Raw genomic sequence first — 57,671 nt, 5'->3', positions numbered from 1 at the left:
TAGCTCTTTCACAGACTTATTAATCATTTCACTGTTAGGGTGGCTTAATATTTTACCGTCTGCAGTAGTTAAATACGCATAACCTAAATCTAAGAAGTCAATCATATTAAGTATTTCAGCAATGTCGCTGAGAAAAATATCCCCACCTGCAGCACCAATAAACGCACCACTTTCTACAATTGGCGCTACCGCAGAAATCACTTGTTGGTTTATGGTGGCATCTAAGTATGTTTCAGTAAACGAAGGTGTACTTTGTGATTTTGCTAATAAATACCATGGACGTTGACGAGCGTCGAAACCGGCAGGAAGTTCGATGGTTAAATCATCAAGAATAAATTGCCCTGTTTTCTCGACACCTATATAAGTATTTTTTAAATCTCCAGCCTTAACTGCTTGTTGCACTGCGGTTAACATAGTCTCGGTGTCGTCATCTGACGTTGCGTTTTCGGCTATCGCTTCAATGATTTGCAAACGACCGTTAAGCCAATTCGCAATATTTCCAGAAACTGAATGGCCGATCTCATCGATGGCTCGATTTAAGTTATCTTCTGTATCTTGTTTAAGTGAAAAGTAATTAATCGAGGTTGATACTGCTAACGCTAAAATTAATAAAAATACCGTGACAGCAATAATTTTATGGGCAAATTTTAAAGGAAACACAATTAATTCTCTTGTTATTATTATTAAGCAACCATAGTACCTTACCATTGCTTGATAAAATGTCCAATGTAAAAAATTTCATCTATAGAAAGCTATCTAATTGAAAAATAGATATAAAAAATTATCTGTAAACTAAATAATCCATACTTAGCCTAACTTAATGAACAAAAGTTACTCCCTTCTTATGCCGAGTATTTCTAGCCAAACAACAAAAAGTTCTGATACAAGCTAAATAAAAACTGGCACACTAATTACTCATGCAGCACGGAGGTAATATGAGCAGCGCTAACCATTACATACTGACTTGGCAATGTCCTGATACGACAGGGGTACTCGCGCAAGTCGCACAAAATTTATTTGAACATGGTGCGTTTATCACTGAAACGTCTCAATACAGTGACCCTTACACTGAAACATTTTTCTCACGCATTGCCTTTGATGATCGTCATATGACGGTTGGCAGTGAGGAATTCGCTCAAGGTATTGAAAAGTTAGCTACACCACTAAATTTACAATATCGCTTGCGTGAAAAAAGCAATGTGCCCAACGTTGTCATTGCGGTGTCGAAAGATGACCATTGTTTAGTGTCTTTGCTGACGAAATGGAAAGCAGGCGCATTACCCGTCAATATTGTAGCAGTTGTTTCTAACCATATAGAGTGCAAATCATTGGTTGATTGGCACGGTATTGATTACCATTACCTGCCAATGACGCCAGGTAAAAAGCATGAACAAGAAACAGCAATGATGGCTATTTTCGAACAATATCACGGCGATTTACTCATTTTAGCCCGCTACATGCAAATATTGTCGGATGATATGTGTACGAAACTTCGTGGTAAAGCGATTAATATTCATCATTCCTTTTTACCCAGTTTTAAAGGCGCACGGCCATATCATCAGGCACATACTCGTGGCGTAAAAGTGATCGGCGCAACAGCACATTATGTTACCGCGGATCTAGACGAAGGCCCTATCATCGTGCAAGAGGTAAAGCCCATTAACCATACATACACCATAGAACAAATGGTACATGCTGGTCATGATTTAGAAGCTACCGCACTTAGTCATGCGGTAAAAATGCATGCTGAGCAACGCGTATGTTTGAACAAAGATAAAACCGTTATTTTAAATTAATCGCGGTTTTATTGATCTTTTAAAGGTTTTAGGTATAACGGTGCTAAAACCTTTTAGCAATTTATCTCATGACTATAAAATATCGTATTGCCGCTAACCATGTTAATCATCATTTATTCGATGTTTCGCTAACCTTTACTGCTGAACAACATCAAGATTACTTTTTGTCTTTGCCTGCATGGCTTCCAGGCAGTTACATGATCAGAGACTTTGCTAAAAATATTATCGCGCTTTCAGCGATTGATGCACAAAACCAATCAATTGAACTCACAGCACTTGATAAGCAGCGTTGGCAACTTGCCCGCTGTACCGGCAACATAACGATTAGTTATCAAGTTTTCGCTTTCGACTTATCGGTCAGAACAGCTTATTTAGATAATCAACGAGGCTTTTTTAACGGTAGTTCAACGTTTCTTGCCGTTGATAACTTAAAAGATGACCCATGTCAGTTAGTGATCGAAGCACCTACCAATCAGCCCCATTGGCGTGCTGCCACAGGTATGCAACGAGCTAAAAACACAGAAAAATACCATTTTGGTGAATACATCGCTGACAATTACGCCGAATTAATCGATTGCCCGGTTGCAATTGGCGAGTTTGATAGTATTGAGTTTGACGTAGAAGGTGTTACACACCATATGGTATTTACCAGCAAACATTATGGTGACACAGAGCGTATGGCAGAAGATGTTGCAAAACTTTGTCAGCATCATATTGATTTATTTGGTGAAGCGCCTTTCAAAGAATACTGGTTTATCACCCATTTGTTAGAAAATGGTTTTGGTGGTTTAGAACATAAAAATTCAACCATTTTACAAGCAAGTCGTTTTGATTTACCAAATCCTCAGCAAAAGGACGAGCTCAGTGACGACTATAAAACCTTTCTATCCTTATGTTCTCATGAGTATTTCCACGCATGGAATGTTTGTCGAATTAAACCAAAAGCCTTTGTACCTTATCAATTAGATCAAGAAAGCTATACCGAGCAGCTTTGGGCTTACGAAGGTATTACCTCTTATTACGATGATTTTTCACTTTATCGTGCCGGTATTATCTCTTTTGACGATTACTTAACAGTACTCAGCAAAGCGATTACACGCGTCAACCGTGGCAATGGTCAATTCAAACAGAGTGTTACAGAGTCAAGTTTTTATACCTGGACAAAATTTTATAAACAAGGACCAGACGCCGTTAATAATATCGTCAGTTATTACACTAAGGGCGCAATTATCGCCTTATGGCTCGATTTAACGATAAGAGAAAAATCTAACCAGCGCTATTCACTCGACCAATTAATGCGAGAGCTATGGATACATTTCGGCCGTCCAGGCATTGGCACTGAGCAAGAAGATTTTATCAACATCGCCAATATTCTTTGCGGTGAAGATATCAGCGAAGTGTTCACCCAATTGTTAACTGCAAAATCTCCGGTAGATATAGCTCCGTTATTAGCGAACGTTGGCATTAGTTTCACAAAAAGTAAATTTTCCAAGCTTAATAGTGTCGACACCACTGAAGACCATAACTATACCCCATATTTAGGAGCACACTATAAAGCGCTTCCTCTTGGTGTGCAGATCACTCAAGTGATTGAAAACTCGCCCGCAGCTAATGCAGGTATCGCGGTTAATGATGTATTAGTGGCCATTGATCATTTAAAAATCACCGATAAAAGCATTCAACAATTGGCAAGTTACTTACCAGCGAATCAACGCGTTGACTGTCATTTATTCAGAGACGACCAATTAATAACAAACGATATTAGCTTTATTGACTCACCCGATACTGGGGTAAGTTTAACGGTAAAAGATGAAGCATTAAGCCAGCAATGGCGAGCAATAAACCGTTAATTGACATAGGGTGTAAATAAAAAAAGACACCCTGATAAAGACATTATACCAACGCAATTAGTAACATTTGTTACTTTTGGTTTATCATCAAGCTATTCGAATATAAGAGAAAGTCGCTATGATCAAAATTGAAAAAGTACATCATGTTGCATATCGCTGTAAAGATGCCAAAGAAACCGTTCAGTGGTACAAAGAAATGCTAAATATGGACCTAGTATTAGCCATTGCTGAAAATGAAGTACCATCTACCAAAGCACCTGATCCCTATATGCATATATTTTTAGATGCTGGTATGGGCAATGTGTTGGCATTTTTTGAATTACCTAACAACGATGATATGGGCAGAGACGAAAATACACCGGCCTGGGTGCAGCATTTAGCACTTAAAGTTGCCGATGTAGATGCTTTAGTTGCAGCAAAAGAAAGCTTACAAAGTAAAGGGGTTGATGTATTGGGCCCTGTTCATCACGGTGTATTTAAATCGATTTACTTTTTTGATCCCAGTGGCCACCGATTAGAGCTCGCTGCTGATATCGGTACACCTGAACAATATAAACAACTAAATGACGTGGCGCATGCCATGATTGATGAATGGGCTGAAACCAAACGTGCGCCTAATCATGCTGCGTGGTTGCATGAACACGATTAGAAGACACTACGCATTGGTTTGATAGTAAAAGCGAGTAGTTAACATTACTCGCTTTTTAATTCTGATGTCTCCATACTATGATTTTCACCTCTGTACTCTTGTTTCTACTTTCTGTGTAAGACATTTGCCATTAATATTTTTTGCTGGTAGCTATCCTATTTTTAATATTCTTGCAAAACATTAAGTTAACGAGTTTTCTTTAAAATGATGTATTTTTAACCAATTTAACACTTGCTTAACAGATTTAATTCGGTAAAGTAATTGAAGCTACTGGTTGGTAGCCAAATACAAAATGGAACTGAACACGCAATTAGGAAGCTAAACAATACTCTTTGTAGTATTACTTTATTGAAAATAAGGATGGTTTAATCCTCATCAGGATTGATGGCAATTAAGTCCAGGAGGATAATAAGGAAAGCCTAAGAAAGAGTCAGGATGACCGATAAGTAGAAACACCAAGGGAAGCTAGTAATAATAAACGGGAACACTGTTAGAGACATACAGGGATTGTTACCAAAGTAACGGATCACACTAAATTGGAACATGCATTTTGTCGAGTTTATATGACAATAATTCTCCTAAAGCGATGGCATTGCCATCGTTTTTTCTTTCTATCATCAGAATAATTACCCTCAAGCGTAAATCTACAGTAAAATAGTGGGTAATATTCATCGTTAACATAAGCCTTATGACACGTAAAAAGAAATCTAGAAAACCATCAGCCGCGCCAGTAAGGTTATCTAAGCAAGAAAAACAACAACTTGCAGAGCTAAAAGATAAAAAACCGAAAAAGCAAAAAGGCAAAAAGCCTGGTAATCGACAACAAGAAGCTCGAGATAGTAAAAATACTCCGCAACAAGCGCAGCATAATAAAGACCCACGTATTGGCAGTAAAAAACCCATTGCGTTAGGCACAACTGATAATGAACCGTCGGCGGCTAAACCGAAATATAAGCCAGAGTCATCACCTCGTGTTGCACCAATTCGCGAGGTAAATCATGTTGATAACACCGCTGAACTTAACAAAGAATTAAACAATATCGAACAAGACGAAGCTTTACAGGTTATCCTTGGTAAGCAAGAACAAGACATGGCCTTAACTGAGCAAGAAATTGATTACTACAATCAGTTAATGGATAAGCACCAAGCCATCAGCGAGCAGCTTGGCTTAACTGATGAGGAAGAAGAAAGCCATCAGTCACCAAAAGATGATGACGCTTTATGGGATACCCTCGATAAACAAGATTTTTCAGATTATCAATAACACAGGAACATTATGTTTGAACAATATTGGCTCGAATTATTCGTTATTGGCGGCCTAATAATCGCAGCGCTTGCTTTTTATGCAGGCATGTTATTAAAGCAAGTAAACCAGCAAAAAAAAGCGCAACAAAGTGCACAAAAACAACAACAAGAAAAGTTGCGTGCGCATGATAAGAAGATACTCGATAGTATTGTGATCATTGTCCGAGCAATGAAAGAGGAGCAATGTGAGTTATCAGAAGGTTGTTGGCGTTTAAGCGTATTACTCGACTCATTAAAAACATCGAGTAAACTTGCTAGTGAGTTTCCAAGCATTTTTGAGTTATACAATGCAATTAAGCACATGCCAATTCTTGAAGAACGTAAAAAGCTTGAAAAACGTGAACGCATGAAACTTGACTTAGTCAGAATGAAAGCAGAAAGTCGATTACAACCAAGCATTCATCAAGATATCGAGCTGTTACACCAATACGCTAATGAACGTATTTCAACCCTTAACGAAGAAGTTAACAGCGCAGCATAGTTACTGACCACATTTATATGTAAAGCTTGCGCTTGATCAAAAAGTTTTTTACCTGCATTGATAAAATACGAGTGTTCTACCCCTTTTGAACACTCGACTGTCAAACATCGTAAAGGCTAAACTAATGCAAACTGAACTGTATTTTGATCAAACATTACTGGGAAAATATAATACCAGTGGACCGCGCTATACTTCATACCCAACCGCGCTTGAATTTCATGATCACTTTACTGCTATTGATTTGGCTTCTGCGATAGAAAACTCAAAGAATAATACGTTATCGCTTTATGTTCACATCCCGTTTTGCCACTCATTATGCTACTACTGTGGTTGTAATAAAGTGGTTACGAGACAACGTGATAAAGCAGATATTTATCTTGATTATTTAATAAAAGAGTTAAAAACAAAAGCGCCGCTATTCCAAAAATATCAGGTTAAACAATTACATTTGGGTGGAGGCACACCAAGCTTTTTAACTAAAAATCAATTGAGCTTTCTTGTATATCATTTAAAAAAAGCATTTTCGTTTTTAGAAGACATTGAGATGAGCATTGAAATTGACCCCCGTGAAATTGATCTTGAGTTAATCGATCATTTATACGAATTAGGCTTTAATCGTTTAAGCATTGGCGTGCAAGATGTTGACGGTAAAGTACAACAAGCAATTAATCGTACGCAGTCAACCGACTTTATTGCCAGTATTATTGCGCGAGCAAAACGGCTAGGCTTTCGTTCAGTAAATGTTGATTTGATCTATGGCTTACCACATCAAACACCAGAAACATTCAGTAAGACTATCGATAAAGTCTACGAAATGAGCGTAGATCGCATTTCATTGTTTAGTTATGCACACCTGCCGAGTCGTTTCGCTGCTCAACGTAAACTACGTGATGAGTGGTTACCTAATGCACAAGAAAAATTTGCCTTGATGAAATTAGCTATTGAACGATTATGTCAATATGGTTATGAGTTTATTGGTATGGATCACTTTGCTAAGCCTGATGATGAACTGGCTATAGCGCAGCGCGAAGGCACCTTACACCGTAATTTTCAGGGATATACCACTCAGGGTAGCTGCGATTTACTCGGACTAGGTGTCTCTTCAATCAGCGCTATTGGAAATAGCTATAGCCAAAACGAAAAAGAATTAAAACAATATTACCGTGCTATTGATGTACAAGGGCAAGCGATAACTAAAGGGCTAACATTAACACAAGACGATGTCATTCGTGGCCAAGTAATCAAGTCACTAATGTGTAATATGTATATTGATAAAACAGCTATCGAAAATCAATTTTCCATTTGTTTTGATCAATACTTTGCCGATGAATTACAAACACTCGCCTGTTTCATCAACGATGATTTAGTATCAATAACAAGACAACGCATTAACATTAATCAACGGGCACGATTATTAATTCGAATAATTGCCATGAGTTTCGATGTATATATGAAACAGCATTTGAATCAACAACGCTTTTCCCGTGTTATTTAGTCGCTTTGTATGTTTGATAAATATCAACATTATTTTGATTGGCTTGGCTGTAACTTAGCTGTCCCTCTGCAATATCAAAGTCACTAATACGTGTTTTAACCAGTGGTTGTATACTATCATTTTCACTTAACAGCGATAGAATCTCTTGCCTATTGCTATCAAACCAATACCAATACAGGCCCCTTTTACGCAAATTAAATTGACGTCCATTCATCACATAGTTAGCAAGCTCAAGATTGTTCACTAATTTCTTATTCTTATTCCCGACGAATAGTTGATGTTGCTGGTCTAGCCATAAAGTATTTTGTTCTTTATCACTAAAATGTACATACTGCCAACGACGTTCAGCTTTAGATACGGAATCTGTTTTCAAGTCATAAAAGTGCACTTGCCATCGTTCATCGACTTTAACACTGTAAGCGATAACACTATTGCGCTTAAATGATACCCCTCTAATTTCATTTTGAGGTATTTTCAGTCGAATAAACGTTCCATCTTCCAACGAGATCAAGTGAATTTCATTTAATGTTAGTGCCATTAAATAACGGTCATCAGGCGACCAACGTAAATCTAAGTAATGCCTATCATCATTAAAGTGAGTGAGTTTACGGCGAGTTAAACGATTAAGATCAGTGAGCCATACTTCTTCGTGGCCAGTCGCTAATGATATATAAGCAACCTGATTCGAATGATGAGAAAAACGAGAAAATTGCTCATTTACCGAACTGTCAGCAATCATCACTTGTTGTTTAGTGTCTAGCGCTAATAACGCAATATCTATATTCTTATTACCTGCTGAAAACAAATAATCTTGTCCATTAATGTGCCTTCTTGGAGCACGAATAACACGTGTGCCAGAATAAATAACGCCTTCTTTTTTCCCCGTTAAGCGATAACGAATCAATTCATAAGCGGGGTGTTCGCCCATCATGACGACATGGTTGCCATCATGGCTCCATATCGCACAACAAACATAAGCGTTTAGTTTAAATAAAAAAGTTAATTTATCGCGTTCTATATCTAACTGATAAAAACCTTCCCATTGTTGTTGGTCGGGAGATGAGATTAATAATTTATTTTCTGTCGGGTGCAAATCGAACTGGCTATTCCCCCCTAAATAAATGTCAGGTTGTGCTACTAGCCTCTGTTCACCAGTTTCACTATGAATGGAAAACAATGCATATGGTGTACCGATGCCATTATTTTCAGCATACACTAAACGTTTATCATCATGGGTAAATAAAATTTTGCCAAAACTGCCAGCTGTACAATTATGAATGAGTGTTGGCTTTCCTAACGTCAAGCCACTAATCTCTCGAATGAAATATTGGCATTGATTGCTATTTCCGACTAAATACGCCAGTTTTGTCCCGTCATCATTCCAACTTGCAGGGCCAACACCTATGTCTCCATGATCATCAATCGTGATCACTTTTTCATCAACAATTCGTTTTATTCTTAAATACACATTACCTTGTATATTAGATAAATAGGCTACCCGCGTACCGTCTGGTGAAAATTCAGGGAAAAGCTCATCACCAGCATCTGTGGTTAATGCTTGAGCTGATGTTGTTATTCTCGCTTCATTGTTTACCGGCCAAATTAGGTAAGTCACAACTATAAACGCAATCATCAATAACATGATAATTAACTGACGCTTCGGCTTAGCTATCCTCGAATTTGGCAGTAACTCTGCATGATTCACTTCGCTATCTGAATGATTAACCACAGGGGGGTTTGTCTGAATTACTCGTAACGGAGAATCTTCTAAAATATTATCAGTCGGTTGTGGTGTCGTTTCTCTAGTAGTTTGTTGCTCATCCATCCTTGTGACAGTCGCAATAAACTTATAGCCTTTTTTCGGAAAAGTGGCGATAAATTGGGGTTGTCTCGGGTTATCTGCAAACGCTTTCCTCAGCTTTGTAATCAGCTTACTTACCGTATTATCACTGACAAGCCTTCCAAGCCATACGTTTGTGATTAACTCATCTTTACTAATAATCACATCTGGGTGCTGACAAAAATATCGCAACAACTCTACTGCCATAGGCTCTAACTGTAATGTCTGTTTTTCATCGACAAGTGACTGTTGTTGATCACAAAAAATAAAGTGTGCTATTTGCCAGCGCATAGTTGTATCTACACCGTGTTAAGTGATTGTAAATTATCATAAACCACTTAGCTGGTCACGAAAAGTCATCAAAAGTCATGGTTTAATCACGACACTTTTTGTAAACCAAGTATCTTTGTTGCGTAACTTCAATCTATCAAAACGCTCATATAACCATTAAGAATTATTGCGTTAATAAGGATAAAAAATGATTATTTTAACAACGTTTTTTCAGTCAATTGGGCGTTTTTTCCGACGTCCTTTGACTCAATTTATCGTGGTAACTTTCACCGTCATTACCCCTGTCAAAGCAGAAGAAAACTCAAATGAATTGATAATGCCTAGTCAGCTAAAGGGTGCTCCAATGACTTCTCGAGATCACGCTTTGTCATTATTAACTGATACGATATTTCACCAACAGTTGCTCGCTTTAGCACAGCAATTACCGGCGAGTGTTGTAGAAGAACAAAGTGTGTTCAGTAAAGTTGCGTTACTATCGCTCTTAGGCAAACACAAACAACTGTTATCTCTTATCAATAAACACCCCAATGGTATTAACTATAGCCATTACCAATTATACAGCCAAGCTTTACAATTATTGAAAGATAAACAATCTGATCTTGGGTCTGCCATTAGTCAACAGTTTTCACATCGATTGGATAAGGCTGATGACGAAGCATTAGTGAATTTAAGCTTAGCACTTGGTTGGTCTATCGATAATGCGCAAGATTATGCCTATAACATTTTTAAGGGATTAAAAAACGAAGAAACACTGTCGATAAACCAAGCCATTAATTTAATTACCAATGCACATCTTTATCGAGTGCTTACTGAGGTCATTCCGCGAGTGAATCCCATGCTCGTTACAGAGCAAAATAAACGATTTGATATTCAACCTGAAGTATTAATAACAACCAGTGAAGGTATTGAACTCACAGCCACTATTGTGATGCCGAAACATCGGGAAATGACGCTACCTACAGCCATGCAATTCACTATTTATGCCGACGAAAAAAGCCATATAAAAACAGCTATGCATGCCGCCGCACATGGCTATATCGGCCTAATTGCTAACAGTAGAGGCAAACGCTTAAGCAGCAATACTATTACGCCATTCGAACATGATGGACAAGATGCGACAGCAGTCATCAATTGGATCAGTAAACAACCATGGAGTAATGGCGAAGTAGTCATGTATGGCGGTAGTTATAATGGTTTTACCCAATGGGCAACAGCCAAACATATGCCAAAAGCGCTCAAGGCAATAGCACCCTATGCAGCTGCAAGCTTAATTACCGGTTTACCATATGAAAACAACATTATGTTAACGGCAAATTATGAATGGGCATTTCATGTCACCAATAACAAAACCGTTGATCATAGTGTTTACGCCAATTGGCAAAAGCGAAATGCACTCGTTAAAGAACTGTATGAAAGTGGAAAATCAATCTCATCTATTGACAAATTAGACGGAAAAAATAATCCATGGTTCCAAAAATGGTTAAAGCACCCAAGCTTTGATACTTATTATCAAGCGATGGTACCAGTAAAACAAGAATATCAAAGAATAGATATTCCCGTATTAACAATTACAGGTTATTTCGATGGTGGGCAGATTTCTGCATTAGATTACTTAACCCGTCACTATCAACATAACCCAAATGCAGATCATACTTTGTTAATCGGACCATATAATCACCATACAGCACAAAACAAGGTAAGAACTCATCACAGCAACTACAAACTTGACGCCGTAGCGCTAGAAAAAGACACGGAAGAAATCGTTTTTCAATGGTTTGACTATTTATTAAAAAATACAGCAAAGCCAACGTTGCTAAAGAACAAAGTGAACTATCAAGTAATGGGAAGTAACCAATGGCTACATAAAGCGTCATTAGCAGAGATGAATAAAAACGCACAATCGTTTTATTTTCAGACTAACGCTAATGAACAGGGGCATTATTTGCTAAGTAATAAAATGGATTCAAAACTGAATTTTATAAAACAAACCGTAGATATGGCTGATCGCACAACAGAACACAACGTTTCTCCTTGGCCAATCATGTCAGAATCATTTAACGTTGATAATGGCGTCGTCTTGATGACCGAGCCTTTTGAGCAACCCATGGAATTATCGGGTCAAATACATGGTACTTTATCATTGGCCGTTAATAAAAAAGATGTTGATATTGGTTACACACTATTTGCCATTGATAACACCGGAAAGTCAATGCATTTGCAAACTTATATCAGCAGAGCAAGCTACGCACATAATATGAGTAGGCGAGAGCTGTTAACCCCTAATGAGAAAAAAAATATTCCTATCGTTAACGCTAGAATGACTGCAATGCTGTTGAAAAAAGGTAGCCGACTTGCCATCGTGTTAAATGTGAATAAAAATCGCAACGCACAAGTTAATATGGGGTCAGGTAAAGATGTTGGTAGTGAAACTATCGCTGATGCTGGCAAACCATTAGTCTTAACTTGGTTTAACGATAGTGAAATTAACTTACCTCTAAAGGTTTGGCAGCCTTAATTAGTTAAGAAACTACCAATAAGGTAGTTTCTTTTTTTATTTCTAAATCAATGGTTAAGCTGTTTTATATGCCGCGTTAAATCCTCAATAGGCATCGGTTTTGCTAAATAGAACCCTTGCGCTTCTTCGCATCCCATATTTTGCAATAAAGACAATTGTTGCTCTGTTTCTATGCCCTCAGCAACAATATTAACCCCGAAGCTTTTTGCCATAACGATAATGGCATTGACGATCGTTTTTGAGCGTTCGTCATGTTCTATTTCAGCTATAAAACTACGATCAATTTTAATCTCATCCACGGTCAAATCTTTCAGCATTGTCAGAGACGTATAACCTGTTCCAAAGTCATCTATTGAAATAGTGATACCCTGTTGTTGTAGATCAGCGATAATATCAACGCTTTTTTTCATATCGGTCAATGTCGCCGTTTCTGTAATTTCTATACTGACAAAAGGAGCGAAGTTCTCAAGGTTTTTAATAAATTTCGTTAACCCCTGCATCTCATCAATATTATTAAATTCTGTTGCTGATACATTAACGGCAATACGTTGTAATTCACCACCCAGCAAGCCTGCAATTTCTAGCTCTTCAGCCGCTTTACCAATGACTAGCTTTGAAATAGCATTGGTGAGATGGTTGTCTTCAGCAAGTGGAATAAAATCTGCTGGAGATACAAAACCATGCTTTTCGTGAATCCAGCGAACTAGCACTTCAACGCCACTTATCGATAACGTATTTAAATTATATTTCGGTTGATAGACAACAGTAAGAGCATTTTCTTTTATCGCTTGTCGAAGATCTAACACCATTTGACGACGTTGCATGGCAATTTTTGTTAATGCTTTATCATGATATTGAATAGCATTTTTTTGCTGTTTCGCCACACCAAGTGCTTCTGTTGCCGATACCATTAATTCTTTCGCATTCCTACCGTCTGTTGGGTATAGTGCAACGCCAATACAGCAAGTAACATTAATACCATTTTGTTTCGCACGTTTTGCAAAAAGCCGTTGAAAGCTCAATACATGAGCATCCATATCGAATTCTTCATTCGTATCAATGAAAGCAAAGCTAGCAAATTGATCGGCATGTAACCGAGCCGTCACAGAACCCGCAAGCGTCGCTTTTGAGATATCAGCTGCCAAATCTCGTAAAAACATATCCGCACGGTCAAACCCTATCGCCTCATTTAACGTTTTAAAGTCATCAATGTCTAAATAACCGAGAATGATTTGTTCATGAGAGTGAAGTGAGCGTATAGATTTATCCAAAGAACGGATGAACATATTAATACTATATAGCCCCGTCAGACCATCTAAGTCATTCGTTTTCTCTAATGCCTGGTTATTTCGGTACACCAATAACAACAGCATCATTGCAGTTACAAAAACGAAAATGAGTCCTTTATACGTTTGTGCAAGTGCGCGTAAATTTGCACTGTCAATAAAGGTTTCAACGGCAAAATCTGAGAACAATATCCAAAGACCCGAAAATACTGCGTAAATAAAGGCGATTCTCACCGCCGAATTAACGACTTTATCCATAAAAATTTGCTCTCAATACTGCGCTTATTATAATGGCAGAGGTTTAGTTCATACCCAATTTATTACATATACATCATGACTCATCAGATAACAATGATACCCAATCAGTTACCTATCATTGATTCAATAAATCATTGAATACATTATTATAGATTATACTGTTAATTGTGCTTAATTGCCTTAATACGTTTCTTCACCTGTCGCGCATAATAGATTGCAGGTACAATAACCATGATAGCAAGCGCACCTAATATCCAATGATGATGCTGTTCAAACAATTGCAGTTTAACAATATCTGCGGCAAGTTCTGTATTTGCTTGTTTGGCAAAGGCTATTGCACCTATAGCACCTTCTTTGGCAATTGAAAAACCTCCACTAAAGGCACTTTCCCAACCTAGAGAAGATAAAGACGAATATGCTTGATAACCAATTGCTGATGCACCAAACGCAAGAACCCCTATTGCAACAGTACCTAAACTAAATAGACCGAACCCAATCGCGCCAATAGCCAATACCCCAACAGAGATAATACCCACACTAATAGGCGCTATGGCAACACCTCCCCATGCAAATAATAACCCTCTTGCATAACTTCCACCGGCTATCCAACCAAACGCCGATTTATCATTTTGCTCTGGAATACTAAATTGAATATGCACCAAAGGTACGCCAAATAGTGTTAACTTACTGATATATTCACGCTGTTTTGATGATGCTTGGTCACTTTCATGTAGGAAAGCTTCAGGATGAAATAACCGCTCATGCTGACGTAGAGTTTTCTGTGCGACAACCATCGCCACGGCAAGGTACAAATAACATGCAACAAATGCCAGTACCACAAGTTGTGAGATAATAGCCATCATTTTAGCACTCTCATGGTTTGCATAGACATAATGTTTTAGTCCTAACATCGCCAGAACAAACAAACATGCAAAGGTAAAAAATAACACAACAGATTTGATCACTAAGCGACGTTCATTCACAGTTCGTGATTGATCAAGTCCAGCCCGTAAGCCAAAAAATGAACTAATAAAACCTGAAGACACTGCGAGAAACGTAAGTATGGTTCCCAGTTTAAACAAACTACTGGTTTTCACCGCACTTGCACCAAAAACAGCCGCCTTTGCGGGCGGTGCGATATCGCTAATAATGGTAAAGATAGCGGTAGTAAAAGCCACCCCAGGCTTACTTTTTTCTAATGTATCTTCAACAAATGAATTCACAGCAGTTTTTAATAATTTACGCCCGCGAGAAAGTCGCTGTTTCACTGTGTCTTCAGATAAATCAAGTTCACTCGCTACCCGTTCGATAGATTGTTGTTCACGATAAAATAATACCAAAGGTTCGCGATAGGTTTCTTCCATTGTATTCAGTGTTTTCCATAACAAGTCTTGCTCTTGCTGCGCAATCATCGCGGTATCTAATTCAGCATTCTTTTGTGCGTGATCATCTTGTACATTAAGTTCGCTGGCATTTGTAATTGGCTGATTATTTTCTTTTCGGCGAAAGTGACTGACCTTGAACCGTAAAATACCGCACAACCATGATTTAAGCTTTTCAGGATCTCGAAGGGTATCAAGCTTCTTCCAAGCTTCAATAAAGGCTTCTTGGGCAAGATCTTCACTTTGTTTTATATCACCAATGGCTGAATAGGCTACAGAGCAAAGTAAGTTTTGATAGCGAGAGACAATCTCACAAAAAGCATATTTGTCGCCTCCTAATGAGTGCATCACAAGATGTGCATCACTGGCATCAATTATAGGTATTCGTTTTTTAAAAAATTTCATCATCTTTACTTCCTGTTTGAATACCAAATAAGTGCCGTTGAAAAAATAAAAGTGACAAAAATAATGACTTTTTTATGGCCTTTAACAATAAATAAAATTTCTTTGTCACCTTTTCTCTGTGCTTGGTACTTAATCCACAAGAAGGTGATGAAGCTAACACGGCTCATGACCTCCGATGTTAATTTTACAATATTTAGGAAAGATGATGAAAAATTTAAGCCAAATAATAAAGACACTCGTAAACGCAACGATGCTTACCACGGTTATCGCTTTTTCAGGGGCAGCAAATAGTCACACCATAGAGAAACTTATCGATGATTTTAATCATAAAACTAACAATAGCTTGGGCTTGCCAAGACAATTTATCAATGACACAACTGCCGGAGGCAAAACAACAACAACCTTAACGATTTCAAATGGCAGTATGCATCAATCAGGTGACATTATACCTCCTAGAGGTCAACCAGGCTGGGCAAGTTCAGTATTGTTACTGGATGCGCAAGGCATGCCGATAAATTTGAGTCAATATGAAGGTATAAAGTTATTAATAAAAGTCCGAAAAGGTAACTTATCAGTCTCTGCCAATAGCACAGAAGTGACGAACTTTGACTATCACGCTGCGCCAGTAATAATTAGTGCTGATGAACAATTTCACGAAGTAAAGCTGCCTTTCAACGCCATGAAACGCGCTTGGTCAGAGCAAACGCCTTTGAACACAAAGACGATTAATAGCGTAAGTATTGTCGCTTATGCCATGCAAAGATCTTCTTTCGATTATCACATTCGCGAAGTCAGTTTTTATTAATTTATCATCTCTACATACGAAAAGGGTAACTAAGATGGCCAGTTCATCACAAGCGCCGAATAGGCTCGACTACCTAGACGCAGCGAGAGCATTAGCGTTACTACTCGGTATTTTTTTTCACGCAAGTTTATCATTTATGCCAATGTTTATTGGCTGGGCGGTGATGGATATTTCCACAAGCAATATCGTCGCGATATTTGTGATGATCAGTCATTCTTTTCGTATGGAACTATTCTTTTTAATTGCCGGCTTTTTTAGCCACATGACTTTACGAAAGAAAGGCATGAAAACTTTCATGTCTTCTAGGATCACCAGAATAGGCCTTCCATTGCTTATTGGCTGGTTTCTTCTACGGCCTATGCTGGTGTCAGGTTGGGTCATGGGAGCTGAGAGCATGCGTGGCGATGTAAATGTTTTCAACGCATTATCACAAGGTATTGCAAGTTTTAAAGAGCTACCAAATGGTTTTCTAATAGGCACACATTTATGGTTTTTATATTATCTATTACTCATACCTGCCCTTGTACTTGTTGTCTGCAGTATGGTGTCGTTAAATGACAAGGTGAAACATACATTATCAGCAAGTATGGATCACATGGTAACTTGGCTTTGCCGATCCTCTTTTGCGCCATTTTTGATCATGTTGCCAATCGCGAGTTGCTTATGGTTTATGTCGCACTGGGGAATGGATACGCCTGATAAAAGTTTAATACCAAACTGGCCGGTGCTTTTTATTTATACTGGATTTTTTAGTTTTGGTTGGCTGATGAATCGTCAACGCCAACCTTTAGCAGATTTTGCAACAATAACCTGGGGCAAAGTATTCTTATGTTTATTGGCTTCTATATTAAGCGTGCTATTAACCAACTATCAGTCACAGCTGGGGCACCCTCATTATTTATTGCTTAAAATAGGCTTCACCTTGAGCTATGCATTAATGATGTGGACTCTGGTATCACTGTTTATCGGATTATGTTTTCGCTTTTTTAATCGCTTAAATCACACAATGCGCTATCTTGCTGATGCTTCCTATTGGCTTTATCTGATACATTTACCTATCGTGATTTGGCTGCAGATTGCCTTTGCCGAAGTGGATATTCACTGGGCGTTCAAGTTGTTGAGTATCTGTATGATCACCGTGATGTTATCGTTAATCTTATATGAGCTTTTCGTACGCTCAACAGTTATAGGCGCGGTACTGAACGGCAGAAAAAAATCACGTGTTTTAATTTCTGCACTCAAGTCCAGCGCGTAAAACAAAAAATATTGACGTATTTATTCATCAATAAAACCGAGGTTAATACATTGGTCAGCACTATTAAATATCATTGCTGCCTTACCCTTAATCTCGGTTTCTTTAGCTAATTCAACCCATTGATAGTACACATTACGATGAATAGTGGCAGGTAAATTACCCCTAACAATAACAGATAAACCTCCGTCATCTTCTATTTGCACAGGGTGTTCGGCATCTAAAATAAACTCATCATCAACATTTGTGGTTAACATCATAATCGTTGATTGTTCATCAAGCCAACGCCATTGGGTTATGATTAATGGGTACTTTTCGACCTGTATTTTGATTTTCTCGACAGGGGTCACCAAAAAATACTCATCAGCTTCTTTTTTCAACACTGAAGCCAATAACTTAACCAGTGACATTCGTTTGAAAATAGTCCCCATGTAAAACCAATCACCATTCGCTTTTATGGTCAGATCCATTGCTCCGCAATAGGGCGGATCCCAAGATTCAACTGGTGGATAACCTTTTTCTTGCTGTTTAAGTTGTTCGACAAGCTTTTCTAATGACATACCAACACTATTTTATTGCTTCACATTGTTTTTATTCTAACAAATTTTGCAATATTTTCTCATTTGGGCTTGTCAGCGTTTACGAGGTACTATAGAATTCGCGCACTTTGATAAACGCAAACGCTTTGTGATTATCAAGTTCTGTGGTGGCATTAGCTCAGTTGGTAGAGCCCTGGATTGTGATTCCAGTTGTCGTGGGTTCAAGTCCCATATGCCACCCCACTTTTTCTCTAATTCCTCGATATTTCTTCGCCTGCGAGTACGTCATCACAAAGTGATTCCGTTATTATAGTTCCCGCGCGCTCAAGTCCCATTTGCCACCCCACTTTTCTCTAATTCCTTAATTATGCTTTACCTGCAGGAACGTCATCACAAAGTGATTCCGTTATTTTAGTTCCCACGCGTTCAAGTCCCATTTGCCACCCCACTTTTTCTCTACTTTCTTAATTATGCTTTACCTGCAGGAACGTCATCACAAAGTGATTCCGTTATTTTAGTTCCCACGCGTTCACGTCTAATTTCAAACGTTTTTATTCACTTTGACTAAACTTTTTCTCCGAAATTGAGTATGCTTAGTTTTATGACTTTTTCATAAATTGAATGGCTTCTATCAAGGTAAATATCTACATGAAGTTTCTTGAGTTAAAAATTCCCCCAGTATTACTAATGATGATATTTGCTGCGATAATGTGGCTGAGTAAAGACATTTCAACACCAATGATATTGTCCTCACAGTTAACCATCATAATGACGTTATTATTCTGCTTTTTGGGCACAATTGTGGTCGCGGCGGGGGTTATCGCATTTAAAAAAGCCAAGACCACTGTAGACCCAACCAAGCCAGAATCAAGCGCTTCATTGGTCAGTTCAGGGGTTTACCAATACACCCGTAATCCTATGTATTTAGGTTTCAGTTGCTGGCTAATGGCATTGTGCTTTTATGCCGCCAACCCGCTGTTAATCGGTTTTGTCGTGCTGTTTATTTTCTACTTAGATACCTTTCAAATATCACCAGAAGAGCGAATGTTAGAGAAGCTCTTTGGTCAAGCTTACCTTGATTATTGTCAGCAAGTTCGGCGCTGGATTTAATGTTATTGGTTATGCGTACATATTTTCTTCTTTTAATTTGCGTTGCGCTAAGCGCTTGCACTGAGCAGCCGGTGTATACCTCTTTAGCCAGCGTCACACAGCAATATAGTGAAAAAGTACTTAAAGCGGCAGATATTAGTACTGATGGCACAATAACGATAGTTAGTGACAACGAACAGGTTTGTGTGTGGGATAATATAAAAGATCAAAAAAGCTATTGTTTGCAAGGACTTGATGCCAAGCTGATCGAGTTGTTAGGTATCTCTCACTCTAAACGATACTTTTATACCTCAAATCGCGTGAATGTACATTTATATGACTTAGCAACAGGACGCCTTGTCAGAGTTTGGTCTGCTGGTGATAATATTATCAATGATATTGCGATGGCAAATAATGAAAAAGCTTTAATCTTTGCTTTTCGTAGTGGGCAAGCCAGCGTTGTTTCTGTGCATAGCGATGTCATTAACACCTTTAAACCTCACCGCTTAGACATTAACTCTATCGCCATTTCTAATGACGGTATGAGTGCATTTACCGGTTCAAGCGACAAGTACGCTAGTCTATGGCATACGAAAACTGGCGAGATACTTGATTCGTACACTCATCAATCGCGTGTTAATCATGTAGCATTGTCACCCACTGGCAAGTTTGCATTTACCTTGGATGCGATAAAAGACCGCTTTTTTTGGCGTATCAATAACCCACAACCGCAAGCAGAATTAGGCAGTCTTGTGAAGTTCATCGAATTTAACGACAGTCAGTTTGTTAATCATAACAAGTGGTTATTATCAGCTTCCCCCAAACAGGTTATTCAACTATGGCGGGTAAAAGATGGTGAACTATTAGCACAGTGGCAGGCGTATAAACATGAACAGCGCTTTCGCTCGTCGGTATTAGCCATTGAAATGATCAACCCAAACACTATCGCCTCAATGACCAGTGATGGTGTTTATCAGCAATGGCCTGTTGCGATAACATCGCTTCATTAAGTCCCTTTTTAGCGAGCTGTAATGTTACTCTTTCACTTGATTACTGAGCCACACCGTTTGATAAGGTTGTAAGGTGATACGCTCTAAGGTATCGCGTATTTCCTGTTGTGCGATTAAGTCAAACCAAGATTCAGTTATCACTAAGTTTAACTCGCTAAGCATCAGTGGCTGAGGTTCACAACTAATATTACTAATACAAAAAATACTTTGTTTTCGATCAACGCTTTGTCGCCAAAAGCCAAACAATTGTAATCCTAGATGCAAGGTAAACTGTACTGCGTTTGGATGAAAAGCCAGCTGTTGTGTACGAATATCAATAAGTTCTTTCATGGCACTAAAAATTTGCTGATGATGACTTTGCTTATCACTTAAACGCTGTTTTAATTGTTCATATTGCCAACGATGTCGGTTTATCGAACGATTGTGATGGGTATGTGCTAACCGTTCTTCATCATTTCTGGTGGCTAAAAGACTATGAATATAAATGCCAGGTATACCTTCTAACGCAAGCATAATGGCATGCGCACAGATAAAGCGTGCATTCCCCCATTTATCGGGCCCTGCACTCGTTCCTTGTAATGCATCATAAAGCGCAATATTTATTTCATAGGCTTTTTGTTGACCTTCATCACTGGTTCGCCAAGAAATTCTGCCGCCAAATTGCTTCATGGTGTTAATTAACACGTTTAACTCTTGATCGGTTAATAAACCTTCCGCTGGACGCAACCCTATACCGTCATGTGAAGCAATAAAATTAAAATAGGTTGTACCATTTTGAGCGGGTGGCATGCTCATCAGCCAACGTTTTAAGTATAAACAATCACCAGTGATTAGCGTATTTAACAATAACGGCGGTAATGAAAAGTTATAAATGGCATGGGCTTCGTTAGCATTTCCAAAATAGGTTAAATTTTGTGTGTTAGGAATGTTTGTTTCAGTGATCACAATAGCGTTAGGTTTTGCGTGTTCAATAAGCGTACGTAACAACCTGACGACTTCATGAGTTTGCGGTAAATTTATAGATTTACTACCGACAATTTTCCATAAGAAAGCCACCGCATCTAAACGAAAAATTTCAACGCCCATATCAAGATACTGCCGAATAATCGACACAAATACCCTTAATACCGCGGGATTTCTAAAATCAAAGTCCACTTGGTCATGACTAAAAGTGCACCACGAAAATTGTTTGCCGTTTGCCGTTTCAACTTCTTTTAATAGCGATGATGTTCTTGGTCTGACGACTGAGGATAAATCATCATCGGGTGACACGGTAAAAAAGAAATCATGGCCAACTCCTTTACCATTGATGAAATTTTCAAACCATAAGCTTCTACTTGAGCAATGATTAATCACTAAATCAGACATTAAACGTTTATTCGCTGCAATCGCTGAAATATCTTGCCAATCACCAAGTGCTTCATTGACCGACGAGTAATCAATAACCGAAAAGCCATCATCAGAACTAAATGGAAAAAACGGTAAAATATGCACACCATTTATTGTGTTACCGATGTAGTCAGTAATAAAGTCTTGTAAGGTTTTCAGTGGTTTTTCATCTGTGTCGATAATACTATCGCCATAGGTGATCATCACCACATCTTGCTCTGACCATAAGTTCTGATAGGGCTTAACTTCATGCATCTCTTCGGGAAAACGCATTTCAGCAAGTAGTTGATCCGCTAACCCCTGGTAATCATCAACACCCTCTACATCGCGGTAAATAAACGCCAGTTGCTGGCATACCTTTTGTGTTAACGTATCAAGCGCATTTACCATGTATAGACCCCTGAGAAAATTCTTCGTTATCTAATTCAACTGCGGTTTTTAATTGCTCTAGTACATCTGGCATTGCACTTACCACACGGTTCCATGATGGAATAAACGGGGTGTCCATTGGATTTTCTAAAAACGTTTGTCCTGCGGTCATAATGTTCATCGCAAACATTTCAACCGCCTTTTCTTCTATGTGAATATCTAGCGTTAAGCCATTCATTACTGCGTCATTACGATAGGTTTCTACATAATCTAATGCTATACGGTAATACGTTGCTTTAAGGGTACGAATAGTTTCGGCAGTAAAGGTTTCACCTTGTGTTGCCAGTTTACGTATTAACGCTTTACTAATATCAACTGACATTTTAGATAACCCGGCATTGGCATTATCTAACGATAAATCTTGATGCTTATGGTCATATGTTTGCGCAATATCAACTTGGCATAATCGGTTAGACGAAAAATTACGGTGCATTTCAGATAATACCCCTATTTCTAAACCCCAATCACTTGGAATGCGTAAGTCGTTTAACACATCGCGCCTAAAGGAAAACTCACCTGCTAGTGGGTATAAGAAGCTATCCATGTATTCTAAATATTCGTTATGACCTACAGTTTTCTTTAATGCTTTGAGAAGTGGAGTCACTAATAGTCGTGAAACACGTCCGTTAATTTTGCCGTCTGCTACCCGCGCATAGAAACCTTTACAAAATTCATAATTAAAGAGTGGATTGGCCACAGGGTAGAGTAGTCGAGCTAGTAATTGGCGATCGTAAGTTAAAATATCACAATCGTGCAAAGCAACAGATTCAGACTTGCCCGACGCCAATACGTAACCCATGCAATACCAGACATTGCGCCCTTTACCCATTTCTTTAGGCGCTAAGCCAAGAGCTTCAAGCTTGGCATCAAGGGCACGAAGCCTTGGCCCATCATTCCACAACACCTTATGATGTTGTGGTAGCTCACCAAAAAATTTCAACGCAGAGCGATATTGCGTTTCGTCAGCGCGATCTAACCCGATCACAATCTCAGATAGATAAGGAACTTGTGCAATGTTATCAATAATTTCAGGCAATGCATTACCTTCAAGTTCAGAATAAAGTGACGGTAAAATTAACCCTAATGGTCTTTTCTTTGAAAACGCCAATAGCTCTTGTTCTAGGCTTTCTTGATCACGTTGCCCTAAGTTATGTAACGTTGTTACCGTACCATTTTGATAAAAATCAGCCATGTTGCACCTCGTGATGATGAATAAAAGGAAGTAAATGCGTTAATGTTTCAGCCCAACCTTTCGGGCCATATTCGTCGCTTTGAATCGCTTTGGATTGACGCTCTAATGCAGGAAAATCATGCTTAGGTGATCGAATTTGTACGGCAATATCTGCCGTTTCAAGCATGGCAATATCGTTGTCACTATCACCTAACGCAATAGTCGTTATATCTGATGCGGGATATTGTTCGCGGTATCTTTCCGCAAGCCAGTGTTGTGCAAGCCCTTTATCGCAAACACCACTAATATGTAAAAAGCGTCCGCCTTGCAGTACATTTGCACCATAATCTGACATCAAATCGATGAAAGCCTTACGTTGTTTATGTGTACCATACCAATGAAGTGGTTCGCTAAATTCTCGCTGTAATGCGTTTTTTGCTTGTTGCTCGCTTAAGTGAGTAAGCGCAACGAGCTCGTTCACCGTCAACTGAGAAAAACCCGTAAAATACTGTTGATACTCAAACGCCACATTTTTCAGTAATGAAAGCCAATAACTTCTTGGCTGACAAAATGTTTTAACCCAATAATTCCCTTGTTGAAAAGCATCTTCTGGGTGTTTATCAAAGTAATTAATAGGGATATAAATAGCAGCGCCATTTTCAACAATAAATGGTGTAGACAATGCTAGATCATTTCGCAACTCTTCTAATTCAACAAAGGTTTTACTGGTATTTAATATAAGCGGAATATCAGCCGCCTTTAATGCCAATAACGTTGGTTTAGCAGCCTGCCAACTATAGGTTTCATGATCTAGTAACGTGCCATCTAAATCGCTAAATATTAAGTAAGTATTTTTCATATTAATCGCCTATAACCACTTGCTTAACTTGTCGATCATAATCAAGCATTAACAGGTAATTCATTTGCTGAGGAAGTGTTACTAAACCGTGTTCGGTTAAACGTTGAAAATACTGAATAAACTGACGGATCTGTTCCGAAGACATGATTTGATTGTTTGTATCTTCGGAGTTTTCTGCCAGTTTATTTTCTTGTTCTAACCGCCACTGAAATACCGCATTAAATGATGGCGCAGCCAACATCACCCAATAATCAAACAACTGATATAGTGGTTGATAGTTTTCGACTAACTGTTGATTCACATAGGTACGCCAAACACATTGTTCATCATTAGTTTGTTCTAACCGATTGATTGCGGGGGTTAACGCTGTACTTTCTTGCCTCATAACACCCCAACACCAGCCTTCAAGAAGCACTAAATCAGGCTGGTCTTTCACATACTTCCACTGCGTTACATATTTAACATCATCTATGGCCTTATCGAACGCAGGTATTTGCACGCCAGAATTGCCTTGTTTTAACGCCAATAATGTTCTAGATAATAAGTCAATATCATGGGTGCCTGGCACACCTCGGGTCGCTAACAAAGGGTGTATTTTCTCGGCTAGCTTATTTCGCGACTGTTTAGATAAGTAAAAATCATCAAGTGATAGGTTAACCACGTTCACATTGAAATTTTGCGCTAAATACTCAGCGATGAACGCGCACATGGTTGACTTGCCACTTCCTTGGCAACCATTAATACCGACAAATAAAGGAGATTCACCACAATGAATACGCTCAAGTAACGTATTTGCTAACGGCACATAAAACTGTGATGCGGTTTCTTGAAACGCGTCAGATAGTTGGTGTTTGGCAATAAATTCGCTGAGCATTTTGTCCATCAATATATCCTACATTAACATCTTTATTTCAACTCTCGTGCCAAATCAAGCATACAGAGGAAATTTAAAATATCTTGTTGTTAATTAAGAATATATTAGTTTATTACAAAACACCTTGTAGAAAGAATAACATGCTAAGTTGGCTAGTTTTAACGCAACGATGCACCATGAAGGTGCACCCTGTTATTTTTGTAAACACCTGTGATGGAACGCTAAATGCTCATCAATAAAACTTGAGATAAAATAATAGCTATGATCATAGCCAGCCCGCGTTCTAAGCTCTAATGCAGAGCCATATTGTTGCGCTGCACGCTGAAGATTCTTAGGTTTTAATTGTTCAGCGAGAAAATTATCCGCGTCTCCTTGATCCACTAGTATCGGTAGTGTTGATTTTTCTTGAGCCAGTAAATGACAGGCATCATAAGATAACCAATCGTTTTTATTGTCACCTAAATAGGCCGAGAACGCTTTTTCACCCCATGGACATTGTGACGGATTTGTAATCGGACTAAACGCTGAAATAGACTGATATTGATCTTGATTTCGTAGACCTATAACCAAGGCACCGTGCCCACCCATGCTATGCCCCGCAATTGAACGTTTATCGGTAACTGGAAAGCTTTGTTCGATCAGTCTAGGCAACTCATGCACTATATAATCGTACATTTGGTAATGTTCAGACCAAGGAGATTGCGTAGCATTAACATAAAAACCAGCCCCTTGTCCTAAGTCATAAGCATCATCATTGGCGACATTTTCGCCACGCGGGCTCGTATCAGGCGCAACAATAGCAACGCCTAGTTCAGCCGCTTTCTTAAAAGCGCCAGCTTTTTGCATAAAATTTTCATCAGTACAGGTTAGCCCTGAAAGCCAATAAAGAACAGGCACAGGTTTGTCTGCATTAGCGTTAGGCGGTAAAAATATCGCCAAACGCATCGTGCACTGCAAGGTAGTTGAAAAATGTGTAAATTGCTGATGAACACCTTCACACACTTTTGCTTGACTAATTTGTTCCATTAACGCTCCTTATTTATCCATATGGATCACTGAACGAATACTTTTACCTTCATGCATGAGATCAAACGCAGTGTTTATATCTGCTAGCCCCATGGTGTGGGTAATAAACTCTTGTAAGCCAAAGTCACCTGCTAAATATTTTTCAACAATATCAGGTAGTTCTGAACGACCTTTCACACCACCAAACGCAGTACCTCGCCATACACGACCTGTTACTAACTGAAATGGTCTTGTTGAAATTTCTTGTCCTGCGCCAGCGACGCCAATAATAACTGATTCACCCCAGCCTTTATGACAACACTCTAACGCTTGACGCATTACATTAACGTTGCCTATACATTCAAAAGAGTAATCAACACCGCCATCGGTAATGTCAACAATCTGTTCTTGTATCGGCTTATCTACTTTTTGAGGGTTAATAACATCTGTTGCACCTAGCTGTTGCGCTAAATCAAATTTTGACTCATTAATATCAACACCAATAATGCGTGATGCGCCAGCCATTCTTGCGCCAATAATAGCTGACAAACCAATACCACCTAAGCCGAACACAGCAACCGTATCGCCAGGTTGTACTTTAGCCGTATTAAGCACAGCTCCCATACCAGTAGTAACACCACAGCCTAATAAACATACTTCTTCTAATGGCGCGGTTTTATTGACCTTAGCGAGTGATATTTCAGGTAACACCGTATATTCAGAAAACGTAGAGCATCCCATATAATGATAAATAGGCTCACCGTTAATAGAAAACCTTGAAGTGCCATCTGGCATCACGCCTTTGCCTTGTGTTTCACGCACCGCTTGGCATAAATTGGTTTTACCTGAAGTACAAAACTTACATTCCCCGCACTCTGCGGTATAGAGTGGAATAACATGGTCGCCCACGTCAACACTGGTAACGCCTTCACCAACCATCTCCACAATACCGCCACCTTCATGACCCAAGATAGAAGGAAAAACGCCTTCAGGATCTTCTCCTGATAAGGTAAAAGCATCAGTATGGCATACACCTGAGGCAATAATACGTACTAATACTTCACCCGCTTTTGGTAATTGAACATCAACCTCTTCCATTTTAAGTGGTTCACCTGCTGCCCATGCAACGGCAGCTTTTGATTTAATCGAAGTTTGTCCGGGTGCTAATTTAAGAGACATTATTTTTCCTAATTTTTATATTCACTTTTGAAACAGTATAGCGCTCTGCCATTACTCTTACGAGCTCAATTGCTCATAGACAAGCTACAACATTGTTTGACGGTTATAATTTTGAAGGATAATAAAAGAAAAAAACAGGGCATTAAGAATACCCTGTATAAAAAGAGAAATAACAGTCCTACATTAATGTAGTAGAGCAATCAAATTCGATTGATTCAACGAAGTAATCAATAACGCTGGTATTTAATCTTGTTATTACCTTAATGAAAAGACCATTCGTCTTAGTAATAGTTGAGTTCATCTGCTTTACCCCAAAAAACACGATACGAATAGACGGTATAAGCTAAAATAGTTGGTACAACGATGAAAGCTCCCCACAGTATAAAGTTAAGTGACTCTGGTGCAGCAACAGACTGCCAAATGGTTAACTGATTAGGCACAATGTCAGGGAAAAAGCTAAAGCTTAAGCCAAAAAAGCTTAACGTAAAAATAAATACCGTGATAAAAAAAGGTAAACCTGAGCCATGTTCTGGTGTTTTTTTCAAATGTCTAAGTACATTAAAACAAAGAAAAAAAGCAATACAACAGACCATCGGAATTGGTAATAAAAACAAACCATATGGCCAAGTAAACCACTTTTCATAAACTTCAGGGTTAACCCACAAATTTAAACCGGATACTAGCACCACACCAATAAAGGTGATAACCACACAACGCTGTGCATACTTAATGGCTGTTTGCTGTAATTCTCCATGTGTTTTCATCACTAGCCAACCTGCACCAATTAGCATGTATGCGCAAGCAACACCAAAGGCACTCATTATCGCAAAACATGTTGCCATCCAAGACTGCTCAAAGCCGGTCACATAAATGCCAAGTATATAACCCTGAGACAACGCAGCAATAAATGATCCTGCTTTAAAAGTTTTATCCCAAGTTTTACGATGTGACACTGCTGCTTTTGCTCTAAAATCAAAAGCAACGCCCCGCAAGATCAAGCCAATCAACATAACCACGCTAGGAAGATACAAGGCTTTTAGTATCAAATTATACGCTGCAGGAAAAGCGATTAATAAAAGCCCAACAGCAAACACTAGCCATGTTTCATTTGCATCCCAAAAGGGGCCTATCGACGCTATCATGGTGTCGGCATGCTCTTTTTTTTCTATCGGTAACAACATGCCAACACCAAGATCATAACCATCTAATATCACATACAATAACGTTGATAATGCCATTAAACTTACAAAAATAACGGCAAGTGATTGTTGATCAAACATGATTATTCTCCCATTCATTTTCACGGTAAGGAGAAGTTACATTGGTTAACTCCTCATTCTCAAATTCTTCCACCTTCACGGCACGCTTCGCCAATAAGAAAATGGTATGTAGGTATGCTACGAGTAAACTTACATAGACCACGACATACATTGTTAAACTGATCACTACATTTTCAGCTGCTATATCAGTGACAGCCTCTTTCACCGTTAATATGCCACTGACTAAGTAAGGTTGACGGCCAATTTCTGTGACATACCAACCTGCAAGCGTTGCAATCCAGCCAGAAAAACTCATCCACACAAGCACCTTTAATAAACCCGTTGATACCTTTTGCTGCTTGAACAATTGAAAACGCGCAAGCCATGCAACTAAAATCATCATCAACCCCATACCTACCATGACACGAAAGCCATAAAACACAGGTTTTACTGGTGGGTGGTTGTCAATAAAGTCATTTAGGCCCTTAATTTCCCCATCTGCTTGATGTGTTAAAATCCAACTGGCTAAATTTGGTATACCTAATTCATAACTGTTAGTACGAGTTTCTTCATTAGGAATAGCGAATAACAATAGCGGTGCATTAGTGCCAGTTTCCCACGCCCCTTCCATCGCGGCGACTTTTTGCGGTTGATGTTCGAAAGTATTTAAGCCATGTAAGTCACCAACAAATGCTTGTAAAGGAGCCAATATAACTGCAACGGTTAAACCAACCTTTAACGTGAGTTTAGGTGCTTGCTTTTCATCTCCTAGTAACAGACGGTATGCGCTCAACCCTGCCACTAAAAATGACGCGGTAAGCCCAGACGCAATCATCATATGGAAGAACCGGTAAGGGAATGAAGGGTTAAAAATAACGGCAAACCAGTCGACAGGAAACACTACCCCGTCTCTTATTTCAAAGCCAGTTGGCGTATGCATCCAAGAGTTCAAACTTAAAATCCAAAACGCAGACAACGTTGTGCCAACAGCAACCACAATAGTCGCAATAGTATGTACCCTTGCGGACACTCGCTTCATACCAAATAGCATAATGCCAAGAAACGTTGCTTCTAAAAAGAAGGCCGTTAATACTTCGTAACCCAATAATGGGCCTGCAATATTCCCCACCTTTTCCATATAGCCCGGCCAATTAGTACCAAACTGAAACGACATGGTAATGCCGCTTACTACGCCTAAAGCAAACGTAAGCGCGAACACTTTTACCCAAAAGCGGTAGGCTCGCATCCACACAGGGTGCTGTGTTTGGTCATAACGCACTTTAAAGAACACAAGAAACCAGCATAACGCGATGGTGATGGTCGGAAAAAGAATATGAAAACTAATATTAAGCGCAAACTGAATTCGCGACAGCATTTCTGTCTCTAACATAATATACCTCTGCCAAATTTGGCGTGAGTAAGTCCGTAGCGCAATATTGCTATTGCACTTAAAGTATAATCAATTATAGGAAGATAGGGCTTGTTGATCTTTCGCGTTTATTTCGAACAAAATTTAATCTCGAAAGAGCAACACCCCCTAGTGTTTACTCGACTTTACAACCTTGTCTTTAAAATCAAGCATTTTTACCACACCCGAGCCAAGCTTCATGAGGGTAGTTAATTTTTCTGGACTAACACTTTGCAACTCACGCGCCCATTTAGTTAATGTTTCTAGCAAATCATGAATTTCATCCATCTGTTGTAAAGCATATTCTTCATGTGGATTAGATGGTTCATCAAGCAAGGAATCACGCAGTAACGATAATGTTGGATCAATTTCACGTTTACTTCTTTCTTCAAAAATGCGATTTGCCAGTTCCCAAATACTACCCGACGGTAAGTAATAATCTTTTCGATCACCGGCAATATGTTGCACGTTCACAAGCCGCCAGGATTGCAGCTCTTTGATACCCATACTGACATTACCGCGAGAAATACTGAGTGTTTCACCTATCTCGTTAGCTGATAATGGCTGTTTACTCATGACAAGCAAGCCCATTATTTGACCGATCGTGCGATTAAACCCCCATCGGCTGCCCATTTCACCACAATGCATTACAAAACTTTCTATCCGAGGTGATACTTTCATCTTCTAAACTTTCAATAATTTCTGAACGTTTAGAATTTTAGAACGGAACTTGATCTAGATCAAGACAAATTTATCTATATCTCCACATTATTTTACTGACATGTTACTAGGATCTGTTGATCTTTCGAGATTAAATGTTGTTCGAACTAAACGCTTTTTGTTCAAACCGTGGGCAATGGCGCATGGTTATTACATGTCAATTGCGAACAACGATGAAGAAATAGTGTTTAGCTCAAGCCAAAGGGCAGTCGGAGTATTAAAAGTAAATCCAAGATAAAAGGAACGACAATGATACCCACATTAAAATAATTAATGGTACACCCGCACGAATGAAGTCGGAAAATTGATAACCACCAGCATTCATCACTAATAAGTTGGTTTTATAAGCCATGGGGGTTGCATAACTTAGGTTAGCGCCAAAAAGTACCGCTAAAATAAAAGGCTCAACAGGCAAAGAAAGTTGATTGGCTACTGAGATAGCAATCGGTGTGCCTATAACCGCCGCTGCATTGTTTGAGACAATATTCGTCATAATCGCGAGCATTAGCATTAACGAGGCAATTATGCCCCATGGAGGTAAATCAACCGCAAAGGCCACAAAAACCTGCGCGATATAATCAGCTCCACCAGTTTGCATCATTGCAGAGCCTAACGCTAGAGACGCAACGACAATGAGGATCACTTGCGTACTAAGAGCAGCAGATACTTCACTCCAGTCAATACATTTGGTCATGAGTAATACTAAAATTCCGCACAGTGAGCTAATAGCAATAGGTAAAACACCGATAGCGGCAACAGCGACGACTAAAAACAACACAAATAAGGCAATTGGGGCTTTTTGCGAATAAGGTAAATCTGACGCCCCATCAATAATTAAGAATCCTTGAGAACTTTTCAGCTCTGCCACTTGGTCTGCATCTCCTTGCACCAATAGCACATCACCAGCATGAATTATCACGTTGCCGATACTTTTACGACCAATATCCATGGCACTACCATTACGGTGTAAAGCAAGTACAGAGATACCATATCGTTTGGCAAATTGAACATCTTTCAATGTTCTGCCAACTAAATTTGATGCCTGGATAACAACCATTTCAACAAGTTTTTGTTTTTCAGCTTTTAAAGGGTGATCATCATCAACTTTATGTGCACCTGAAAATAAGGTTGCCTGTAAAACAGATTCAAACTCTTTAAGTTGTTCAGGATGATCTTTAACGTGTAGCCTATCACCTTCTTTTATGATCGTATCAGGAAACGGACGAATATTTCGGTATTCAGGACTACGTTGTATCGATTCAATACTCATTTGATCATCAGTAAGTTTCAACAATTCAGCAACGGTTTTACCGTTCGCAACACTATCTTCATTAATATTAAGATAGGCACTAAATAATCGTGGTGAAGTATCCGGTAACGACGCCTTGCGTTGAGGTAAAAGTTTAGGTGCAATTAGCCATAAATATGCGATGGCAATACAAGCGGCAATGATTGCGGGCACACTAAAATCAAACATGCCGATACGTGGCAGCCCCATATCACTCGCCACACTCACCACTAATAAATTTGTAGAAGTGCCGATAGTTGTTGTCATTCCCCCCACTAACGTAGCTAACCCCATGGGCAGTAACATAGGTGAGGTATCTGTTTTTGTGCGCAAGGCAACGCTCGTTAAGATAGGTAAAAGTAACACCACTATTGGCGTATTATTAACAAAGGCGCTCAATGCCCCAGCAATGATCAATGTTACCAACAATGAAATTGCCGGGCTTATTTTCCACAATTTCGCTAAATTTCTACCAACAGGTACTAAAGCCCCTGTTCGAACTAATGCATGACCAATGATCATCAATGCACAAACAGTAACCAAAGCTTCATGACCAAAACCAAAAAATAAAGAGGACGGTTCTAATTGCTGACCATTAATATCAAAGGGAAACACTGTAAAAATCATGCATAGCATCACCAATACCGCTAATGATGACGTTTCTAAGGGTATATCTTCACGCCTGAAAAAATAAAGTGCAATCACGGTAAGCACTAACATGGCAAGTGCATGATTATTAGGAATGTCAGGCATGGTCACATTCAACTTATTGATTATTGTTAATAACACACAAGTTCAACGTTAGCACTAGGAATGCTAAAAGGCGAGAAAGTCAGGAAAAATAACTTGATCGTACAAAATTATGCCTACCGATGAAGTGACTCAAAATGCCAGAAATCAACACATGTTAAAAGTAGCAACATGTATTGACTTTAAGCCAACATCATACCGAAAAATCAATATGCCTTGTTTTTAATCAGAAATATAGGTTGAAAAGTCATTTTACTAAGCACTGCGTTTTCGTTATGTATTAAGCAATAAAACTTTCAACATTAAAGCCATTTTTTCCGTTTAAAAAGAACAATGAGCCCAACTGAAATAACCAACATTACCCCTAATAAAATAAAGTAGCCATTCGCCCACTTAAGTTCAGGGATATGTTCAAAGTTCATCCCATAAATACCCGCTAAGAACGTCAGAGGTACAAACAAAGCAGTAATAACAGTTAACACCCGCATCGTTGCATTTAATTGATGTGAAGTAACAGACATATAGCCATCAATTAAGTCACCACAAATTTCATAATACATTTGCGACAAACTCATTAATCGTTCTAGGCGTTCTCGTAAATCGGTTAAGGTATGAATTTCTAAGGGGGTGATCAGTGATGTATCATCATTTTCTAAAAATTGACTTAACGACTCACCAATTGATACATGATAGTTAAAGGTACGCCTAATTTTTACCAGTTGAGAACGATACGCAGTAATTTCACGCATCATTTGGTCATTACCGCTAAGTTGAAATTGATCTTCAATTTTTTCTAAATGCGATTCAAAGGTAAAAAGCTGTTTTAAGTAATTTCCGCAACTAGAGTGAAACATTTGTAATGCTAAATGCACCGGACTACGCGCTAGATATTTAGCACTGCTTTCGTTGAACAAATTATTAACGGCAATAGAGCTTCCTGTATGGCAAGTAATTAAAATTCGATGCCCAATAAACATGCCTAACTGTAAGTGTTCGAACGTTAAAATGTCGTCATAACTAACAAAACCGCGATACAAGAGAAAAATATAGTTTTCAAACAATTCGACTTTAGGCGGGTGTCTATCACGTTGCGTGTCTTGAATCGCCAATGGGTGACAATCAAGCGATAATAACATTTGTTTTTCAATGCTCTGGTCAAGCCCTTCTAGATCTAACCATAAAGTAGCATCAGCGTCTTGCCGCCATTTTTCAATTAGCTCTTCACCGCCCATTTCTGTGGTAGAAGCGGATATCAACATAGCTTTAATCATGTATTACCTAACCTTATAACAACGTAACTTAGCACGTAGACAACATATGCTTTAGTGTATAAACACGGAACATTTTGCCTCCATTAGATATTGCGACTGGCAATATCGTCACTTATTTTCGTAAAACACGCCAATAGTCGCTCAACATTTATTGGCTTTGTTAGGTGCTCAGTAAAACCTACTTGTTTAGCATATTCAACACTTTCCGCATTTACATCAGCCGTTAACGCTAAAATAGGTAAATGTTTATAGGCGTCAGTTGCTCTGATTTGCTTGGTCGCCTCGTAGCCGTCAAGTACAGGCATTTGACAATCCATCAACACTAAATCAAACGACTCACGCATCACCGCCTCTACCGCTAATTGGCCATTATCAACCACCACAGGTTCTATTTGATGTTTTCTTAAAATGGTTTTTATCAGTGCTTGGTTGATGCGATTGTCTTCGGCAACTAACACCTTCAAGTGAGGAAAGTTTCTCACGGTTGTTGAAGTAGATTTAGCTATATTATGCTCTGACACCTTTAATGACGCGGTAAAAGTAAATGTTGACCCTTCACCTTCTTCGCTAACTATTGTGACATCCCCCCCCATTAATTGACTTAATTCTCTAGATATTGCCAGACCTAACCCCGTACCACCATAAGTACGAGAAGTAGAATCATCAGCTTGTGTAAACAAAGTAAAAAGCTTTTTCTGGTTAATCTGGCTAATGCCTATACCGGTATCTGTGACGGTCACGGTTATCAGGGCATTATCACCGTTGATATTAACAATGGCTTTTAACACGACGGAGCCTTTACCGGTAAATTTAATCGCATTACTGCATAAGTTCACAAGCACTTGCTCAATACGGACATGATCGCCTATAAATCGAATGTTGGCTGGCAATTGATCATCAAGCTGCCACTGCAACCCCTTGTTCATAGCGAGCGTTTCAAAGATACTGGCAACTCGTAGTAAGCTGCGATGCATATCAAACGTTTGTTCAGATAATTGCAATTTACCCGCTTCAATTTTTGAAAAATCTAAGATATCGTTCACGAGATTCAATAAAATGTCTGAAGATATCTCTATCTTGTTAATATATTCTTTTATTTCAAGTTGTTCACTTGATTGCTTTGCCATTTGGGAAAAGCCCACAACAGAATTTAATGGGGTTCTAATTTCATGACTAATAATCGCTAAAAATCGGCTTTTTGCTTGATTAGCTTGTTCTGCTTTCTCCATCGCTTTATGCAATGAAATCGTTCTATGATGTACTCGATTGTTTAATACTAAATGGCGATTATTCATCAACAACAACATTGTGATAATACAAATCACTAAGCAAAACTGAAATATAAATAACAAAAACAATGAATGGCTTTGTTCTCGTTTGAGGTATTGCTGGTTACGTGACAAGTTTAATAGCCATGTTTGTCCTGAATTTTCAAAACGTAACGTATGCATTATGTTCTTGGTAACATCATCATCTACATTTTTTGCAAAAGAATGCGGCACACCTTCTTCAAATAACAAAAAATGAAAAAGTTGCTTGTTATTAACACCAAAGGTTTCATGAAGAATTGTGTTCACTAAAAACACTCCTGTAGCAAAGCCTTTTAGTTGTTTTGCAGTTGGCGTTTCATTTTTGTCACTCACATCAAATACTGGCATAAACAATAAAAAGGCAGGCTGCTTGCTGGTTATCTGCACTAACTGAATAATAGGCGTTGCCTGCGGGTAATAACTATTTTTAGCTTTTTCTATGGTCTTTTTACGCTCAACGTTTGAATACACATTGTATCCAATGGCTTTTTCATTACCGCTTTTAGGCACAATATACTTAACATAAACAATAGGATCTTTCGGTAAAATTGGTTCTCCACTAATTTTTAACGGCTTTTGATAAATACGCTGTAATTCAGCCTCTTCTTGAGGTTTTTGCCGTTGGGATATCAGTGGATTCCATGACAAAGCGTGTATTGTCGGGTTATTTTCAATAATTTCATGTGCGAATTCATGAAATGAGTTCAGTGCTAACGTATTATTTTGAATAAAGTTTGCTAATGTTTGTAGTTGAAGTAAGTTATTGTTTAATCGTGCGTATAAACTACTTTCTATTACCTTTATTTCTTTAGTAATTAATTTTTGGCTATTTTTATCTGCATAGTTAATAAAAAAGTTTGTCAGTGATAACACCCCTAAAAATAATACGCTCGTTGCCAATAGATTAATAAGCCGAACATTTTTAGGAAATTTTTCCTGGTCTGAAAATGAAATAAGACTTAGCAAGAAAGGCGTTGCAAGTAATACTCCTATCGAATCACCAAGCCACCAATAAGTCATGTTAACCCAGTAACTATTCAGCACATAATCGTCATTAAAATAGGTTAACGCTGCCACGCCGATATTAGCGGCAATGAGGTTCACAACGACGCCAACACCTACGATAAAACAAATCAACTTTCTCGTTGCAGGTTGAGCAATTGGGTTTCCAAGCCAACGTTTCATTATGTACCCGCCCACAAAAGCTTGCAGTGATGAACCAAAGGCAATCAAAAACGTGCTGGCACCTTTCAACGATAATAGATCAATAAAAATAAGCTCGTCATTAATGCTAACATTCAGTGCAATAGAACAAATAAACACCGCGGGAACAAATCGCCAGCCCCAAAGATAACACCCAACAAGAGCAACACCGGCCGGTAACCAAATTGGCATTATTTGAGTGAGAAAAGAAAAATTTGATAGAAACACCCCTGATAAATACGCACTTATCGCTAAGACAAAGTACAGCAATTTACTAGCAGTTAGTTTCAGATTCGTATTCATATGATGATCGTTATTAATTTTCTTGTTAAATGTTAACTAGGTATAGCACATTAATAGGTGAGTATAATAAACAAGATAAACCCTATATTCTGCAATACGTTGTTTGAAATCATCCTCACTATAAAACCACTCAGTTATCTAATAGGTAAGGTAATATGTGACTTCTTTTCGCAGGTTTTACCCTACCGTCTACCATAGCTGATAACATATGTACTAAGGCAGGGCTCACCTGCGCCTGACTATTCAGGAAATAAGAATGACCTTTTGGCATATCAAACCGGTTATTAAAACTATCGCAATCAACCTCATAGACATTTTTGGCCACCTTGGTTAAATCTTCTGGCCCTGTCATACCTAAACGAGCAGAGACGGTTCTATGCCTAAGGTTGCTTAATTTACTCGCGGGCATGGCTAAGTCATCATTGGCAAAATACACAATGACATTTCTAGCCGATTGTGGAATTAGTACACCATTATTGTTAGGTTCTAAGCAATGATTAACCACATCTGCCGCGACCATGAAAATATTTCTAAACAGTTTAGGCACCTGGCCACAGTGGTCGTATTTTCCCCATGAAGCTATCGCGTTTCGCAACACTCGGTTCCCCATAGAATGGGCAAGAATGTTAATTCTTCGTGTACAAGGGTTTTCTTTACTTGCTTCTTGAGTGCGCCAGTTATCAAACTTTGCCAACATTCGCGCAAAGGCTAAACCACTGGCATCTGCCGCTCTTTGATCATCCCAGTAATCGTCAATGAATGCATAAAAGGCATCATCATCACATGGCCAAATAAGTGGTACAACTAAGGCAAACTCATCTCCATATTGTTGATTTATTAACTGCTGTAAGCGTAAAGCATTGGGGAAGATATCAGGTTCAGGTGTATTGTTGAAACCATGTATGTACAACAATACTTGCATAGTGTTGGGAAGGTTTTTAAGGTATTGAAAAAATGCTGGACTGCCTATTTCTCGGTAGTCATGTTCACCAAGGCGTTGGCAAAAATACATATCTAAGCTAGTGCGTGTTTTTTGCGGTGGGAAAGATATTTTTCGCCCTTTACGACTCCTTGCTGATTCTTTCGGTGTTCTATTCGTTGCAAATAACATAAAAAGTCCATTTAATGTTAACGCTAATTACACAACAATTAGCCGGTTAGTAGGTTAAGAGAATTACGTTTTAAAACGACCTCTTTAACACCAAAGTGTAGTGTAATTTGCAACGTTTGCGATAAAAAATCATGATTCAACAGCTTTTATTAGAGTATGTTAATACCTTTCTTCTCATTTACCGATAATTGCTCCATTAAATAGTAGCGTTAAATACCTTTACGCATACAGCGCTAAAAGCTGCTTTGCTATACATGATTGAAATCGATCATTTGATATTTATTTGAATTTTAAAGACAAAGTCCGTTAATGTATGATGGACTCTACATGAATAACTGGTACACGAAATGCGCACGTTAAATCCATACTTAACACCAATATTTCATGAACTTGAGCATTATTTCAGTGTTTCTCCTGTTTCCAATGAATATGACATTATCAAACATTTAACTGACAAGAATATCGCACCTTTTAACCGTTTTTCATTAGCTGAATACAAAGATTTATTCAGCGCGCACTTTCTTTGTATGCACGCCCTTTATCACTTAAAAGCGCATTATAAAACGACACAAAAATATCAGCTTTTTATTGAATCTGTTCGTATAGAAAGAGTCGTCATAAACAAAACAATACCGGATGAGCACCCAGCCAAAAACACACCTGAAACAACAGACCCGCTGGCAAGCTATTACTTAAACCCACAACATTATTTTAAAACGCAGGAACACGAAATAAGCGACATGATCAAAAGCTTTTGGCAAAAATACCTCGCACATGACACTAAAAAAGAGGCATTCGAAATTTTGTGCCTACCCATAGATGCAGACAAAAAAACGATTAAAGCTCAATACCTTAAACTCGCTAAAAAATATCACCCTGACAAAGGTGGCTGTGCTGATACTTTTAGCAAAATCCGTCAAGCCAAAGCTGACTTAGATAAGCTGTTTTAATAAATACCGACAACACATTCATTTATTGCTCAAAACAACGTTCTTAGCCATGCTAATAATACAATGAAAACCTTTCTATTCACGTCATGCATTCTCACAGTTTTTTGTCACATATTTGATAATAAAATCGATAAAGGTCCGTACATTTTTAGATTGTTCTTTATGAAAAGGGTACACGGCGTATAAGGCGTGTTTTTCCGCTTGCCAATCTGGCATTAGCTTGACTAACTCTCCTGTTTGCAGCTCTTTTGCAACAAACAATTTGGGTGTTAACAGTATACCAAGGCCAGCTCTTGCCGCTTGCTTCAATGCCAAGCCATTATTTACCACATAAGAACTTGGCGGTAAATCAATGGTGCGAACTTCATTATCTTGGCGAAACACCCATTGTCGAGGCGATAAAGCCAAGCTATACATTAAACAATTATGTGTATAAAGCGATTCTGGTTCGCTAGGTTGACCATGAATATCCACGTACTCTGCTGATGCACAAAGCACCAGATCAAGCCCATGTATTTTGCGCGACTTTAAACTTGAACTTTTTAACGGTCCACCGCCACGAATAGCCACATCTAGACCCTGTTCTACCAAATCTAAATATTGATCACTCATTAATAGCTCTACTGATATTTCAGGGTGTTCCTTCATAAATTCACACACTGCGGGATTTATTAATAATAGGCCAGCCGACATTGGAACACTTACTTTAATTAAGCCCCTTAACTGGTTGGAGGATTCTATGATGGATAGATCAGCCGTATTTAATTCATCTAAAATATTACGCACTTGATGATAATACTGTTTACCTTTTTCAGTGACATGCATTTTTCGAGTGGTACGGTGAATTAATGGTGCCTGTAGATAATCTTCTAGTTGATTAATATTTTTACTAATCGCAGCCTTTGATAACAACAAATCTTCAGCAGCCGCTTTAAAACTCCCTAACTCTATCACCCGCCTAAAAACAGTTAATGCTTTTATTTTATCCATCATACAACCACAATTATTTACTTATAGTGAACTATGTTATCACTATAACCAAGTTTATCTACTAAATAGAACGCAGTATAGTAACGTTAACTTAACTTTTATTGGCAAATATGCCGTCATCATTAATAACACAACGGGGAAGTATGTATGAAAAAAGTGTTAGCATTTTCAGGCAGTAACCACAGTCAATCGATCAACCAAACACTCGTTACTTTAGCAGCTGAGAAATTCACCTCGCATGAAGTAACCATCATAGATCTTAACGAATATGAAATGCCTTTATACGGCTTAGATGTTCAAGAACAAGGCTTTCCTGATAGCGCAATTCAACTACGTGAGTTGATGTCTGATTATGATGCATTAGTCATTGCTTCACCTGAACATAACGGCTCAATGCCAGCCTTTTTAAAAAATGTGATTGATTGGCTTTCTCGCTTAACCACGCCAGGAAAACCCTTTTTTGGTGACAAAATAAAACCCGTATTACTGATGAGTACATCTCCGGGCGCAACCGGCGGTGCAACCAACTTAAAACACATGGCAGAGTTGATGCCTTGGTGGGGCGGTGACGTTAAGGACACCTATAGCTTAGGCGGATTTTACGACAAGTATGCTGATGGAAAATTTGACCCAGAAACAGATCAAGCCATTAGCAACGTCATAAAAAAATTCGAAGCAACAATATAAACTAGCGGTAATGTGCGCTTACTCTCACTTTCCCGTTAAGCGCACTGTTCTATTGATTACTCTTTTCCTGCTAATTCTTCAGTAATATATTTCTCTATTTGTGCTTCGAGTACATATAGAGGTACTGAACCATTTTTTAAGATTTGATAATGAAATTCACGTACATCAAAATCAAGACCCAGTTCAGTTTCGGCTCGCTTGCGTAATTTGCGAATTGTGATTTCACCTATTTTGTATGACAACGCTTGACCCGGCCATGAAATATAACGATCTATTTCAGTTTTAACATTATGTAACGATAACGCAGTGTTATCTCTCATAAAGTCCATTGCTTGGGCTCTTGACCAACCTTTTACATGCATACCGGTATCAACCACTAATCGCGCTGCTCGCCACATTTCGTATGTCAATCGGCCAAAATTACTGTAATGATCAGTATAAATGCCTGCTTCAATACCTAACCATTCAGCATATAAACCCCAGCCCTCACCAAAGGCTGAAATATAGGCGTGTTGCCGATACGTAGGCAAATTATCTAACTCACTATTTAGGGAAATTTGTAAATGATGCCCCGGCACACCTTCATGTAAAGTTAACGCTGGTAATACATACAATGGACGTTTATCTAATGCGTAAGTATTCACCCAATATGAACCTGAATGGCGATCATTTGGCGGGCTGATATATCGTCCTGTAGTATATTTAGGTGCGATACTGTCAGGAACCGGCACCACACCATAGGGTGTACGCGGTAAATGTTTAAATAATGAAGGTAATTTGCCATCAATTTGCTTCGCAAGATACGACGCTTCTTTAATTAATGCTAACGGCGTTTTTGCGTAAAACTGCGGATCTGTTCGTAAAAAGTGGGTAAATTCAGTAAACGTTCCTTCAAAACCCGTTTTGGCAATTACTTCATCCATTTCCAAGCGAATACGTGCGACTTCACGCAAACCAAGCTGATGAATTTCTTCTGCACTCATGTCAGTGGTTGTATAGTGTTTTACCCGATTGTTGTAATAGGCAAGGCCATTAGGCGTTGAAGAAACAGCAATATTTTTTCTGGCGTTTGGCAAGTACTCTTGCGTAAAAAACTGATAATAGTTTTCATAAGCAGGAATTATTTGTGTTGTTAATAAGTGGACTAAGCGCTCACGTTGTTCTTGAATAAACTCAGCATCAAGCAACGTTGAACTCGTAGCAAAGGGTTTTAAAAACACTGATTGTTCAACTTTTTCAGGGATAAAGGCTGAAATAGAATGCTCATAATCTACTAAAACGGCTTGAGGCTGCGTGATCCCTTCAGCCAAACCTTTTCGCATCCAATCAATATTTTGTTCAAAATATGTTGGCATTGCTGCAAGCTTATTGATGTATTGTTCAATGTCTTTTTTATTCTTAAATACCGTTGCATCAACGGTAAAATTGATACTTGAATGAAACCCTGATTCAGACTTAAACGGAATATAATGCGATTTATAGTGATAGTGAGCAATTTTGTTATCAAGTTGCGCTTTGATGATCGCATAGTTAATTCTATTTTCAGCTGACAGATCATCTTGCTCTATTTGCTCAAATACAGCGGCAATACTTTTACGTTGTTCGTACTGTTTTGCTAAAAATTCAGGTGACAAATCTGGCCAATAGCGTTTTTGCTCTTCTTTTTCGTTACTCTGATACTTCCCCTTGCCTGCACGGTGATCTAATAACTGTTGCACGGTGTGTTCAAATTGTTCATCAGCACTAGGCTTTATCGGCGTTAGTTGACATGCACTAACAAAAAGCAAGCAGATAAACACTACCGTGTATTGAAGTGAGCAAAAGTTCATAAGGGTACCTGTATTAAAACGGAATGAGAGAACATTTATTAGCGGAAAAACATAACGTAAAAAACGAAAAAAAAATAGCGAAGCACGATGAAAGGCATGGCTTATAAGACAACTAACTCCTTTGAAAAATTAATGTATTAAACGCCTTCAATTTCACTTGATAAATGTTTCAAGGAAAAAAAATCACCCTATTAAGTAGCATGTGATAGCGAACCTAACCCGCGTATTATTCAAAAAAATTATGATTGTTTTGTTGATATTTCCCCTTATTGCTCATCCGCACAACATTCATTTCGTAAAAATGAAATTACAGAAAGCAGTTTTTCATACTCAACAACACAGAATAACGTTCTTCCTTCCCGTCGTTGTTTAATCAATCCTGCAGATGTTAAGCCAGAAAGATGATGTGATAAGGTAGACCCTGGCACGTTTAGTTCTTCTTGAACAACCCCAACCGGAATACCTTGCCGACCCGCTTTAACCAATCGTTTGAAAACAGCTAATCTTGTTGGGTGGCCTAGCTCTTTTAATGCTTTGGCTATGGTTTCTATGTTCATCATCGTCTCTTCGAAGAATTTATACTTCGATATTACTAGAAATATATTGACAAGTATACAAACCAACCTATAATTCGACAAAACTAGAATTATAGAATAATTGCCGATATTATCGATATCACACAAGATATGGCGCTTGATGTTTTAAGCATATTTATCTTTTTGGCCATTGCGTTAACGGTATGAGACTTAACGCAATAATGGTATTAATTATTGGTAGCGCAAGGGCAAGTATCACTGAAATCGTGCAATTATAGTCTATTTTCAACAACCGAATAATTTCAGCATTTTTAGCTGTAACCCTATTGGTAATCGCTGGTGATAGTTTCTTATATCCATGTCTGTTTTAAATAACTTAATAACCTTAATAGGAGTTACCAAGATGAGTAATGCCAATCCTTTAATTCCACAACAGATGATTGACGACATTACTCAGTGGGCAATTATGCATGGCGTAGCATTTCGTCAGGCTGATAATACAGCCAAACATTGTCCATTGAGCATTGCTCCTATCGCAATGAATAATGAAGTGTTCGAAAGGTTATGTAACATAACGCCAATTATGACTAAATTGATCAACAACATCTCTGAAGATCATGATTTTTTACAAACTTCGCTTGCTGATCTGGCAAAAGCAGATGCATTTTTTGCACGTATTCTTTCTTTACATCAACAGGCGCATGGCAAAATTGATAACCGAATTAAACCCGCAAGAAAACCTTTGCTACTAATGCGCACTGACTTTATGAGTGATATAACTCATGGAGTAAAAGTAATAGAGTTCAATGGCATAGCCGCAGGTATGGCACCTTTTGGGCAACGAGCGACAGAGCTTCATGCATATCTTAATAGTCAATGGACAGGTGTATATCAGCGGTGGTTAGAAACAGATAAATTTACGCCAGCAGATAATAAAGGCCTAGAGCAGCTAGCTTACGGAATTTCAGCAGCGGCAAACAGCGTTAAAGCCTCTTTTGCTGAGGAAGAAAAAGCTCAAAAGCCAATCTTTTTAATGGTGATCCAAGAAAATGAAGACAACGTTTATGACCAACATTTGCTAGAGGTAGCTTTGCAACAGCTTGGTTTACAAACGGTAAGGCGGACTTTTAAGCAATTACACAAAGAACTTTATACAGGGAGAAATCAACGGTTGATGTTAACAGGGGTTGGAGCAATTGATGTGGTCTATCTGCGAACAGGTTATCAGTGCAACGATTATTATACACCAGAGCAAGATGAAAAAATGTGTTGTCAATCATTAAGTCAAACAAGGTTGTTCATTGAACAACACCGTGTGGCAGTTAATGCGACATTTGGCCAGCAGTTAGCAACAAGTAAAGCCATGCAAATGCAACTTAGTTTGATGTTACCCCAAGATTATACTCGCTGGGGGCTGACACTAGAAGAAGGAACATTAGTAAAAAGCGTTTTTGCCGAAATGAAACCACTCAACCAAGCAACAATCGCTTGGTTTAACACGCAAGCAACTAAACAGCAATGGGTGCTCAAAAACCAAGGAGAAGGTGGCGGGCATTGTATTTTTGGTGATGATATCAGTGAAAAATTAGAACAACTAAAACCGCAAGATTACGATGCATGGACATTTATGCAGCGTTTATTTCCCCATGAGCGTGACATACCCACAGTTGCAATAAGAGATAGTAAACCGATAAGAGTAGATAACTTAGTTAGTGAGATAGGCCTATTTACAGCCTATTTTGATGGGAAACCTGTCACAAAGCTGAATGGTTATGCTGGATACCTAATTCGAAGCAAGCCAGCTAATGAAAATGAAGGTGGCATTCATAGCGGTCAAGGTATTTTAGATTCTTTAGTACTTATCTACTAATAGCGATATTTCTTTCATTGTATGGGATTGCTAACGGCCACTTAGACGGATGAACAATTATTTTACAAACTTGCTTAAATAACGTGTGACTAAGCATAATGTTTGGGACTATCTCATATTGAAGTAGTTTATGTGAATGACTAAAACAAATGAGATTTTATCGATTTCTCTGTTTTTTAATCATGATACCTGATATTCAGTCAGCAATCTTAATGTTCACAAATAGCCGACATTAGCTAGCTTTTGTAAATTCAGGAGCATATTTACGGCAATATTAGCCAAGATTTTCTGCTCGACCGTTAGACCGGTGTAAACGCATAGGAGATAATCAATTAAACTTAAGTCACGGTGTTAAATTATCTTTTCTATTGGCTATATAAGCATTTATTCCAGTGAAAATAATATCAAGAGATTCGTCAATATCATCAACGGTTAACTTACCTGTGGTATCACAACTCATTGAAATAGAGAAGCCATGTAAGTAATCTGCGAGTAAGTTTAACGAAACATTTTCTATGGACGTACTCATATTCAGCTTGTTCATAATGATTTTAAATCTATTAATAAAAACGTTAGCTGGACTTGCTGACTTCATAGACAGTAAAGTTTGCAACAGACCATCATACTTGTATAGAAGTACAATGTAGCTCTTTGAAAGCTTGCGTAGCTCTACCTCCCATTCTAAATCTTTTTGCGGTTGATATATCTCAGAAATTAGGGATGTTGTTAGCTCTTCTAGCAATTCACTTTTATTTTTAAAGTAATAGTAAATAGCCATCGCATCAACATTGAGTTCCGCAGATAATGATCTAATGCTTGGTATTTTTCCGCCACTTATCATCAGCTTCTTAGCTGTTTCTATTATCACTTCTTTGCTTAATGCCTTTGATTCTTTTTGAGGTCGGCCTCTTTTTTTTATCGTCATTTTATTTATTCAGTTTATGTTGGTTTACAAATTAATTCTACAGTGTAGAATATTTTGAAATTAATCTTAGATCAATGTAAGAGGTAACTATGACTAATATTGTATTTATAGCAACAAGTATTGATGGCTACATCGCAGATAAAAACAATGAAGTTGAATGGCTGCATGCAATTCCTAACCCTGATAACTTAGATATGGGGTTTGTTAAACATATGGAAAGTATTGATGCCTTAGTCATGGGGCGTAATACATTAGAATTAGTGTTAACACTAGATTGTGATTGGCCGTATTCAAAGCCAGTATTCGTTCTTAGTAATACACTTAATGCTGTAGCAAAAGGCTATGAAGACAAAGTTTCTTTGGTAAATGGGGATTTAAGAAAATTAACTGAAGAATTAAAAGGTAAGGGCTATGAAAATTTGTATATTGACGGCGGTGTTACAATTCAGAACTTTCTAAAAGAAGATTTGATAGATGAAATCATAATTACCACTATTCCCGTTCTGTTAGGTGGTGGTATTCCACTATTTGCTCAACAAGAAAATACTCTTGAGTTTATATGCACTGATTCAGAAGTGTTTTCTAATGGTATTAGCCAAAACCGTTTTAAACGACTTAGATCATAATTTTCAACTAAACAGCAGCTCGAAACTCTAACGATGAATTGGTAATGTTTATTGTCAAAACCATGCATATTTATATCTGCGGGGAGAATGTCCAGTATCGTATCAAAGTAAATGTTAGATGGGCTAATTCTCATTCAGTGATTGGCAATCTCAAGTATTATGGGCAGTTACACATTTGTGGATCGTCACAAATTATCAGAAATGGGTCACACGACCAGAAAATTCCACATTAAATTTACAACCGTGGCTGCGCATATTGCTTAAGACTGTAATCAAAAAGTAAAATTAGCTCTTTCATTTTTGAACACTCAATGTGACCATGCAGAATATTTAGGTTTGCGCTCAGAAAAAGAGATTACAATTTCTTGTTGCTTTGAACTTTTGATAGCAATCCATTCAAAGAACTTTCGACTTCAGGCTCATCCGGTACATCTAATGTAGGTAAAATTGCTTTCATTAGATTCAAAACATATTCGTCCCATGAGTAGCCCCTCACAGATAACGCTTTATTAATATTGGTAAAATGATGCTCGGGATCTTTTAGTAAATGTCTTTGTTGCGCCCAAAAGGCTAACCAATTACCTTTTAGTGATTCAAATGCAAGCCTAGCTATTAAATGTGATTGCCTTATATCGATACCAGCCTGAATAGCGAATAAGGTGCGTTGAAATATCCCAATGATTACGTAAATAGGACTTAAATTTTGATAATGACGAAACCTCATAAATAATTTGGTGTTGTTAGCTATCGCATCAGTCGTATTTAAATCCTTGCCTTCCAATATACCAATTAACTCTGTTCGAATAACTGTTATTGGTTGTATTGAGATTTGTTTTACGAATTTATCAACTTCTTCCCATTTGTTTTGTAACGAACAACTGATAACAAAGGCAAGTAAGTTGTGCTCAACCATATCACTTAAACGTTCAAAATCTTCGCTTGTTGCTTCTGGTAATGACTGATATGTGAAATTTGGTTCTATTGATTCATTTCTATTACTTATATCACGTTTAGTTGAAACGTAAATTAGACCTGAAACAAAACCCCTCAAAGCATTTATTAGCAACTCACCATCTGGTTTTTTGATTGCCCTCTCAAGTATAGAAGATTCTAATAAAAACTCGCCTTCCGCTATTGGACCATTGGGTAAGTTTTCATTAAGTTTTATCGACACTCCCAAATCTAATGAACAATAATTCTCTAAAGAAGCAAGCATGTACCAAGCCATTTCTATAGGAGTTAACTCTTTTTTATCTATGTCCTTACTAGGCTCAGGATTGCTAACAATTCCAGGATATATTGAGACGGCTTCTTCAGCAGAGATAAACTTCTTTTTACCTGTTGCTTCTTGTTCAAGCCACAATAAAATATGTAAAATATGGTGGGATATTGCATGGCAATGAGCTGCTTGCAAAGAGGTCTTAGGATCTAGTTTTTTAAGTTCTAGCAGCACATTTGCTAGATCTTGGATACATTCTTCCTTATTACCATTATGCCAACTTGCTAGGGCAGCATCGGCTTGAAATCCTATTTGCATCGGTTTATTTTCGACTAGAACCTTTTCTCTGCAAGCTGATACCCCAAGTAAATAATACTTCCTTGCTAATGAATATCTCTTTTCATTCTCTGCACATATTGCTGCGTCGCGATAAAAAAATACTTTATCCACATTGGTCAGTGATGCATTCGAATCAGTCAGTTGATTTGACAGAAGAAGACTTTCAGCAAAATCTTTCGCTCTAAATAGCACTTTTGCTTTCGCTCTTATTAAGCAAACATTTGAGCTTCCATATTTCTTTATGCCTAAATCGATGACCTCAAGAGCTTTCTCTTTTTGGCCTCCCGATTCATCCCAAATTATAGCAGCGAATTGTACACAAACTGAGGCAAGCTCCTTATACTCCCACTTGTTTGCAAAAAGCTCTAGTTCCGAGAATATGGCTGAATGCTTCTCGCAATCAATGGTTTCTCTTTTATATTCATTTAACCATGCCCCCCTGACAAAAACGTCTACACCAAAATCAATTTGCTCTATTGTTTCGAATAGTTCCCCTCTTGTTCCTGAATCTAAAGTATCAACAAACTCGAATAACGGGATTAGTGCATCTATCGTTTCAATTTGATGGATTTGATTAATGATCAAAAAACCTACAGCAGATATACCTTCAACTTTTGTCGGTATTTCCTTATGAGGTATTGACGCTGGAAGTAATTCTTCTTTTCGTTTTAATAGATCATTGAGCTTTGCAGCTACTGAATACCAATTTGGTAAGTTTCCAAATTTTGGATGAGATAACAGTAGCTTTGAGTATATCATTATGCGTACTAATATTGAGCTACCAACCTCTTTAGCATCTGAGTTATCAGATTCTATTTCAAAACGATTAAACGCTTCTATATACTTGTCTTTTTTGTCTTCAAAACACGTTAAAAGTATTAACTGTGCGCCTCTCAGCATAATATTTATATTCGAATCATGTGCATAAATTGAATCGTCTGTTCGAAAAAGTGTCCACGTTATTAAATGTGGAGCAATGATTTGAAGTTCACTGAGCTCAGTAGTAAGAACTGGGTAGCATAAAATTGCTAGCGCTCCATTATTTTCACCTGCAAACGCAGCTATGAATGCGGTACTCATTGTAATTGGGTCAATTACTTTTGTGCGTAGTATAGAGTCTGCAATTTCGTACTGGATTTGTTTTCGCTGCGCCTCAGTTAAAGTTGCAACGGCTAAATTAGATAGTAAGGGAGATAAAGAAAAACGATCTAATTCATGTTGATCTATCCAGGAGCCTATTAGATGGTCGAAGGTAATCCCAGCGTCTTCTATTTTTGGAGATAATAAAGCTAAATCAAGAACAAGGTGCCTATCAAATCTACCTGTAATTACAGATATTCGCTCGACTAGCTTTCTCGCATTTGAAGGAAGTTCACGAAGCAAACGCTCTCTTGTTTTCTTTTTAACTTTCTCTATTGCTTCATTTTGTTGTAACAGTGAGTTTAAGGTTCGGAATTCTTCTAGACTCCATTTGTTCTTCCTCATACTTTGAATCATTGCAATTACTAGCTGAGGATGCCCTCCCCCTGAAGACATATGTATATATCGTACCCAATAATCTTCAGTCACACCAAAGGTTAACAAAATTTCTTTAATATCTATTTCCGTAAAGTCATCAACTTTTTGTTCAACTTCTGGCGGAAGGTTAGTAGAAAAGAGGAAATCTTCGTCAATTGATTTCGATGATGTAAAAACCAGATAGATATTTGCATCTCGACAAGAATTTTGAAGGCTAATTAATTTCTCGTAAATAATAGAATCGCATGTGTAATCGAAATCATCTAATAAAATGCCTCTAATTTCTTGGTTTCCCGGACTAACTAATGGGCTAGCTAGTATTTGGCAAACTTCTTGTGAATCTAACCCTCTTAAATTCACTCCAAACCAACTTCCACCTATATTCTTAGCTGCCATTTTCGCTGCTACTGTTTTTCCGACTCCAGCAGAACCATACAACCATGCCGTCCCATATTCATTAAGAGAATAGGTAATACTATCAATTAAATTAGTTCTTGATGCGATTGCTGTAGGTAACGGAACATCTTGGATTGAACTGAAAGTAGATATACGTGATATAACCAAGTCTGAGTTAGCAGAAAAGTCTTCGGGTACAATCTTAGAGATAACGTTTTGGGCAATTGAATGCGACAAAGCTTCTATATCCGGAGTATTGCTCTCAGTAATATATTGATGTAGCCCATTAGTGAGCTGATTGTGTGACGATTGAAGCTTATCAAATAAACTAATTTCAGGTATCAAGTACTCTTTATATAAAGATATACAGGTACAATTAACGCCAACAAAATTATCGGCGCTTACAGACTTCACTATTGATGTTAAAAAAGCCTCGCTTGAGTTGTCGTCATGTATAAACACTCCGCTACCGGAGAATCCCTGTAAGACCACTGCACCAGCTTCACCTTCAAAATCAGTGTAATCTTTAACAGGGATCTCTAAATGAATATCTTTTCCACTAATTCCATTTTTGATGCATGGCTTTACTGAGTATATTTTGCCACTTTCAGATTTAGCACTTCCTCTAAATATAAATTCCAATTTAGGGTTATTTGTATCACTAGTAAAATGAATATCAGGAAAGCTTTCACAATTAGCTTTAACTTCGACAGCCAAAATGTCGTGTGTTTTGTATATATCTAGATTCCCAAGTTGTCTAACAAAAGTTAGCTCCCCTATTGATTCTGATTTGTAAGTTAAACTTGAACTAAGAGCATCAGTGTAAAGATTACATTCTTTACCAAATGCTACATGTGCAGCGGTTAGAACATAAAACTTGTTCTTAACTTTGACGAGCACAGCACTGCCTTGATAACGTGACTCTTTAAAAATTTGAACCGTAGTACGGGGCATAAATGTAAGGTGGTTCATTAAAGTCTAATCTCATTTTGTTCTATGTAATTTATCAGGTACAGAGTTCGTTCCTTTGCAGTCAGCAAAGGGCCATTTCTTGCCTCTATTGAGGCAACAGAATGATTAAAGTAAAAATTAATTTCACTTTTTCCATTCCTATCAACGAGAATGGCCAGCTTTGCAATAGTCTCAACACTAGGGTGCTTGCTCCTCGCCTTACCACCATTGGTGCTAATTATATAATTATTACAACTAATCATACTTATTAGCTTCTTTGATATGCTTTTTGCACTACCGTGATGAGATAACTTAATGTAATCGAACTCTACTTTTTTCTTTTGGCAATAGCCTTGTTTGATTAGATAGTTGGTAATAACTTCAGGATGCGAATCAGCTAAAAAAAGCACTTTTTTATTTCTAAAATTGAGGACGAAAGCAATGGAGCTTGCATTAGCTACATCATCCGACGTTCTAGGGAATGAATCTGGCTGTTTAGCCCACTCTACAATAGTTTTAGTTGTTACGTTTTGTGATATATCGGTCTCGTGAGTGATCTGAAGTGTGGTGCCAACTTGGCTGTTATATTTCTCATAATAAGAATCTAACTCAGTTTTAGTTGGAGAAATAATGTCTAGAGATAGCTCATTAGAAAGATTAATAGTCTGCCCTTGGATTAGTCCTTCAAATGGTATTTCTTTTTCTTTAAGCAAAGTCATTAGATCTTTGGCTTGCCTTATCGAAATATCGCCATTAGTTCTAGGAGCAGGTATCGATTCAGGAGAGTTTACGTAGACTTTGTCTAAAGAAAATTTTTCAGGATAGTCATTAATTAAAGGAAAAGCGCCATTAATATGATCTTCATCAGAATGCGTTAATATTATGAAATTTACAGAATTAATTCTTTTCTTGATATGGTTTTTATAAGTTAGCTTGAAGCCACAATCCACTAAAAAGCTTACACTGCTATCAGGCTCTTCGACAAGAAAAGCATCGCCATATTTTGCTTGGAAGCTGGTAATAGTTAACGTCATAGATAAATCTAACTAACAGCAATACGATATAGCGTATTGCCCTTCTTACTAATTCTAGTTTCGAGCAACTTTTCGGAGACCATCTTTTGCAAAGTGCTCCTTATAAACGGGTGTTCATAAGAAGAAAGCCCGGAAAACCCTTGTTGCTGAGAACCCCACGCCTTAATCCTGGAAGGGGAAAATGCCCATTTGTTATATTTGGTTAGGAATTTAATTAATTGCTCCCTAAGCTGCGGTTCTTGAAAACTTTCTGTAAGTTCAGTTATTCCATCATGATTTCTAATATGAGCCTCCAAAGACTCAATTCGATCTTCTAAATAACTTAATTCTTCAGCATGCTCTGAAGCTTGTTCTTGTACTATTTCCTTGAACTCAATTCCTCCAATTTTTGAAATACGAATTCCCATTTTACCCCAGGGTATCCATACAACAAATAAAGCTACAATCGAAAAAAGAAATATTGAGCTTAATCCAAGGTCTTTTGGCGAAGCATATTGTTTTGGTGCACCAATATATTGATGAGTTAGGCAAATACAGATGGTAATTATCGCTAATGAAAATAGTGTTACCGCAAGCTTCAATACACCCGGAATTTCAAAAATAGATGAGGTTGAGTCCAATTCTTCTTCCGGCTGTTCAAAATTCACTTGTTGATGAGACATTCCAATCCTCTATACCTTTTAATAAGATCAATTAATTAAAACAACTTTACTGTAAATTCTATTAGCAAACCAGATTCCCGTTTTTTACCACAATGATCTAGTTTTTTTGGAGCTTAGTTTCAGATAGTTGATTCTTATATGCTGACACCATTTTATCAATTACTTGATCCATATAAGAATCAAGTTCAATAAACATATCTTTGTTTTTTAAGGTCAAACGGTTTTCCAGCACGATTTTGGTGTTTTTATGTGTTTTGGAGCCACAAGTTTTAGAAAGAGCCAAAATATCGTCTTCCAATTGAGCTATAGAGTCCTCTGTTGATTTTTCCGACATATCATTGGAAATTTCAACAACAAGATCATTCATCCACTCCATCCCTTTTGGTAACTCAATATTGTTAGGAACGGACGTACTATACTGACTCGCTTGGCTAATTAGCTTTGCTAGAGTTTCCTTGCCCTTGAGGCTGTATGATAAAACTGGATTAACGCCAGCAAGCTCCAAAAGTGATTCTTCATAGGGTTTTATTAAGTCAGCTTCTGCCTTAATTTTTACGGTCGAAACGATGCTCTCAAAGTACCCACGAATTAAATCAACAAGCACATCGTCAAAGTCACTTTTTGAAAGCTTAATGCCTTTTTCGGTAAGGTGTTCGGAGTAATGTTCAATGTATAATGCAGTTTCCTTATCCGGGTTAAACAGTGAAGTCAGAATAAAGTACCTAATTTCTAGTAAGTAATAGAGTGACTTTCGGGCGCTCTTTTTTGCCTCAGCTCTCACTTTATAAAAATAAGCTCCTGCACTTAAAGCTGAGGCTATCAGAACCCCAAACAGTGCGATTAATGCCGCAATAACTTTTACATCAATTCCAAACATCATTATTGACTAGCTTCCTTATGTTTTACCTTTTTCTTATCCCTTACCCATGTTGCTGAGCCATGAGTTTGCTTCATTTCAAACAAATCAATTGCAGCAAATAAATCGCTAAGTTTTTTAAAGCCGTAATTTCGCTGGTCAAAAGACGCATGATTTGAAATGTGTTTGCCGATAGGGCCTAACTGTGCCCAACCATCTTCTTCTTCAGATGCTTCTATTGCCTGACGAAGCATATTCATCAACCTAGTATCACTTTTAATACTTGGCTTTCGTTTTTGTATTGGCTTTTCTTCTGTCTCGATATCGTCAAGATACAGGAACTTTGAACAGCTATTTACGAATGCAGTTGGCGCTTTTCGTTCACCAAAACCAATGACAAACTTGCCATCTGCAAGTGCTCGCGTAACAAGTGGAGTAAAATCACAATCAGATGAAACTAAACAAATGGTGTCGACATCTTTGGTATATAGGGTATCCATAGCATCTATAACCAAAGCAATGTCAGTAGCATTTTTGCCTTTGGTTAAATCAAATTGTTGAATGGGCTGGATAGCATATTCGTGTAAAACATCTTCCCAAGGTTGAATACATGGGCTTTTCCAGTTGCCGTAGGCTTTACGAATATTAACTACACCATAACGGGCTAGTTCAGAGAGAATGACATCAATTTTACTGGCAGGAGCATTATCAGCATCGATAAATAGAGCGATTTTTTCCTTGTCTTTCATGCCTAAAATCCTTTTTCGTTAGACAAAACCGTATTGCATATTAATGACATAACCAACTGAGATATCAACTGATTTCGTCTCATTTATTGTTTCTAATCAAATGAACTAGACTTGTTAACAGGGGTGTTTGGGGAGGCAAAAATGAAGAAATCAACCAATTATCAGCTAGATTTTGCGAGCCAAGATAGACACTGGGATTCAAATAGTAGCATCTATAGCAACATGACATTGGATGAGTTACTTTTACTAACTAACCAGTTTCATCATTTGAAACAAAGAAGCCGCCGTTACCCAAAGCCTGATTGCCTGAATGATGAGAATCACGAGTCATAAGATCGAAGACTTTATTTTTCTTGGTACCAATCTTTTTCAATAAGCGCTGATAACGTTTACGATATAAATCTGGCATGCTCTTTTCTTTTGACGCATTGCTTTCTTGGTATTCATCGGCCATTTCTACAAACGTTTGACCGTCCATCCTATCCCAAAAGCAACGGATCTCTTTTTCATTTAAATGAAGTTTTTTAAGGTATTCTGTCGTTTTCTCTATGACTTCATCACTGATGGATGATAATCCGAAAGATTCACTCAGGACGGCTAGCTCTAATTTGTCGTTTCCATCAGCCGCACGGGCTGCTTTGCCTCGTTTTTTCGCTGTTTGAATTATATTGCCATGTTCATCACGTATTTCCTTTCTACCCTGATTACATTTCACTTGCTTGGCGGTGCAATAGGTATGAACCGCCGTAAACAGATAGGACTCAACGTAATCTTTTTTAGTTTGGTGATTAATAAGCTTTTGATTTTTGAACCGCTCTCTATTGGCGTATGAGCCTGTTTTCAAAAACTGCTCATCGACAATTCGTAAAATATCACTAGTACACTTTTCGGCTGTTTCCCATTCACAAGTATATTCAGGAAAGCTTCCTAACCTTTTATGGACAATAGTTCGGATGATGCTTTTTATTTTAGGCTCATGCATTTTTTCTAATAACGCATCTCTAAAAGACGTTTTTAGGTACTCTTCCATAAAGTCATCTACGTTTTCCATATAGCCCTCGTAATTCATTACACATCAAAAACCTAATAATAGTTGTCCGGTTATCCCAATGAACTCGCACGAACCTTTCATAGATACCAAAGGTTTTAGTGATAAATGTCCAAAAATAGCTCAATAAGTTGTCCGGTCAGTCCCAAAACTCCCAAGTATTTAAGCATAAGCCACTGTGTTTTAAGAAGCGTTATTTATTAAAACACTTTGACAGAAATGATGAACCGTTTGATTTGAAAGCACTTTAGCTGACAGATAATTATTTATTGCTATATTAAGTTGTTGATATTTAACAGTATTTTACTTGTAAAATGTAGATAAATGTTCCATACCTCAAGGATGAAATTTTTTGAGGATATGAAATGAAAAATCAAACAGAGCCAATTAAAAGAATTTTTTTTGACGAGACAGTTACTGATGAAAGTAAAAAGACTTGCAAAATTCCGCTCAGATAGACAGGTAACGCTGTTCCGAACGTATCAAGTAGATCGACCGGAATACCTTTGGGGAGAAAGCCAGTTAGAGCGCAATACTCAGCGCTATTACGAGTATCAACAAAACGTAATTTCTTACAAAGAGCAGCCTGCTCGCTATGAGTATATTGATGATAAAGGCGTGAGACGTTGGTACACACCAGATTTAGAAATCATCACCGCTCAAGGTAGTGAACTTCGAGAAACCAAACCGGCACTTTTTACGCGTTCTGCACGCGCTAAAGCACGATTTAATCACTTAAGCGCCCTTTTTGATGAAGTGAAAGGTACCAAAATTTCTTACATCACAGATGAACAAGTTTACGCCGGACACACCACTGAAAATCTTAAAAAAATCCACCACTTTCGTCGCTTAAATATCTCGAAAATTAACTTGAGTGACTTATTTAAAGCCCTTGGCAAAACGACGTCTTTTGGCGAGCTTAAGGCCTACATTCAATCCATTGAACTACAAACAAAATACGCATTTTCATTGCTAGGGCATCAAGTTTTTATTTTTGATTATCAACTAGTCCTTAATGAACAAACCATTTTAACGGCAACAGGAGAATAATGATGAACCAAGCACTCGCATTAGCAACAGGACAAGACGTTAAACTTGGCGGTCGTCAAGGTACGATTAAACATATCGACAATGAAGTTATCTTGATCAAATTTGGTGATAAAAGCTTTGAAAACTTTGCCCCGCATGAGATTTATCAAGCTGCCAATGATGGCTGTTTTCATATGATTGAAAAGCCGATTGATATTCGATGCATCGTGGAATTGACAGAGAAGCAACAGCTTGAGTGTGACCGCAGAAGTGCTTATTGCGACGCTTTTTTGGCCTTTAAAGAGCTACACCCTACTAAAGGGTTATCTAACGGCTTAGTCAATAAAGTCTACGACAAAATACAAGAAACACACCCTACAAAACCATCAGTGAAAACAGTCTATGCCTGGTACAGACTTTGGCTAAATGACGGTCGCGATATGGCGTTACAAGTGGTACATGGCAACAGTCAAGATCAGCGAATGCCACCGGAAGTTAAAGAGCTCATGGGCAAGATAGTTAGACGTTACTACTTAAAGCCTAGCAGACCCACAATTAATTCTGCATATGAACACTTTAAGCGTGCTTTCAAAGGAAAAGGACGCGCTTTTGCTGACTTTAAAATGCCGAGCAAATCCACTTTTTCCCGATTTATTCAGCGATTATCAAAATACGAAGTCGATTGTGCTCGGTATGGCAAAAAACACGCAGACAGAGAAAACCGTATAGCAAGCAAAGCGTACAACGTCACTATGCCGCTTGAATTAGCTGAATGTGATGCCGCTGATTTTAATATTGGTTTGTTAAATGACGATGGTACATATGCAGGGAAAGTGGTTATTTTTGCGATTATCGATGTTGCGACACGCGCTTGTCTTGGATATACCGTTCAAGTTGCTAAAAAACCCGCCGAATCAGCGGCACTTGTCATTCATTCTTTGTCACATTCAATGCGCATAAAACCGGATCCTTTAAGGTACCCAATGGGGGGTATCGCAATGACTTATGTCTTTGATAATGGGCCTGGATTTCGTGCGGAAATGACTCGAAAGTTCATGAACGCTATTGGCTCAGATGTCACTTATTGTCGTTCTCGTCATCCTGAAGAAAAGCCGCATGTAGAACGAATGTATCGTACTTGGCGTAAAAAATTCTTTTCTAAGCTATCAGGTTATCTTGGTAAACGTGACAAAGAAGTCGTTCCAGAACACACGCTCAAACAAGCCGCGACGTTGACCGTAACAGAGTTTATTGAGCTTTTTGATGCTTATATCCAAGATGAATATCACCATACGCCAAATCGCGGCATCAATAACTACACCCCTTATCAGATGTGGCAAAAACATGCTCATCTTGATGAAGTCATGACCATTGGTGATTTTGACGACCGCCTAAAAATTAGAGGCAGTTTGAAGAAACTAACTTGTACCTCTACACATGGCGTATCTCACAGGGGCCAACGCTTTCACAGTGAAGAATTAAAAATGGTATTTAACCAAGCTGTTTGTAATACCAAGAAAAGCTCTTTGCCGATGGAAGTCATGATTGATGATTTCGATGCTTCGGCCATCACCGTCGTGTTACCTGACGGCCAACTTATCGAAGTGCCCAATGTTAGGGGCATTGAACGGGACATTAGTTTTACAAAGCTCAGCTCACACATGCTTAACGTCAACGAAG

General features: G+C 38.2%; 45 protein-coding genes and 1 tRNA gene (2 of these 46 cut by a window edge). 18 read left to right on the top strand and 28 right to left on the bottom strand.

Going from position 1 to position 57,671, the window contains the following annotated elements:
• A protein-coding gene (locus BI291_RS15360) for a methyl-accepting chemotaxis protein (protein ID WP_175573139.1) crosses the window boundary here: on the bottom strand, positions 1–660 show its start. 1,224 nt of this gene lie to the left of the window's left edge; only the first 660 of its 1,884 coding nucleotides appear in the window; the start codon lies at positions 658–660; its stop codon lies beyond the left edge, outside the window.
• Positions 661–935: 275 nt separating this feature from the next.
• On the opposite strand from BI291_RS15360, the gene purU reads away from it, so the two are divergent.
• The 6 genes from purU (at position 936) to hemN (ending at position 7,576) form a co-directional block, all read left to right on the top strand.
• Positions 936–1,796, top strand: a complete 861-nt coding sequence (gene purU, locus BI291_RS15355; protein WP_074499644.1) for a formyltetrahydrofolate deformylase — start codon at positions 936–938, stop codon at positions 1,794–1,796.
• A gap of 68 nt (positions 1,797–1,864) precedes the next feature.
• Positions 1,865–3,646 carry a M61 family metallopeptidase gene (locus BI291_RS15350; RefSeq protein ID WP_074499643.1) on the top strand — a complete coding sequence of 594 codons (1,782 nt, stop codon included), beginning with the start codon at positions 1,865–1,867 and terminating at the stop codon, positions 3,644–3,646.
• 118 nt (positions 3,647–3,764) lie between these two features.
• Positions 3,765–4,295 (top strand): VOC family protein, encoded by a 531-nt coding sequence (locus BI291_RS15345; protein WP_074499642.1) that lies wholly within the window; start codon positions 3,765–3,767, stop codon positions 4,293–4,295.
• A 688-nt stretch (positions 4,296–4,983) separates the two neighbouring features.
• A complete protein-coding gene (gene yihI, locus BI291_RS15340; RefSeq protein ID WP_074499641.1) occupies positions 4,984–5,559 on the top strand; it encodes a Der GTPase-activating protein YihI in 576 nt (191 codons plus the stop codon).
• A 12-nt stretch (positions 5,560–5,571) separates the two neighbouring features.
• Positions 5,572–6,081 carry a DUF2489 domain-containing protein gene (locus BI291_RS15335; protein WP_074499640.1) on the top strand — a complete coding sequence of 170 codons (510 nt, stop codon included), beginning with the start codon at positions 5,572–5,574 and terminating at the stop codon, positions 6,079–6,081.
• A 124-nt stretch (positions 6,082–6,205) separates the two neighbouring features.
• Positions 6,206–7,576, top strand: a complete 1,371-nt coding sequence (gene hemN, locus BI291_RS15330; protein WP_074499639.1) for an oxygen-independent coproporphyrinogen III oxidase — start codon at positions 6,206–6,208, stop codon at positions 7,574–7,576.
• On the opposite strand, the gene BI291_RS15325 is transcribed toward hemN, so the two are convergent.
• Positions 7,569–9,707, bottom strand: coding sequence for a winged helix-turn-helix domain-containing protein (locus BI291_RS15325; protein ID WP_074499638.1), 2,139 nt, complete (start codon positions 9,705–9,707; stop codon positions 7,569–7,571). The two genes, hemN and BI291_RS15325, sit on opposite strands and share 8 nt — an antisense overlap.
• Positions 9,708–9,894: 187 nt before the next feature.
• Between BI291_RS15325 and BI291_RS15320 the strand changes: the two genes are divergently transcribed.
• A complete protein-coding gene (locus tag BI291_RS15320; RefSeq protein WP_083602103.1) occupies positions 9,895–12,222 on the top strand; it encodes a CocE/NonD family hydrolase in 2,328 nt (775 codons plus the stop codon).
• Between the two features lie 47 nt (positions 12,223–12,269).
• Here the strand turns inward: BI291_RS15320 and BI291_RS15315 are convergent, their stop codons facing one another.
• Positions 12,270–13,766, bottom strand: a complete 1,497-nt coding sequence (locus BI291_RS15315) for a bifunctional diguanylate cyclase/phosphodiesterase (RefSeq protein WP_074499637.1) — start codon at positions 13,764–13,766, stop codon at positions 12,270–12,272.
• 161 nt (positions 13,767–13,927) lie between these two features.
• A complete protein-coding gene (locus tag BI291_RS15310; protein WP_217693844.1) occupies positions 13,928–15,556 on the bottom strand; it encodes a sigma-70 family RNA polymerase sigma factor in 1,629 nt (542 codons plus the stop codon).
• 199 nt (positions 15,557–15,755) lie between these two features.
• On the opposite strand from BI291_RS15310, the gene BI291_RS15305 reads away from it, so the two are divergent.
• Together BI291_RS15305 and BI291_RS15300 are read left to right on the top strand one after the other, a co-directional pair.
• Positions 15,756–16,358 (top strand): CIA30 family protein, encoded by a 603-nt coding sequence (locus BI291_RS15305; protein WP_217693843.1) that lies wholly within the window; start codon positions 15,756–15,758, stop codon positions 16,356–16,358.
• Between the two features lie 34 nt (positions 16,359–16,392).
• Positions 16,393–17,613, top strand: coding sequence for an acyltransferase family protein (locus BI291_RS15300; RefSeq protein WP_074499636.1), 1,221 nt, complete (start codon positions 16,393–16,395; stop codon positions 17,611–17,613).
• 20 nt (positions 17,614–17,633) lie between these two features.
• Here the strand turns inward: BI291_RS15300 and BI291_RS15295 are convergent, their stop codons facing one another.
• A complete protein-coding gene (locus BI291_RS15295; protein WP_074499635.1) occupies positions 17,634–18,170 on the bottom strand; it encodes a DUF1285 domain-containing protein in 537 nt (178 codons plus the stop codon).
• Positions 18,171–18,316: 146 nt separating this feature from the next.
• Here BI291_RS15295 and BI291_RS15290 point away from each other — a divergent pair.
• The 3 genes from BI291_RS15290 (at position 18,317) to BI291_RS15280 (ending at position 20,248) form a co-directional block, all read left to right on the top strand.
• Positions 18,317–18,392: transfer RNA gene (locus tag BI291_RS15290), tRNA-His, on the top strand.
• 405 nt (positions 18,393–18,797) lie between these two features.
• Complete coding sequence (locus BI291_RS15285) at positions 18,798–19,259, top strand: isoprenylcysteine carboxylmethyltransferase family protein (RefSeq protein ID WP_074499634.1); 462 nt, start codon at positions 18,798–18,800, stop codon at positions 19,257–19,259.
• An 11-nt stretch (positions 19,260–19,270) separates the two neighbouring features.
• Positions 19,271–20,248, top strand: a complete 978-nt coding sequence (locus BI291_RS15280; protein WP_074499765.1) for a WD40 repeat domain-containing protein — start codon at positions 19,271–19,273, stop codon at positions 20,246–20,248.
• A 24-nt stretch (positions 20,249–20,272) separates the two neighbouring features.
• Here the strand turns inward: BI291_RS15280 and BI291_RS15275 are convergent, their stop codons facing one another.
• The 13 genes from BI291_RS15275 to BI291_RS15215 all read right to left on the bottom strand — a co-directional run bounded on the left by BI291_RS15275 (position 20,273) and on the right by BI291_RS15215 (position 37,777).
• Positions 20,273–22,027 (bottom strand): sugar phosphorylase, encoded by a 1,755-nt coding sequence (locus BI291_RS15275; protein ID WP_074499633.1) that lies wholly within the window; start codon positions 22,025–22,027, stop codon positions 20,273–20,275.
• Positions 22,011–23,258 carry a glycosyl transferase gene (locus tag BI291_RS15270; RefSeq protein WP_074499632.1) on the bottom strand — a complete coding sequence of 416 codons (1,248 nt, stop codon included), beginning with the start codon at positions 23,256–23,258 and terminating at the stop codon, positions 22,011–22,013. The genes BI291_RS15275 and BI291_RS15270 overlap by 17 nt, the downstream gene beginning before the upstream one ends.
• Positions 23,251–24,096, bottom strand: a complete 846-nt coding sequence (locus tag BI291_RS15265) for a mannosyl-3-phosphoglycerate phosphatase (RefSeq protein ID WP_074499631.1) — start codon at positions 24,094–24,096, stop codon at positions 23,251–23,253. Before BI291_RS15265 ends, BI291_RS15270 begins: the two co-directional genes overlap by 8 nt.
• 1 nt (position 24,097) lies before the next feature.
• Positions 24,098–24,979 carry a kinase gene (locus BI291_RS15260; protein WP_254849596.1) on the bottom strand — a complete coding sequence of 294 codons (882 nt, stop codon included), beginning with the start codon at positions 24,977–24,979 and terminating at the stop codon, positions 24,098–24,100.
• A 183-nt stretch (positions 24,980–25,162) separates the two neighbouring features.
• A complete protein-coding gene (gene fghA / locus BI291_RS15255) occupies positions 25,163–25,996 on the bottom strand; it encodes an S-formylglutathione hydrolase (protein ID WP_074499630.1) in 834 nt (277 codons plus the stop codon).
• A gap of 9 nt (positions 25,997–26,005) precedes the next feature.
• Positions 26,006–27,154 carry an S-(hydroxymethyl)glutathione dehydrogenase/class III alcohol dehydrogenase gene (locus BI291_RS15250; RefSeq protein WP_074499629.1) on the bottom strand — a complete coding sequence of 383 codons (1,149 nt, stop codon included), beginning with the start codon at positions 27,152–27,154 and terminating at the stop codon, positions 26,006–26,008.
• A gap of 281 nt (positions 27,155–27,435) precedes the next feature.
• Positions 27,436–28,434 (bottom strand): cytochrome d ubiquinol oxidase subunit II, encoded by a 999-nt coding sequence (cydB, locus tag BI291_RS15245; RefSeq protein ID WP_074499628.1) that lies wholly within the window; start codon positions 28,432–28,434, stop codon positions 27,436–27,438.
• Positions 28,427–29,803 (bottom strand): cytochrome ubiquinol oxidase subunit I, encoded by a 1,377-nt coding sequence (locus tag BI291_RS15240; RefSeq protein ID WP_074499627.1) that lies wholly within the window; start codon positions 29,801–29,803, stop codon positions 28,427–28,429. The genes cydB and BI291_RS15240 overlap by 8 nt, the downstream gene beginning before the upstream one ends.
• Positions 29,804–29,950: 147 nt before the next feature.
• Positions 29,951–30,502, bottom strand: coding sequence for a GbsR/MarR family transcriptional regulator (locus BI291_RS15235; protein WP_074499626.1), 552 nt, complete (start codon positions 30,500–30,502; stop codon positions 29,951–29,953).
• Between the two features lie 256 nt (positions 30,503–30,758).
• Positions 30,759–32,582: an SLC13 family permease gene (locus tag BI291_RS15230; protein ID WP_074499761.1), complete on the bottom strand. Its 1,824-nt coding sequence runs from the start codon at positions 32,580–32,582 to the stop codon at positions 30,759–30,761.
• Between the two features lie 299 nt (positions 32,583–32,881).
• Positions 32,882–33,850: a magnesium transporter CorA family protein gene (locus tag BI291_RS15225; protein WP_074499625.1), complete on the bottom strand. Its 969-nt coding sequence runs from the start codon at positions 33,848–33,850 to the stop codon at positions 32,882–32,884.
• An 83-nt stretch (positions 33,851–33,933) separates the two neighbouring features.
• Positions 33,934–36,666: an ATP-binding protein gene (locus BI291_RS15220; RefSeq protein ID WP_074499624.1), complete on the bottom strand. Its 2,733-nt coding sequence runs from the start codon at positions 36,664–36,666 to the stop codon at positions 33,934–33,936.
• Positions 36,667–36,796: 130 nt separating this feature from the next.
• Positions 36,797–37,777, bottom strand: a complete 981-nt coding sequence (locus tag BI291_RS15215) for an alpha/beta hydrolase (RefSeq protein ID WP_074499623.1) — start codon at positions 37,775–37,777, stop codon at positions 36,797–36,799.
• 347 nt (positions 37,778–38,124) lie between these two features.
• Here BI291_RS15215 and BI291_RS15210 point away from each other — a divergent pair, with 347 nt between their 5' ends.
• Positions 38,125–38,727, top strand: coding sequence for a DNA-J related domain-containing protein (locus BI291_RS15210; protein ID WP_074499622.1), 603 nt, complete (start codon positions 38,125–38,127; stop codon positions 38,725–38,727).
• Between the two features lie 84 nt (positions 38,728–38,811).
• On the opposite strand, the gene BI291_RS15205 is transcribed toward BI291_RS15210, so the two are convergent.
• The gene (locus BI291_RS15205) at positions 38,812–39,720 is read right to left on the bottom strand and encodes a LysR family transcriptional regulator (RefSeq protein ID WP_254849595.1); all 909 of its coding nucleotides are present in this window, start codon (positions 39,718–39,720) and stop codon (positions 38,812–38,814) included.
• Between the two features lie 144 nt (positions 39,721–39,864).
• Here BI291_RS15205 and BI291_RS15200 point away from each other — a divergent pair, with 144 nt between their 5' ends.
• On the top strand, positions 39,865–40,404 hold the full coding sequence (locus BI291_RS15200) for an NADPH-dependent FMN reductase (RefSeq protein ID WP_074499620.1): 540 nt from the start codon (positions 39,865–39,867) through the stop codon (positions 40,402–40,404).
• A gap of 56 nt (positions 40,405–40,460) precedes the next feature.
• Here the strand turns inward: BI291_RS15200 and BI291_RS15195 are convergent, their stop codons facing one another.
• Positions 40,461–42,233 (bottom strand): DUF885 family protein, encoded by a 1,773-nt coding sequence (locus tag BI291_RS15195; protein ID WP_074499619.1) that lies wholly within the window; start codon positions 42,231–42,233, stop codon positions 40,461–40,463.
• Positions 42,234–42,499: 266 nt separating this feature from the next.
• Positions 42,500–42,790: a helix-turn-helix transcriptional regulator gene (locus tag BI291_RS15190; protein ID WP_074499618.1), complete on the bottom strand. Its 291-nt coding sequence runs from the start codon at positions 42,788–42,790 to the stop codon at positions 42,500–42,502.
• Between the two features lie 382 nt (positions 42,791–43,172).
• Here BI291_RS15190 and BI291_RS15185 point away from each other — a divergent pair, with 382 nt between their 5' ends.
• Positions 43,173–44,639, top strand: coding sequence for a glutathione synthase (locus BI291_RS15185; protein ID WP_074499617.1), 1,467 nt, complete (start codon positions 43,173–43,175; stop codon positions 44,637–44,639).
• 343 nt (positions 44,640–44,982) lie between these two features.
• Here BI291_RS15185 and BI291_RS15180 read toward each other — a convergent pair whose 3' ends face one another.
• Positions 44,983–45,564 (bottom strand): TetR/AcrR family transcriptional regulator, encoded by a 582-nt coding sequence (locus BI291_RS15180; RefSeq protein WP_074499616.1) that lies wholly within the window; start codon positions 45,562–45,564, stop codon positions 44,983–44,985.
• A gap of 89 nt (positions 45,565–45,653) precedes the next feature.
• Between BI291_RS15180 and BI291_RS15175 the strand changes: the two genes are divergently transcribed.
• Positions 45,654–46,190, top strand: a complete 537-nt coding sequence (locus BI291_RS15175) for a dihydrofolate reductase family protein (RefSeq protein WP_074499615.1) — start codon at positions 45,654–45,656, stop codon at positions 46,188–46,190.
• A 355-nt stretch (positions 46,191–46,545) separates the two neighbouring features.
• Here the strand turns inward: BI291_RS15175 and BI291_RS18450 are convergent, their stop codons facing one another.
• From BI291_RS18450 to BI291_RS15145, 6 genes are all read right to left on the bottom strand, one after another.
• The gene (locus tag BI291_RS18450) at positions 46,546–50,616 is read right to left on the bottom strand and encodes a hypothetical protein (protein WP_175573138.1); all 4,071 of its coding nucleotides are present in this window, start codon (positions 50,614–50,616) and stop codon (positions 46,546–46,548) included.
• A 17-nt stretch (positions 50,617–50,633) separates the two neighbouring features.
• Entirely contained in the window at positions 50,634–51,647 is a 1,014-nt protein-coding gene (locus BI291_RS15165; protein WP_074499613.1) for a ComEC/Rec2 family competence protein, read from the bottom strand.
• An 8-nt stretch (positions 51,648–51,655) separates the two neighbouring features.
• A complete protein-coding gene (locus BI291_RS15160) occupies positions 51,656–52,309 on the bottom strand; it encodes a hypothetical protein (RefSeq protein WP_074499612.1) in 654 nt (217 codons plus the stop codon).
• A 97-nt stretch (positions 52,310–52,406) separates the two neighbouring features.
• Entirely contained in the window at positions 52,407–53,189 is a 783-nt protein-coding gene (locus BI291_RS15155) for a hypothetical protein (RefSeq protein WP_074499611.1), read from the bottom strand.
• On the bottom strand, positions 53,189–53,914 hold the full coding sequence (locus BI291_RS15150) for an NYN domain-containing protein (protein WP_074499610.1): 726 nt from the start codon (positions 53,912–53,914) through the stop codon (positions 53,189–53,191). The genes BI291_RS15155 and BI291_RS15150 overlap by 1 nt, the downstream gene beginning before the upstream one ends.
• Before the next feature lie 250 nt (positions 53,915–54,164).
• Positions 54,165–54,965, bottom strand: coding sequence for a hypothetical protein (locus BI291_RS15145; protein WP_074499609.1), 801 nt, complete (start codon positions 54,963–54,965; stop codon positions 54,165–54,167).
• Positions 54,966–55,382: 417 nt separating this feature from the next.
• On the opposite strand from BI291_RS15145, the gene BI291_RS15140 reads away from it, so the two are divergent.
• Complete coding sequence (locus tag BI291_RS15140; protein ID WP_074499608.1) at positions 55,383–56,012, top strand: hypothetical protein; 630 nt, start codon at positions 55,383–55,385, stop codon at positions 56,010–56,012.
• A protein-coding gene (locus BI291_RS15135) for a DNA-binding domain-containing protein (RefSeq protein WP_083602099.1) crosses the window boundary here: on the top strand, positions 56,012–57,671 show its 5' portion. Its footprint extends 209 nt past the window's final position; only the first 1,660 of its 1,869 coding nucleotides appear in the window; its start codon is at positions 56,012–56,014; its stop codon lies beyond the right edge, outside the window. The genes BI291_RS15140 and BI291_RS15135 overlap by 1 nt, the downstream gene beginning before the upstream one ends.

The sequence above is a fragment of the Thalassotalea sp. PP2-459 genome, assembly GCF_001913705.1.
GTDB lineage: Bacteria > Pseudomonadota > Gammaproteobacteria > Enterobacterales > Alteromonadaceae > Thalassotalea_C > Thalassotalea_C hakodatensis.
The sequence above is the reverse complement of the archived record's forward strand: the minus strand, read 5'-3'. Positions and strand labels throughout refer to the sequence as shown.

Bases quoted from the DNA above. Each gene is read 5' to 3' on its own strand.
- BI291_RS15275 (WP_074499633.1), bottom strand. From the start codon at position 22,027: ATGGTAAATGCGCTTGATACGTTAACACAAAAGGTATGCCAGCAACTG.
- BI291_RS15155 (WP_074499611.1), bottom strand. From the start codon at position 53,189: ATGATGTTTGGAATTGATGTAAAAGTTATTGCGGCATTAATCGCACTG.
- BI291_RS15160 (WP_074499612.1), bottom strand. From the start codon at position 52,309: ATGTCTCATCAACAAGTGAATTTTGAACAGCCGGAAGAAGAATTGGAC.
- BI291_RS15140 (WP_074499608.1), top strand. From the start codon at position 55,383: ATGAAAGTAAAAAGACTTGCAAAATTCCGCTCAGATAGACAGGTAACG.
- BI291_RS15285 (WP_074499634.1), top strand. From the start codon at position 18,798: ATGAAGTTTCTTGAGTTAAAAATTCCCCCAGTATTACTAATGATGATA.
- BI291_RS15280 (WP_074499765.1), top strand. From the start codon at position 19,271: ATGCGTACATATTTTCTTCTTTTAATTTGCGTTGCGCTAAGCGCTTGC.
- fghA (WP_074499630.1), bottom strand. From the start codon at position 25,996: ATGGAACAAATTAGTCAAGCAAAAGTGTGTGAAGGTGTTCATCAGCAA.
- BI291_RS15235 (WP_074499626.1), bottom strand. From the start codon at position 30,502: ATGAAAGTATCACCTCGGATAGAAAGTTTTGTAATGCATTGTGGTGAA.
- BI291_RS15300 (WP_074499636.1), top strand. From the start codon at position 16,393: ATGGCCAGTTCATCACAAGCGCCGAATAGGCTCGACTACCTAGACGCA.
- BI291_RS15240 (WP_074499627.1), bottom strand. From the start codon at position 29,803: ATGTTAGAGACAGAAATGCTGTCGCGAATTCAGTTTGCGCTTAATATT.
- BI291_RS15250 (WP_074499629.1), bottom strand. From the start codon at position 27,154: ATGTCTCTTAAATTAGCACCCGGACAAACTTCGATTAAATCAAAAGCT.
- BI291_RS15350 (WP_074499643.1), top strand. From the start codon at position 1,865: ATGACTATAAAATATCGTATTGCCGCTAACCATGTTAATCATCATTTA.
- BI291_RS15295 (WP_074499635.1), bottom strand. From the start codon at position 18,170: ATGTCATTAGAAAAGCTTGTCGAACAACTTAAACAGCAAGAAAAAGGT.
- BI291_RS15260 (WP_254849596.1), bottom strand. From the start codon at position 24,979: ATGGACAAAATGCTCAGCGAATTTATTGCCAAACACCAACTATCTGAC.
- BI291_RS15175 (WP_074499615.1), top strand. From the start codon at position 45,654: ATGACTAATATTGTATTTATAGCAACAAGTATTGATGGCTACATCGCA.
- BI291_RS15185 (WP_074499617.1), top strand. From the start codon at position 43,173: ATGAGTAATGCCAATCCTTTAATTCCACAACAGATGATTGACGACATT.
- BI291_RS15315 (WP_074499637.1), bottom strand. From the start codon at position 13,766: ATGGATAAAGTCGTTAATTCGGCGGTGAGAATCGCCTTTATTTACGCA.
- BI291_RS15210 (WP_074499622.1), top strand. From the start codon at position 38,125: ATGCGCACGTTAAATCCATACTTAACACCAATATTTCATGAACTTGAG.
- BI291_RS15180 (WP_074499616.1), bottom strand. From the start codon at position 45,564: ATGACGATAAAAAAAAGAGGCCGACCTCAAAAAGAATCAAAGGCATTA.
- yihI (WP_074499641.1), top strand. From the start codon at position 4,984: ATGACACGTAAAAAGAAATCTAGAAAACCATCAGCCGCGCCAGTAAGG.
- BI291_RS15200 (WP_074499620.1), top strand. From the start codon at position 39,865: ATGAAAAAAGTGTTAGCATTTTCAGGCAGTAACCACAGTCAATCGATC.
- BI291_RS15145 (WP_074499609.1), bottom strand. From the start codon at position 54,965: ATGGAAAACGTAGATGACTTTATGGAAGAGTACCTAAAAACGTCTTTT.
- BI291_RS15215 (WP_074499623.1), bottom strand. From the start codon at position 37,777: ATGTTATTTGCAACGAATAGAACACCGAAAGAATCAGCAAGGAGTCGT.
- BI291_RS15165 (WP_074499613.1), bottom strand. From the start codon at position 51,647: ATGACGTTAACTATTACCAGCTTCCAAGCAAAATATGGCGATGCTTTT.
- BI291_RS15205 (WP_254849595.1), bottom strand. From the start codon at position 39,720: ATGATGGATAAAATAAAAGCATTAACTGTTTTTAGGCGGGTGATAGAG.
- BI291_RS15265 (WP_074499631.1), bottom strand. From the start codon at position 24,096: ATGAAAAATACTTACTTAATATTTAGCGATTTAGATGGCACGTTACTA.
- BI291_RS15195 (WP_074499619.1), bottom strand. From the start codon at position 42,233: ATGAACTTTTGCTCACTTCAATACACGGTAGTGTTTATCTGCTTGCTT.
- BI291_RS15150 (WP_074499610.1), bottom strand. From the start codon at position 53,914: ATGAAAGACAAGGAAAAAATCGCTCTATTTATCGATGCTGATAATGCT.
- BI291_RS15190 (WP_074499618.1), bottom strand. From the start codon at position 42,790: ATGAACATAGAAACCATAGCCAAAGCATTAAAAGAGCTAGGCCACCCA.
- cydB (WP_074499628.1), bottom strand. From the start codon at position 28,434: ATGTTTGATCAACAATCACTTGCCGTTATTTTTGTAAGTTTAATGGCA.
- BI291_RS15230 (WP_074499761.1), bottom strand. From the start codon at position 32,582: ATGCCTGACATTCCTAATAATCATGCACTTGCCATGTTAGTGCTTACC.
- BI291_RS18450 (WP_175573138.1), bottom strand. From the start codon at position 50,616: ATGCCCCGTACTACGGTTCAAATTTTTAAAGAGTCACGTTATCAAGGC.
- BI291_RS15225 (WP_074499625.1), bottom strand. From the start codon at position 33,850: ATGATTAAAGCTATGTTGATATCCGCTTCTACCACAGAAATGGGCGGT.
- hemN (WP_074499639.1), top strand. From the start codon at position 6,206: ATGCAAACTGAACTGTATTTTGATCAAACATTACTGGGAAAATATAAT.
- BI291_RS15310 (WP_217693844.1), bottom strand. From the start codon at position 15,556: ATGATGAAATTTTTTAAAAAACGAATACCTATAATTGATGCCAGTGAT.
- BI291_RS15345 (WP_074499642.1), top strand. From the start codon at position 3,765: ATGATCAAAATTGAAAAAGTACATCATGTTGCATATCGCTGTAAAGAT.
- BI291_RS15220 (WP_074499624.1), bottom strand. From the start codon at position 36,666: ATGAATACGAATCTGAAACTAACTGCTAGTAAATTGCTGTACTTTGTC.
- purU (WP_074499644.1), top strand. From the start codon at position 936: ATGAGCAGCGCTAACCATTACATACTGACTTGGCAATGTCCTGATACG.
- BI291_RS15335 (WP_074499640.1), top strand. From the start codon at position 5,572: ATGTTTGAACAATATTGGCTCGAATTATTCGTTATTGGCGGCCTAATA.
- BI291_RS15305 (WP_217693843.1), top strand. From the start codon at position 15,756: ATGATGAAAAATTTAAGCCAAATAATAAAGACACTCGTAAACGCAACG.
- BI291_RS15320 (WP_083602103.1), top strand. From the start codon at position 9,895: ATGATTATTTTAACAACGTTTTTTCAGTCAATTGGGCGTTTTTTCCGA.
- BI291_RS15325 (WP_074499638.1), bottom strand. From the start codon at position 9,707: ATGCGCTGGCAAATAGCACACTTTATTTTTTGTGATCAACAACAGTCA.
- BI291_RS15270 (WP_074499632.1), bottom strand. From the start codon at position 23,258: ATGGCTGATTTTTATCAAAATGGTACGGTAACAACGTTACATAACTTA.